The organism is Segatella asaccharophila (assembly GCF_054687055.1).
This window is the reverse complement of record NZ_BAACAN010000008.1, coordinates 1-57,671: the sequence shown is the minus strand read 5'-3', so window position 1 is coordinate 57,671 and position 57,671 is coordinate 1. Positions and strand designations below refer to the sequence as shown.

Genomic DNA, 57,671 nt, shown 5'->3' with positions numbered 1-57,671 from the left:
GATAATACAATGGAAGAAATCAAAAATTTAAAGCCAGAGGCAATCTGGCATAACTTTTATGCGTTGACACAAGTCCCACGTCCTTCAGGACATCTTGAGAAAATTCAGCAATTCCTGCTCGACTTTGCCAGGAAGGCCGGTGTAGAGGCTTTCAAGGATCCGGCAGGGAATATTGTCATGCGCAAACCTGCCACGCCGGGCATGGAGAACCGTAAGACCGTTTTGCTTCAAGGGCACATGGACATGGTCCCGCAGAAAGTTCCTGAGAGTGCTCATCAGTTTGAAACGGATCCGATAGATGCCTATATTGACGGAGACTGGGTGAAGGCGAAGGGCACTACACTGGGCTCGGATGATGGCATGGGAGTAGCTACGGCAATGGCAGTCATGGAAGCCAAGGATATGAAGCATGGCCCGATCGAAGTCCTGATCACCCGTGATGAGGAGACAGGTATGTATGGTGCCAATGACCTGCCTGAGGGAGAATTGCATTCGGACATACTCTTGAACCTTGATTCAGAACTGTGGGGGAAATTTACTGTCGGGTCTGCAGGGGGGATCGATGTAACGGCAGAACTTGATTACAAGGAAGAGAGCAATGATCTGGACGGGGCCGTAAAGATGACCTTGAAAGGGCTGCGTGGCGGCCATTCCGGTCTGGAAATCAATGAGGGGCGGGCAAATGCCAACAAGGAGATGGTCCGCCTTGTGCGGCAGGCAATAGCAAAGGCCGGTGCCCGTCTGGTGTCCTGGCAGGGTGGCAATATGCGCAATGCCATTCCTTTCCAGGCTGTGGCAGTCGTGACCTTACCGAAGGAAAATATCGGTAAACTCAAGCAGATGGCTGAGCAGCAGAAGACGATGATTGAAGAGGAATTCAACGGTATTGAGAAGGGTGTACAGTTGTTGGTTGAGGAGGTCGCAGTACCGAAGACCTGTGTACCCGAGGAAATTCAGGATAATCTGGTAGATGCCATTTATGCCTGTCATAATGGCGTGCTCCGTATGGTTCCCGCTTATCCGGATGTCGTAGAGACTTCAAGCAATCTGGCTATCATCGACATTGATGACCATAAGGCTGAGTTTAAGATCCTGGTCCGCTCTTCCCGCGAGGACATGAAAGCCTATATGGTGGAGCAACTTGAGAGTTGTTTCAGTATGGCAGGTATGAAAACCATGGTAAGTGGTGATTACAGCGGCTGGGATCCCGTTCCGGGAAGTCCGATCGTGGAACTTGTCAAGAAGGTCTATCGTGATCAGAATGGCAAGGATCCGGTCATCCAGGCTGATCATGCCGGCCTGGAGTGTTCTGTGATCCTGAGCAAATATCCAGGGCTGGATATTGTCTCCTTCGGACCTACAATCCTTTCTCCGCATACGACGAGTGAACGTTGCTTCATTCCTTCTATTGCTCCGTACTGGGATCTGGTCAAGGAGGTTCTGGCTGAAATACCGGAGAAGTAAGCGGAGGGCCGGCAGGCCGCTGCTCTTTTACCGGGCAGAGACTTGTACGGAGATGCCCTTCAAATGATTAATTCAGACAAGGCTGTCGGGAAATAATTTTAAAATTATTTCCCGGGAAAGCCCTGTTTATGGATTATTTTACGTACTTTTGCAAAACTATTAAAAAATAAAAGTTTAAATGGACGATTATCACGCGGCAAACAGAAGTTGGCAGGTGTGAGAATTACGCAGAATGCTAATTCCCATACCTTGATTTTTTATGGAGATTAGCACGATGAGAACATTTTGGAATATTGATAAAACCTTAAGGCAATCGACGCATGGAAGCCTGATTGCTGGATTCAAGTAACCTGTCCCAGTGAAGAAGACCAGCAACTGCTGGAAGAAGAATACCATATCCCCGACTATTTCCTTTCAGATATCAGTGATACTGATGAGCGTGCCCGTTATGATTATGATGATGGCTGGATGCTGATCATCCTCCGAATCCCGTATGTCAAGGAGATCCGTTCCCGTACACCTTATACGACGGTTCCTCTGGGTATTATCCATAAAGGAAACGTGACGATTACCGTGTGCTATTATGAGACGAACATGATGATAGATTTTGTCAGTTATCAGCAGAAGAGGGGAGTGGGTTTTACGGACTATGTAGACCTCATCTTCCGCTTGTTCCTTTCTTCTTCCGTATGGTATCTGAAGCGTCTGAAACAGATCAGTTCCCTTATTGAGAAAGCTAAGCACAACCTGGATCGGGAGGTGAACAATGAGAGCCTGATCGGTCTGAGCAGGCTGCAGGATTCCCTGACTTATTTCATCACCTCTATCAGAGGCAATGAGAGTTTGCTGCAAAAACTGAAATTCAAGTTGCAGGTGGATGAACTGGATACAGATCTGATAGAGGATGTCAATATTGAGATGATGCAGGCGAGAGAGACGGCAAGCATCTATTCCAATATTCTGGAATCGACGATGGATACCTATTCGAGTATTATCAATAACAATATGAACACCACGATGCGTACGCTGACCTCAGTGAGTATTATCATGATGTTTCCTACACTTATCGCTTCCCTTTTAGGGATGAACTTGATCAATGGGCTGGAGCGTAATCCGTATGGTTTTCTCATCGCCTTGGTCCTTTCTGCCATTGTATCCGGCTTATCGTGGTGGATTTTACGTTATAAACGTTTGCTTTGATCAAAATAAATTAGAAAAATCAATATTCTTTAGGTTTTTACAAAAAATTTATATAAGTTTGCATAGTATAAGCCTTGTATAAGCTACAGGAGCTATTTATGGCCCTGTATGAAGACAGGCGCTGGCATTGAAAAACCATATCATAAACTAAACAGTGAAATGATGGACTCTCAAGAAAATACCTTGTTAAAAGGTAAAATGGAAGAAGTGAATCGGTCAGAGCAATCAGTTTCCTCTGAAGAGTCTCCCCTTACAGGAGAGAAGGCAACCACAGAGGAGCAGTCAGCAGACCATCAGTCAGAGAATACTTCTGATGAAGGTGCTGGCTCTCAAGAACAAAAAGATCAACCTATTGAAACGGCTCCTGATTCTGCTGAAACGGCAGAGACAGAGTCTCATCCCACAGACGACACAGTTCAGACTCCAGTTACCGAAGATGCAGCTATCTCCGGTCCTGCACCTGAGGCTTCATCTGTGCCGGAACAGAAGAGTGTGAAAGATTCGTCTGTAGAAGAAAAAGTTGATAAAAAAGAGGAGTCTGCAGAAAAGGTCTATACGAGCAGGCAGGATGTGCTTGCACGTGTGACTGAGATCGCTCGCGGAAATGAAAATCCTGACAAAGCAGAAGTAGATCATTTAAAGACCTCTTTCTACAAATTATTGAATGCTGACCGTGAAGCCAAGATGAAAGCCTATCTTGACGGTGGCGGAGATCCGGATCATTATTCCGTACTCCCTGATGATATGGAGGAAGCCTTTAAGGCTGAGATACAAATCATCAAGGAAAAGCGTGCCAGAATTTTTCAGAAACAGGAAACGGAAAAAGAGGAGAATCTGAAAAAGAAGGAGGAAATCATCGAAAAGATCAAGGAGATGGCTACATCTCCTGAGGCTGCCAACAACTCCTATCAGGATTTCAAGGCTCTCCAGCAGGAGTGGAAGGAGATAAAAGCTGTTCCGCCTGAAAAAGCCAATGAACTGTGGCGTAACTATCAGTTGTATGTGGAACAGTTCTATGATCTGCTCAATCTCAACCGGGAGGCTCGTGAATATGATTTCAAGAAGAATCTTGAGTTGAAGACCAAGTTATGTGAAGAAGCTGAAAAACTGGCTGAAGTGCCGGATGTGATCAGTGCCTTTCATCAACTGCAGGAACTGCACCAGGAATACCGGGAGACGGGGCCTGTCTCCAAGGATCTTCGCGAAAAGGTGTGGGCGCGCTTCAAGGCAGCCTCGACGGTCATAAACAAAAAGCATCAGGAACACTTTGAGCAGATCCGTGCTCAGGAAAAAGATAATCTGGAGAAGAAAACTGCACTTTGTGAAAAGGTGGAGGCTATAGCCGGCGAAGAAAACAAGGGAGCCGGTGACTGGGAGAAGCATACGAAGGATATCATCGCTATCCAGTCTGACTGGCGGAAAATAGGTTTCGCCCCTCAGAAGATGAACGTGAAGATCTTCCAGCGTTTCCGTGCTGCCTGTGATCAATTCTTTGATGCAAAAGCAGAATTCTTCAAGGGCTTGAAATCTAAGTTTGCCGAGAATATTGAGAAGAAAAAAGCTCTGGTGGAAAAGGCTCAGGCCTTGACGGATAGCACTGACTGGCATTCGACGACCGATAAACTGATTGCCTTACAGAAGGAATGGAAAACGATAGGAATGGTTCCTAAGAAAGAGGGTGATAAACTCTGGAATGATTTTCTTTCTGCCTGCAATCATTTTTTTGAAGCTCGTAATGCTGTTCATGCGGGTGCTCATCAGGAAGAGCACGATAACCTGGATAAAAAGAACGAGATTATCGGCAAGTTGCAGGATCTGTTGAAGAATCCCGGGGATAAAGTACAGGACCAACTTCAGGAACTGGTCAGTGAATATAATGGTATCGGTCATGTTCCCTATAAAGAAAAGGATAAGGTTTACAAGGCTTATCATGATGTCCTTGACCAGATCTATACCAACCTGCATGTGTCGGTGGCCCGTCATCGTCTGGAGAATTTCAGGAGCAATTTGAAGAATGTAGCGGAACGGGGTGAAGGTGCGCTGGATAATGAGCGTGGCCGGCTGATGCACCGTTATGAGTCGTTAAAGCAGGAGATTAATACTTATGAGAATAATCTCGGGTTCCTGAATGCTGCCAGCAAGAAGGGAAGCAGTCTGATTGAAGAGATGAACCGGAAAGTTCAGAGACAGAAAGATAATCTGGAACTGGTCAGGCAGCAGATCAAGGCTATTGATCAGAGAAACCGGGAGGCAGCCCAGGATAAATCAACTGGAAAGACCACTCCGGTCACTGACAAGAAGGTGAAGAATCCGTCAGCAGACACGCCTGCGGAGACTAAGGGCCCTGATGAGCCTGCAGCCAAGGGGGATAAAGCTGACCAGTAGATCTGCAATCGAGAATTCAAGGCCTGGAAGGGCTCTAAAAATAGAGGGATTTTCCGTATCTTCTGATGCGGGAGATCTTTTTTTCGATTTAGAGTGTTGCTGGTGGATCCGATGCTTCTTTTGGAACGTTGCCGGCAGATTCAGGTTCAAATAATATGGTTGTTTTTTAATGATAAGAAAGAAGCATAGTCACTGATTCTCACGACAATAGTCACTTGTGATCGATATGGTGCATTTCGCCCCACCGATATGGTGCATTTCGCCCCACCAAAATGGTGCATTATGGTACCCCAAAATGGTGCATATTGCTCCTCCATGAGGATACCGCCCGAAATCAGGCGTCAAGGTCTGTGACTTTAAGGCCTTAAAATCAGAGGTATACTGTAAGAAACAACCCTATGATTTGAGTCACTTTATTCCTGAAACATAATAAGATGGTTAAAAGCCCAACTTTATAAAATGGTCCTAGATTCAGCATGATTTTATGTATTTTAACAGTGCTCTTCTGATTCAGACCATAAAAATCTGTATCTTTGTCAACTATGAATATTGAGGAAATTAAAGGCAAGCGTATCGCTGTACTCCTTTCCGGAGGAGTAGACAGTAGTGTTGTTGTGTACGAGTTTGCCCGGTTAGGTCTGCATCCTGACTGTTTTTATATTATGATCGGTCCTGAGGAGAAAGAAGCATGGGACTGTAACAGTGAGGAAGATATGGAGATGGCTACGGCTGTGGCCAAGAAGTATGACTGTAGACTGCAGGTTGTCGACTGTCACAAGGAGTACTGGGGGCAGGTAACGAAATATACGATGGACAAGGTCAAGGCTGGTCTGACTCCTAATCCTGATGTCATGTGTAACCGACTCATCAAGTTTGGTGCCTTTGATGAAAAGATGGGACGCAACTATGATCTGATAGCTACAGGACATTATGCCCAGACAGAAATCATTGACGGCAAGAAGTGGCTCACGACCAGCCCCGATCCGGTGAAGGACCAGACCGATTTTCTGGCCCAGATCTATGACTGGCAACTGGAGAAGGCCATTTTCCCGATTGGCCATTATGTCAAGGACGAAGTACGGGAGATCGCCGTGCAGGAACATCTGGCGACAGCCCGGCGGAGGGATTCAGAGGGAATATGCTTTTTGGGAAACATCAATTATAATGAATATGTGAGGCGTTATCTCGGAGAGCAAAAAGGCGATATTATTGAATTGGAGACCGGCCGGAAGATCGGAGAGCACAAAGGGGTATGGTTCCATACCATCGGGCAGAGAAAAGGACTTGGCTTAGGAGGTGGTCCATGGTTCGTCGTCAAGAAAGATACGAAGGAAAATATTCTTTATGTGAGTCATGGATATGATCCGCAGACAGCTTACAAGAAAGACTTCAAGGTGCATGATTTTCATTTTCTGACGGAGCCGGTGACAGATCGGAAGGTTACCCTGAAAATCCGTCACACACCGGAATTCAACTCTGCTACAGTCGAGGACCTGGGGGATGGAAATTATTTCTTTCACCTTGATCGTCCCATTCACGGCGTAGCCCCTGGACAGTTTTGTGTGGTTTATGATATAGATCGTCACCGTTGTTTCGGCAGCGGGGAAATTACTTTGTAAATTATGATATTATGATTTTGACAACGACTCCCACCATTGAAGGACGCCCCATCCAACAGTATAAAGGGGTAGTGACCGGTGAGACCATCATCGGAGCTAATGCCATCAAGGATATGCTGGCAGGTTTCCATGACTTTTTCGGTGGCAGAAGTAGAAGTTATGAGCGAGTTTTGATCGAAGCCAAGGATGCTTCCCTGAAAGAGATGTCTGATCGTGCTGCCCGTCTGGGTGCCAATGCCATCGTAGGGATAGATCTGGATTATGAGACCGTAGGCCAGACCAATTCCATGTTAATGGTAACCTGTAGTGGTACGGCTGTAGTGCTGTAGCTCTTCGGAAGAGGGAAACGGTTCTTACAGGCTAATAGAAGACTGTCGGAAAGAAGAGTAGATTAAAGTTTTCCGGAACTTACCATAAGAGTATCCCAGTCGTCACAGAACTGGGTCATTTTCTCATAGATGAGGTCAGCTCCTTCCCTTTGCAATGCAGAGTCAGGCAATGGTCCACTGTTTACCGCTACGGTGAATATTCCTGCTGCTACGCCTGAACGTACACCAAGGGGAGCATTCTCTACGACGATTCCCTGCCAGGGCAGGTAATGGCCACATTTCTTCAGTCCCATCAGATAAGGATCAGGATTCGGCTTACCACGGTTGACGTCATAGGCTGTGACAATATGCGTTTCATTGAAAAACTCTCCGAAATCACGGAGCAGGCGCTGGATGAGAGGGCGTTGTCCACTTCCTGTGACCACTCCGATGTCCACTCCAGAAGCTTTAATCTTCCGCATCAATTCGATGACACCCGGAAATATTTCAGCAACAGGCAGTTGATGGAAATAATCAGTCTTGACATCGTACATCTGTTGCGCCTCTTCCAGGGAGAGATCCTTGTTCAGTTGTCTTTTTGCGAAGCTGCGTATAGTGTCAATACCTCTGGCACCTTCTGTGGCGTATGCATCTGCCGCAGTCATCCGGATGCCAAATTTTTTCATGCAATTGGTCCAGGCAATGGCATGGTTGGGCATGGAGTTATAGAGTACTCCGTCCATATCGAATAAAACGCAGCGGATACCTTTTTCTATTTCTTTAGGTGTGATGTTCTGTCCAGATGCTTTAAGGTGGTTTCTATAATGGCTTAAAGCCTCTTGGATGTTTTGTTTATTCATGTTATAAATAAAATCGAATCAATCTTCTTACCGAATCATCCTGATTTTCAAGGAGGAGTATTGTACCCCTTATCTTTCTCTATCAATCTTTTCTTCAGATGGTTTTTATATTATCGGGAGACAAATTCCTATTTGCAGAACCCGTCTCCCGAATACAGATTATTTTTCTTTGTCAAGACGTTCCCGGATGGCCTTGCTTTCAGCCTCATATCCCGGTTTATTCAACAGTGCAAACATATTCTTCTTATAAGCTTCTACACCCGGCTGGTTGAACGGGTTAACCCCTTCCAGCAGACCGCTGATGCCACAAGCCTTCTCAAAGAAATAGATGAGTTGGCCGACGTAATACTCGTTCAGTTCCGGAACGCTGATGCGGATATTCGGAACATTGCCATCGACGTGTGCCAGTCTCGTACCCAGTTCAGCCATCTTGTTGACCTCATCGACACGTTTTCCTTCGAGGAAGTTCAGTCCGTCGAGGTTATCCTCGTCATGAGGAAATAGCAGTTTGTGATCAGGTGTCTCAATCGAGAGAACTGTTTCGAAGATCGTCCGTTCTCCCTGTTGGATCCATTGACCCATTGAGTGGAGGTCAGTCGTGAAGTCGCAGGCAGCAGGGAACAGTCCCTTATTGTCCTTGCCTTCACTCTCACCGTAAAGTTGTTTCCACCATTCTCCGAAATAATGAAGTTTAGGCTGGAAATTTTCAATGATTTCAATTTTCTTGCCAGCCTGAGTATATAATGCCTGGCGTGCAGCTGCATATTGGGCAGACAAGTTATCCTCATAAGGAATGTCCGCACTCGTAGCTTTCTCCATGTCCCGTGCGCCCTCAATGAGTTTTTCAATGTCGTATCCAGCGCAGGCGATTGGCAGCAATCCCACAGGAGTGAGCACAGAAAAGCGTCCCCCGACATTATCAGGAATGATAAAACTCTTATAACCTTCTTTGTCAGCACAGATACGTGCAGCTCCCTTGCGGGCGTCAGTGATGGCCACGATGACTTTCTTGGCTTCCTCCTTGCCCCGTTGAGCTTCGCACTGTTTTCTCAGCAAGCGGAAAGTCAGAGCCGTCTCAGTGGTGGTACCCGACTTGGAGATATTGATGACACCGAATTTCTTACCTTTCAGATAAGCTGTCAATTCCGAGAGATAATCCTCGCCGATATTGTTCCCGGCAAAAAGGATGTTCGGGTTCTTCTGGTCATCATTGACCAGCCAGCTGAAAGAATTGCCCAGTGCTTCAATCACGGCACGGGCACCCAGGTAACTGCCACCGATACCTGCCACGACAATATCCTCGCAGTTAGCACGGAGAATGCTTGCCTCGTCCTTGATTTCCTTGAGAAAAGCAGGAGTAACCGAAGAGGGAAGATGCAGCCATCCCAGGAAATCATTTCCGGCGCAAGTGGCATTTTCCAGAGCATCCTGAGCAGTCTTAACCTTTGACTCATACGATTTTACTGCACCATTTTTCAGAAATGGCGTAGCTTTTGTAATGTCTAAGCTGATATTTTTCATTAAAAGTTATGTTTTATTTAGCGGTCTTATTCCGCTAAGAATTGATGAATTCATTATTTAGTGGAACACCCCTGCCAGGAGTTTGATCTCTGTACCGGGGTCCACGCGGTTATACAGAATATCATAGACCGCATCGAGGATGAGCATCTTGACACGGGTATGGCGGTTGATTTCCTTCATACATTTGGTGCCATAATAGCCCTCGGCAACCATTTCCATCTCGATCTGGGCACTTTTAACGGAGTAACCTTTCCCGATCATCGTACCGAAAGTGCGGTTACGGGAGAATCTGGAGTAACCTGTTACCAACAGGTCACCAAGATATACACTGTCGTAGATGCAGCGGTCACAAGGGTAGGTAGCGGTCAGGAAACGGTTCATTTCCTGTACGGCATTCGACATCAAGACTGCCTGGAAATTGTCTCCATACTGGAGTCCGCTGCAGATTCCCGCAGCGATGGCATAGATGTTCTTCAGAACGGAACTGTATTCTATTCCGATGACGTCGCTAGAGACCTTCGTGCGGATGGAATCAGAGTTCAGGACTTGTGTGAAGATCCTGGCCTTATCTAAATTCTGACAGGCCACCGTCAGATAAGTAAGGCGGTTGAGTGCAACCTCCTCGGCATGAGAAGGACCTCCGATACAAGCCAGGTTTTCATAGGAGACCTGATAGACCTGATGGAAATATTCTGAACAGACTTGGTTCTCGTCCGGGATAATCCCCTTGATCGCCGTGACGATAAATTTGTCCTTTAATGGTGATTTGAGGTTTTTGAGCAGACCTTTCAGATAGGTCGACGGAGTGACAAAGACGAGGGTATCATAGCGGTTTACGATTTCAGTAATCTCATCAGAGAAGAAAATCTCCCTGACATCGAACGGAACATTTGACAAATAAGCAGGATTATGTCCCATCCGTCTGAAATCATCAATGCGGTCAGCCCTGCGGACATACCAGCCGATATGATGGGTATGCCCCACGATCATCCTGGCTATGGCAGTTGCCCACGAACCGTCACCAATTATCGCTATTTTCCCAACCTTAAACATAAGTCATTCTCCAGATAGTTCTTAATGCAATCTCTTCCTCTTCCGGCCAAGTATTCTGTCGTGTGGAGGATATGCAGAGAATTGCTTCCATGATCTGCCGGTCTGAAAATGATCAGTTAGCTCCCTTTTCACCGGAAGCATCGGCTGCAGCAGCAATCCACCTGCCGATTTCTTCAACAGAAGGTTTCTCGTAGCCTAATTTATATTTCTTATTAATTTCCCCGATCTTCTGTTGCAGTCCCTGTGCCTTCTCGTCACGGATATCAGAGATCAGGTTGAATCCACATTTACGAAGGACATACATCCAGTTTTCCGTTACACCTATGGCAGCCCATTCCGTAATGCTGCTCCGTGGAATTTTCGGCTCCGGCTTCATTTGAGGGAAGAGCATAACTTCCTGGATATATTCCTTACCTGTCATCAGCATCACCAGTCGGTCGATGCCGATGCCGATGCCACTGGTAGGCGGCATACCGTACTGCAAGGCACGGAGAAAGTCCTGGTCGATGACCATCGCTTCATCATCACCCTTATCCGCCAGTTTCATCTGTTCCTTGAAACGTTCCTCCTGGTCGATCGGGTCATTCAGTTCAGAGTAAGCATTGGCCAGTTCCTTTCCATTGATCATCAGTTCGAAACGTTCCGTCAGTCCCGGCTTAGAACGGTGCATCTTTGTCAGAGGAGACATCTCTACCGGGTAGTCGATGACAAAGGTAGGCTGTATGAAGGTACCCTCACAGAACTGTCCGAACATCTCATCAATGAGTTTGCCTTTCCCCATCGTCTCATCCACCTCCATATTGAGTTTCTTGCAGATTTCGCGGATCTCATCCTCACTTTTACCGTTGACATCATAGCCGGTCTTCTCCTTGATAGCATCAAGAATAGGGATGCGGCGATAAGGAGCTTTAAAACTGACCAGATGATCACCTATCTGGACTTCCGGTTTACCGTTTACAGCAATGCAAATCGTTTCCAGGAGTTGCTCGGTAAACTTCATCATCCAGTTGTAGTCTTTGTACTGGACATAGAGTTCCAGGCAGGTAAACTCCGGGTTATGATAGCGGTCCATCCCCTCATTACGGAAATTCTTGCCGATCTCATAGACCCCCTCAAAACCACCGACAATAAGTCGCTTCAGATAGAGTTCTGTGGCGATACGCATGTACATATCGAGGTTCAGAGCGTTATAATGAGTGATGAAAGGACGAGCACTTGCTCCTCCGGGAATGCTCTGAAGAATAGGGGTCTCAACCTCCGTATAACCTGCTTTGTCAAAGAAGTCACGCATCGTGCGGAGGACCGTAGCTCGTTTCAGGAAGGTTTCCTTGACACCTTTGTTGACGATGAGGTCTACATAACGCTGGCGGTAGCGAAGTTCCGGGTCATCAAATTCATCGTAGGTAACGCCGTCCTTGTGCTTGACGACCGGTAACGGTTTCAGGCTCTTGCTCAGAAGGGTCAGTTCCTGTGCATGTACGGTGACCTCACCGGTCTGAGTCTTGAAAACAAATCCTTTCACACCGATAAAGTCTCCGATGTCCAGAAGTTTTTTGAAAACTTTATTGTACAGGTCCTTATTCTCATCCGGGCAGATGTCATCGCGGGTGACATATACCTGAATCCTTCCATTGGAATCTTGTATCTCCATAAAACTGGCCTTACCCATAATCCGCCGGCTCATCATCCTACCGGCGATGATCACCTCACGCTTCTCATCCTCCTTATAGTCAGCCTTGATATCTGTGCTGAAGGCATTCACAGGATACTCTGCAGCCGGATAAGGATTGATTCCCATCTTCCGGAGCTCCTGTAAACTCTGCCTGCGTCCGATTTCCTGTTCGCTAAGTTCTAATACGTTCATTTCTTATGCTTTCTATCTGTTACTTTGATTGCAAAATTAATAAATTATTCCGAAAGCATCGTGTATTTTATCATTTTTATTCGTCCCTCAGGAATATCTTTCTCCTCATCCTTTACATTCGTAAGCATTCGCTTTCACTTCTCCATCATTCTTCCTTTTTAACATAAGAATATCAAAATCTGATCCCTTCATTAATTTATATGCTTGTTTTTTTGTAAATTTGCCAGACAAAAATTCAGACTCATGGACATTGAAAAAGAAAGAGAAATCCTGGAGGAGGAAGACGGACTCACCAAAACACTAGGCATGGAGTTCATTTCCACTCCTGAACCAGATACATTGATCGGCAAGATGAAGGTGGATGACCGTAATCAGCAGCCCTTCGGCTTCCTTAGCGGGGGAGCGACGCTGGCACTGGCTGAGAACCTTGCAGGGATAGGCAGCATGGCGATCTGTCCGGGAAGGATATGCGTAGGTATCAATGTAAGTGGCAATCATTTAAAATCTGTCCTTTCAGGGGATACCGTGACGGCTTACGGGCGCCTTCAGCATAAAGGACGCACCTTACACGAATGGCATATTGACATCCGCAATGAGGCTGGTGACCTGATTTCCACCGTACAGGTCACCAATTATGTGTTGGTTCCCCGTCGTCAGAAAGATGATAGGAAAGAAAACCGGGAGGATCATTCCCCAGCTCATGAATAGTTATGCAATTTATCGTTTGCCCGGGAAAGACGAATGTGTCTGCCTGTCCTCACAATCACAACCGGTACTCTTGGATTCGCTGTCAGATCTGAACGGGCGTAAGGGATTTGTTATTGCTCCGTTTGTCCCCTCAGATAAAAATCCAATCCTCCTTCTCGTTCCTGACCATACGGAAATCCTTAAGATCAGGACGGGAAAGGAAGAGGTTCCTGTGGAGGATCATGCTGTATCCTCCGGTAAGGGCTGTGATGTATCCGGGGAAAGGGACAGGTATCAGAAAACTTTTATGACGTTTCATGACCGTCTGGCATCTGGCGAGTTTGAGAAGATTGTTCTTGCCCGTCGGGCAAGACATTATCAGGAGACAGCTCCGGATCCGGAAGATCTTTTCCAGAAAGCCTGTCAGCGCTATCCCCATCTGTTTGTCGCACTCGTTTCTACCAGGCAGAGCGGAACATGGCTGATGGCCACACCTGAAATTCTCCTGAAGGGGGATGGACGGATATGGCAGACGATGGCCCTGGCAGGAACGAGGAGGGCCGATACCCCGTACAGGGATATTTTGCCAGGTTGCCGGGACCATGCTTTAAGGAATGTCTTATGGACGGAAAAGAATGTCCATGAACAAGCTCTCGTTGCCGGGTATGTAGAGACCTGTATCCGTCGCTTTTCCATACGGCTTGAGAAGACACAGCCCTATACGACACGTGCTGCCGATCTTCTGCATCTGCGGAGTGATTTCAGGTTTACCCTTCCTGATCAGGATCATTTAGGAGATCTACTGGACGCCTTGCACCCCACGCCGGCTGTATGTGGTCTTCCGAAGGAGAAGGCACGCCGGTTTATCGTGGAGAATGAAGGTGCCCCACGCCGTTATTACAGCGGATTTCAGGGGCCACTCTCCTTTCAAGGGGAAACTCACCTTTATGTCTCCTTGAGGTGTATGCAGATTACGGAGCAATACTGTGATCTGTATGCCGGGGGAGGCTTGCTGAAAGACAGTTATTGTGAAAATGAGTGGCAGGAAACGGAAGCGAAACTGGGCACGATGGAACGATTATTATAAGCACTTTCAAGAGGGAATAAAAAAGATGTATAGCAATAAAGAGAATGTCAATATATTAACTGATCTGCTGGTCAGGCAGGGTGTCCGTTATGCGGTAGTCTGTCCCGGAAGCAGGAATTCACCTGTCGTGCACAACTTGGCCGTCTGTCCTTCTATTACCTGTTATCCGTGTACAGACGAACGGTCTGCAGGCTTTTATGCATTGGGTATATGCCAGTATACGGATGGTCCTGTTGTCGTTTGCGTGACCTCCGGGACCGCTCTCCTGAACCTCCTTCCCTCAGTGGCAGAGGCTCGTTACCAGCATCAGCGCCTGATTGTCATTTCTGCAGACCGGCCTGAACAGTGGATCGACCAGTTGGATGGCCAGACCATCCCGCAGCGGGAAGCATTGGGCTGTTTTGTCTTGAAAGCGGTCTCTCTGCCGGAACCACAGGATGAGGAAGCACATTGGTATTGCAACCGACTGGTCAATGAAGCACTTTTGGCCTCCTTTCACCAGGGGGGTGGACCGGTGCAGATCAACGTGCCGATTACAGAACCACTGTATGAGTATACGGTCAGCAAACTTCCGGAAGAGCGTGTGGTCAGGTCCTTTTCCTGTGGTATATCTGAAGAGGGAAGGGACCTTGTCATTCATCGGTTTATAAAGGCCAGGCGTCCGATGATTGTCATCGGACAAGATGCGCCATCTGTTTATCAGGGATTGGAAATGTCTCTGCGGGTTATTTCTGACTATGCAGTCCTGCTGGATGAACGGTTGAGCATACCTGATTATAACATCCTGCATTTTGATGAAGTCCTCGCTAGAAACAGAGGTGAACAGTATCAGCCTGATTTTCTGGTCTTCATGGGCTATACACTGGTCAGCAAACGCCTAAAGAGTTTTCTTAGAAAGCATCCTGACCTGGATGTCTGGCGGGTATCCATGGAGGATACCGTGTATGACACCTTTAAGTCGCTGAAGGGAACTGTCCAGACCGATCCAGCTGATTTCCTTGAACATCTTGCCGGAGAAATAAAGAATAAGGGAAGCGAAGGCCTGCCTTTTCATCAAACTTGGAAAAAGGCATTGGATATTGCTGAGAGGCGTGCAGCTGAATATGAGCCGGCCTATTCAGAGATGGCCGTTGTGAAATGTTTTGAAGAGCAGATCGAGGATGTCGACTATGATTATCAAGTGCAATATGGCAACAGCAGTGCAATCCGGCTTGCCAATATCTTTGCGGGACATCATGTGTGGTGCAACCGGGGCGTGAATGGGATAGATGGATCCTTGTCAACGGCTGCAGGCATGTCACTTATCTGTAAGGATAAAGTGTTCTGTATCCTGGGCGATTTGAGTTTTTTCTATGATGCGAATGCACTCTGGAACCAGAACCTGAAAGGTAACCTTCGTGTTATTCTGATGAATAATGGGGGCGGAGCCATCTTTAACCAGTTTTCCGGACTCCATGCCAGTCCTGCAAGAGAAAGACTGGTCAGGGCGGATCATCATACGACTGCCCGCGGACTTTGCACGCAGAATGATGTCGGCTATTTCCAGGCTCATTCAAAAGAAGATATGCAGGCAGGCATCGTCCAGCTCCTGACACGGAAAACGAATCGTCCGATGCTGCTGGAAGTATTCACTGACTCGGAAACGGATACGAAAGTTCTTGAGGATTATTTTAAACAACAGTCCTCGCAGAATCCTTCAGCTGAGGGAGAATGATGAATGAGGAGGAGCCATCTTTTTGAAATATGAAGATTTATTAACGACTATTTTAAAGGAGAAATGCTATGGAAGAGAAAAAGAAGAGGGAATGGAAAACCATTCCGGGGTTTGATTTCAAGGAAATCCTTTTTGAAGAATATAATCATATCGCCAAGATCACGATTAACCGTCCACGTTACCGTAATGCTTTTACGCCTTTGACCGTCTGGGAGATGAGTCAGGCTTTCAGTTATTGCCGTAACACGATGAATATCCGCGTAGTGATTCTCACCGGTGCAGGAGATAAGGCTTTCTGCTCCGGTGGTGATATGCACGTCAAGGGATGCGGCGGATACGTAGGAGATGACGGTGTTCCCCGTTTGAATGTCCTGGACGTCCAGATGCAGATCCGGTATCTTCCTAAACCCGTGATTGCGATGGTCAACGGTTATGCTATCGGTGGCGGACATATCCTGCATATTGTCTGTGACCTGACGATTGCCAGCGAAAATGCAATTTTCGGGCAGACCGGACCAAAGGTCGGTTCTTTCGATGCCGGATTCGGTGCCTCTTATCTGGCCCGGATCGTAGGTCAGAAGAAAGCTCGAGAGATCTGGTTCCTATGCCGCCAGTATTCTGCAAAGGAGGCTGAGCAGATGGGACTGGTGAACAAGGTAGTGCCTTTTGACCAACTTGAAGATGAGACGGTTTCATGGGCAGAGACGATGATGGAACGTTCTCCTCTGGCTCTGCGTATGATGAAGGCCGGATTCAACGCTGAACTGGATGGTCAGGCGGGCATTCAGCAACTGGCAGGGGATGCCACAATGCTGTATTATACCCTCGATGAGGCTCAGGAGGGGGGACGTGCCTTTCTGGAAAAGAGGAAACCTGATTTCGACAAGTACCCCCAGTTTCCATAAAAGGATCTGAATTATTCATATCATGTCTATGTATCATATCCGGATTTCGGAGCGGACGCTCCATTTCATACACCCTGCCGGGACCTCCCGTGGGGTGTATACGACACGCAGGAGTGATTATCTTACTCTTACTTCTGATGACCGTCCTGGTGTGCAAGGGGTGGGAGAATGTGCTACATTACCGGACTTGTCCTGTGATGCAGGTCCACAGTATGACCGTACTTTGCAGCATATTTGCATGATGGTGGAGCAATTGGGGAAAATCCCATACGAGATGTTACGCCCTTATCCTTCTATCCTTTTTGGTCTGGAGACCGCTTTCGCACAGTTTCAGGCCGGCGGGTCTACGGCCCTTTTTGATACCCCTTTCGCCCGTGGGGAAGAGGGCATTCCTATCAATGGCCTGGTGTGGATGGGCACTTTCGAAGAGATGCTCGGGCGACTTGAAGAGAAGTTGGACCAGGGATTCCACTGTGTGAAATTGAAGATCGGGGCAATTGACTTTGATCGTGAAATAGAACTGGTCAGGCATATCCGGGAACGTTTCTCAAAGGAAGATGTGGAGTTGCGTGTGGATGCCAATGGAGGGTTTACCCCTGAGAATGCTTTGCAAAGGATGGAACAGTTGGCCGGTTATGGCCTTCATTCGATAGAACAGCCCATCAGGCAGCATCAATGGAAGGAAATGGCACGTTTGTGCAAAGAGTCTCCGCTTCCTATTGCCCTTGATGAAGAACTCATCGGTGTCAATATGAAGAATATGAAAGAGGAGCTGCTGGATACGATTCATCCTGCTTATCTGGTCTTAAAACCTAGTCTGCATGGAGGAATGGCCGGTTGTAAAGAATGGACAGATCTGGCCCGCCAGCGGGGTATCGGGACCTGGATAACTTCAGCTCTGGAAAGTAATGTGGGCCTGAATGCGGTTTCTCATTTTGCAGCCCTTATGTACGGTCCGCATATTACTTTCCCCCAGGGGCTGGGGACAGGTCTGCTCTTTATGGATAATATTCCGATGCCTCTGAAGATGGAAGGCGACCAACTCTGGTATAAAAAGGATGTAAAATAGTTGTCTCTTTTTTTGAAAAAGATAGGAAGAGATGGGAAGAAAGAGGAGGATAAATGACCTTAGAAGAATTTCTGATTGAATGGAACAAGAGTTGTCCGCAACTTTTAGTTCACACCAGTGGCTCGACAGGCAAACCGAAACCGATATGGGTGTCAAAACAGAAAATGCTGAATAGTGCTCGTATCACCTGTAATTTTCTTGGCCTGCAGCCTGGGGACAGTGCCTTACTCTGCATGAATCTTGATTATATTGCCGGTAAAATGATGGTAGTGAGGAGTATTGAAAGGAATCTGAAACTCCTGGAGGTCTCTCCCTCCGGACATCCGTTGAGAACTCTCCTGGAAGGAGGTGGAACGCTCTGGGAGACACCTGCACCGTCTCGGGCAATGTCTACGGCTACGGGTGAAGAGTCCTGCATCCCGGAGAGGGGAAATTTTCCTTTTACCCGGAGAAATCAGTTGCTGCCTTCTGCTCTGCATAAGGTAGCCTATCCTCCGTCATGGAAGAAGAGTCTTCCTGCTCCAATCTTTGCGGCAATGGTTCCTTTACAGGTTTATAATTCACTGCAGATCCCTCAGGAAGCCTCACTTCTCTGCAGAGTGAAACATCTGATCATCGGGGGAGGAAGTATCGATGAGGCTCTGGAGCAGCAACTGATACATTTCCCTAATGCTGTATGGAGCACGTATGGCATGACAGAAACACTTTCACACATTGCCCTTCGTCGATTGAACGGACCGGAGGCAAGTGAATGGTATACGCCCTTTGAAAGTGTGGAGGTGAGCAGAAATGCAGATGGTTGTCTGGTTGTCGATGCACCACTGGTACATGAAGGCCCTCTGGTTACCCATGACCGGGTGGAGTTCCGTCCGATGCCCTCAGATACGAGGAATGGTCGTGTACAGTTCAAAATCCTGGGCAGGCAGGATAATGTTATTAATAGTGGGGGAATAAAGATTCAGATGGAAGAGGTTGAAAAAACTTTAAAGTCCGTCCTTCATTCCCCTTATCTGATTACGAAACGGCCTGACGAAAAATTTGGTGAAGTTGTGGTCCTTCTTACGGAGGCGTCAGACCTGTCACTCGTGAAAGTTTGTTGTGAAAAGATCCTGCCCCGTTACTGGGAGCCTCGGCTCTATCTCCATGTTGATCATATTCCGCTCACCGGAACAGGTAAGCCGGCACGGGCTGAGGCCGAAAAGATCGCCTTGCGGGAAAAGGATAGATAAATCCTCTCATGCCTCCAGCAAGACCGGATGATTCAATGCTGTTCTATCCCTCTCTGAAAAAGTCAAGGACTTCTTTGATTTCCTGTTCACTGACCGTCTGGTTGATATGAATATCTCCGATGCCGCCCAACAAGGTGACATTGATCTCATTACCACGGTTTTTCTTATCATGATGCATCAGTTGGATCAACTCCGGGTAATCATCGCAAGTGATGGGGAGGGTACCGTAATATTCGCGGATGAAATGGACGGTCTGTTGCATCTTTTCTGTAGGGAAATGTAACTTCACACAACTCAGGTAGAGTTCGCAGATCAGTCCGTAGGCTACGGCATAGCCATGGAGGATGGGTGTGCGCTTCAGACTCCATGATTCCAGGGCATGACCAAAGGTATGTCCGAAATTGAGTGCTTTACGGATACCCATCTCGTGTGGATCTTCTTTCACGATATGCTCTTTGACGGCTACAGAATCAGCCACCATAGTCTGCAGTTTCGCCAGATCAGGATGTGCCAGGTCAAACTTCAGGAGTTCGGCCCACATCTTTTCATTGGAGATCAATCCGTGTTTCAACATCTCCCCATAACCACTGCGAATATTAGTGTCGTCAAGCGTTTTCAGAAAAGAAGTATCCAGAATGACGAATTTCGGATCATTGAAGACACCGACTTCATTCTTGAGTCCATTGAAATTGATGCCGGTTTTCCCACCCACGGAAGCATCTACCATGGCCAGTAATGTAGTCGGAATATTGATGAAGTTCAGTCCCCGTTTGAAAGTAGAAGCTGCGAATCCGCCGAGATCGGTGACCATGCCCCCGCCAAGGTTGATCAGCAGGGAATGTCGGGTAGCGCCCTTTTCCCCTAATGACTTCCATACGTTTGCGAGGGTCTCCAGGTTCTTGTGGGTGTCAGAGACACCAATGGTAATAGTCTGGGCATGTCGCAGGCTGAGAAGCGGTCTGAGGAGAGGCCAGCATTTAACTTTTGTGGTCTCATCTGTCAGCACGAATATCCTGTCGTGATCACACTCAGAGATAATGGTTGCAAGTTCGATTTGAAAATGCTTTGATAATATGATTCTCTGTTCCATAACGGATTAACGTAAACATTCTAAGGGCAAATATAGATAATTTTAGCGAAAAAGCGATAAGAAAGTGATTATTTTTTGAGGTTAAGATTAAACGAGTCGAGAAAAAGAACGTCTAAAGAGAGTAATTATTAAAAAGAATAGATCAATGAGAAAGTTATTTCTCCTGTTATTTCTGATCAGCTTATCGGCCACGTCGTTTGCACAGAACCGGTTGATCTCAGGTCTGATAGAAGACCGGAGCTCCAAGGATCCCTTGGGGCAAGTGACTGTCCAACTGTTGAAAATGGATAGTACGTATGTGGGGGGTGCCCTTTCGGATGAGAAGGGACTCTTCCATCTGACTGCGCCTCAGAATGGCAAGTATCTGCTGAAGATTTCCAGTGTGGGGTACCATACCAGTATTAAAAGAATAGTCATTCAGGATGATAAGGATCTGGCTATGGGGAAAGTATCCCTGGGAGTTGATGCTATCATGTTGAAGGAGGCTACCGTCCTCGGACATGCCGCGAAAGTAGTAGTCAAGGAGGATACCTTTGTTTATAATTCCGCAGCTTATCGAACCCCTGAAGGTTCGGTGGTGGAGGAGCTTGTCAAGAAACTTCCCGGTGCCCAGGTGAGTGATGACGGGACGATCACGATCAATGGCAAGACGGTCAAGAAGATCCTCGTTGACGGAAAGGAATTCATGACGGGGGATACGAAAACGGCCTTGAAGAATCTTCCTACTTCTATCGTTGATAAGATCAAGGCATACGATGAGAAGAGTGATTTAGCAAAGGTTACGGGTATTGATGATGGAAATGAGCAGACGGTGCTGGATTTCGGATTGAAGAAGGGGATGCATCAGGGAATGTTCTCCAATATAGATCTTTCATACGGTACTCATGACCGCTATGCCGGGAGGATCATGGGAGCTTACTTCAATTCAAAGAGCAGGTTCATGCTATTTTCCAATGCCAACAACGTGAATGATATGGGCTTTCCCGGTGGAGGCCGTGGCTTCTTTGGCGGCGGACAGCAGGGACTGAATACGACGAAGATGATTGGTGGCAATTATAATTATGAGATCAAGAATAAGATAGCTATTGATGCCAGTGTGCGCTGGAACCATTCTGATGGGGATGTCAATACAAAGACTTCGAGCGAAAACTTCGTCAGCAAGACCGGGGCTTTCTCAAATTCTCTCAGTCAGAGTTACACCCGTTCAAACAGTTGGGATGGTCGGGCAAGGCTGGAATGGAATCCTGATACGATGACGGATATTATGTTCCGTCCTTCTTTTACTTATTCTACCAATGACAGTCGTTCTTCATCCATGTCTGCCTCCTATAATAAGGATCCTTACCTGTATGTTTCGGATCCCCTTTCTGAGGAGTCTATCAAAAAGCTGGCACAGGATAGTCTGATGGTGAACACACAGGACAATAATGGTATTTCCTATAGTGATTCCAAGAATCTGTCAGGAATGTTACAGTATAACCGGAAGCTGAACAATAAGGGTCGAAATTTCACTCTGCGGGCAGACGGGAGTATAGGAGAGAGCAGTTCCACGAGCCTGACGACTAATGCCGTGCATCTTTATCTGATGAAGACAGCTTTAGGATTAGATTCTACCTATCAGACCAACCGGTATAATCTTATGCCGACAAAGAATCGCAGTTACAGTCTGCAAGGTACTTACAGTGAGCCGATTGCCAAAGCGACCTACTTGCAGTTCAGTTATCAGTTTACCTATAACTATTCGCGCAGTGACCGTTCCACCTATGATTTCAGTCATCTGGGAGAGAACTTCTTTTCCAGCGTAGAGCCCGTTTATCGTGGCTGGGACCGTTATCTGGATCTCTTGCCGAATGCCTTGGACACTTACCTGGATAATAATCTGAGCCGTTATTCCGTATATCAGAACTATATCCATAATTTTCAGTTGATGTTGAGGCTTATCCGCAGCAAGTATCAGTTGAATGCAGGTGTGATGCTGCAACCGCAGAACACAAAATATAAGCAGAACTATATGGGTGTGAGTGTAGATATGACACGTACGGTGACTAATTTCTCCCCTACGCTCGATTTCCGCTATAAGTTTTCTCCGATCAGCTACTTACGGGTTAACTACAGAGGGACCTCCACACAGCCTTCCATGTCACAACTCCTTGACATCACGGATGACAGTGATCCGTTAAATATATCGAAGGGTAATCCCGGTCTGAAGCCATCTTTTACGAATACGCTCCGGCTGTTCTATAATAACTATATGCAGAAGCACCAGAGAGCATTGATGACTTATGTGAATTATTCGACGACGAGCAACAGCATCAGTAATAAGGTCACCTATGACGAGACAACAGGCGGCCGAACGACCACTCCGGAGAATATCAATGGTAATTGGAATGCTATGGGAGCTTTTATGTTTAACACAGCTATTGACACAACAGGATATTTCAGTGTGAATACCTTTACAAATCTCAACTATAATCATTATGTGAGTTATTTGAGTCTGGATAAAAACAGTGATTCTCAAAAGAACACTACACGTACGTTTACCATTGGAGAACGGTTGGGAGGAGATTTCCGTAACAGTTGGCTGGAGATCGGCCCAGACGGTACTGTCAACTATACACATGCCCGTAATGAACTCCAGAAGCAGAGCAATATGGATACCTGGCAGTTTGCTTATGGAATGTCAGCTAATATAACCCTGCCCTGGGGAATGACAATAGCTTCGGATATTCACGAGAACAGCCGCAGGGGCTATAGTAATGCTTCTATGAATACGAATGAACTGATATGGAATGCCCAGATCGGTCAAGGATTCCTGACGGGCAAGCCCTTGACGGTAACCTTGCAGTTCTATGACATCTTGCATAATGAGAGCAACCTCAGCAGGACCATCAGTGCCATAATGAGGAGTGATACTCAGTATAACAGCATCAATAGTTATGCCATGCTCCATGTCATTTATCGCCTGAATGTTTTTGGAAACAAGGAATCACGGCAGCAGATGCACAAAATGGGAGAACATCCCGATTTCCATGATTCTCGTTTTAAGGGAACACCACCTCCTGACGAGGGGGGACATCACCATGAACAGGGTGGTGGATTCGGAAGGCCAATGGACTAAGAATTTAACTGAAAAGGGCTGTCTTGATGAATTTAATATGATCAAGACAGCCCTTTTCAGTCTTCGGAAGAAATTATGAGAGTTTGCTGATGACCTTTTCTATGACCTCCGGGAAATATTTCATTTCAAGGATATGTTCTTTTGCAGCAATGTCATCAGGAGTATCCTCGGGTTTTAATGGTGTTGTATATTGAGCGATGATCTGACCACTGTCATATTTCTCATTCACCCAGTGGACGGTCATCCCTGTTTCAGTTTCTCCTGCTGCCTTGACGGCTTCGTGGACATGATGCCCCCACATTCCCTTGCCCCCAAATTTAGGCAGTAGAGCAGGGTGGAGATTAATGATTTCATGAGGATAGGCCTGGATCAGGAAAGCAGGTACCAGCAGCAGAAAACCTGCCAATACGATAAAGTTGATATGGTACCTTTCCAGAATGGGGAGGAGGACGTTTTCTTGCATGAACTGTACCTTCGGCACCACAGTGACTGGCACGCCGGCTTCCTTTGCGCGGGTCAGGGCGTATGAGTCTGTCCGGTCAGACAATACAAGAGAAATGTCGGCTTTCTGAGAATGAGCAAAATAATGAATAATATTTTCACAATTTGTTCCGTTTCCCGAAACGAAGATGGCAATATGAGTCATGATATTTTTCCTGATTTAATCCATTAAAATTATTATTTCCCTAGGTATGAGCAATCCCCTAGAAGTGATTATGTTTCTTTTTCTCATAATCATTTTCTTCATCCTCGCTGGGTTCATCATCAAAGCCGAATAAGGCCGGTTCTATGAAAGAATCCATGTTCCGACGGTCTTTCTTCGTTGGTCTCCCTGTTCCACGGGCACGGTTGACAAATCCGCTGAGGTGACTCATTTCCAGCAATTCATATTGTTTTGGATCCGTGACATTCTTATATACACCTGGAAGGAGTTTGGCTCCAACCCGTTGCTCGATGCAATCCAGCACCTGAAAGGAATAGGTAACCGGAGGTTTCTTTACGGCGACGATTTCACCCTTTTTGATCAGATGAGAGGGTTTGACCGGTATTCCCTGTATGGTAACCCGTCCGTTCTTACAATTCTCGGCTGCGAGAGAACGGGTCTTGAAGATTCGTGCAGCCCAAAGCCACTTGTCAATTCTTGCTGTTTCTGCCATGTTCTCTTCCTAAACGATTGTAAGTGTTCATCGTCTCGTCCAGTCCCTGCAGAATAAAACTCTTGATGATTTCTACGGCTGTATGGATACTTGGTTCTAATACTTTCAAGTCCTTCTCGCTATAATGCCCCAGTACCCAGTCAATCTGTCCACCCCGTGGAAAATCATTTCCCACACCCATACGCAGACGGGCATAGTCTTGTCCGATGAGTTGCTGGATATTTCCCAGGCCATTGTGTCCTCCATTGCTGCCGTTGCCCTTCAGTCTGAATTCTCCCAGTGGAAGATTCAGGTCATCGCAGATGACAAGAAATCTTTTCTGGTCAATCTTCTCTTTGTTCAGCCAGTAGCGCACAGCGTTACCGCTGAGGTTCATAAAGGTAGTGGGTTTAAGCAGGAAAACTTTCTTCCCTTTAAGGGAGGTTTCTGAGACGAAACCATAACGCTTATCCTCAAAACAAATATTGGACGCTTTTGCAAAAGCGTCCAATACCATAAATCCTGTATTGTGCCGGGTCCCGTTATATTCATCTCCTGGATTGCCCAAGCCACAAATCAAGTATTTGTCCATGATCAATAATTAACCCTACGGTGCAATGACCGGCGGAATAGAAGTGAAGGGTGTTGCTGAGTTATCTTTTGCAGCACACCTGCTATTCTTATTTCTTTGCAGGCTCTTTAGCCTTTGCATCTTTCGTATCTGCTGCTGCTTCAGTACTTGCAGCTGTCTCTGCCGGAGCAGCCTCTTCACCTGCAGCCGTTGCAGCGGTCTCATCCGTTACGGCCTGACGGGTCATCTTCACGGAGCAAACAACTACGCTTTTGCCGGTAGCAAGTTCGATATTGTCATAATGGAGTTGACCGACCTTGATACTCTTGCCCAACTCCAGTTTAGTTACATCCACAATGAGACGTTCCGGAATATTCTGATAGGGAGCCGTAACATTGATTTTACGGATTGACAAGTTCATGCGGCCACCATCACGGACACCCGGAGCAAGACCTTTGAGTTCAACAGGAATGCCGATAGTGATCGGTTTCTGGTCATTTACTTCGAGGAAATCTACATGAAGCAATGCATCTGATACCGGTTGGAACTGGAGTTCTTTCAGAATAGCCGTATGTTTTTGCCCATCAATGGTGATGTTGATAACGTAAATATGCGGTGTGTAAACGATCTTCCTCAATTCACTCATTGGAGAAGCGAAAGCCATTGCAACCGGCTGGCCGTTTTCTTTAGCTTCACCATAGATATTGCATGGCACCAATCCTTGTTTGCGGAGTTCTTTAGAAGCTTTCTTCCCAAGGTCTGTACGCTTCTGACCTGAAATCGTAATCTCTTTCATTTAAGTGTTACTCTAAATTAATATTGGAATTTAATTCGCCATCACACTGAGAGATAATGGAGGTGGCCTGACAGGTCATATCCATCTCTTCTCAATCTTGAAAAGCGGTGCAAAGGTACTAATTTTCTATGAGTTATGCAACTTTTCCTTAAATTTTCTTGAATTTCTTACTGTTCTCTTGCATATTACGTTGGAATTTCCTACTTTTGCACTGTTAGCTTGAGTGCTGAAACAAAGAATCAAATTTAGACGAGATGATTAACAGAGAGTTAATACGTATCAAGATAGTTCAGTTAACCTACGCATACTATCAAAACGGAGACCGGAATATTGATAATGCCGAGAAAGAATTACTTTTTAGTCTTTCTAAGGCGTATGATTTATATAATGACCTGCTGGCCCTTATTGTAGCCGTGACCAAGGAGGCACGCAGTCAAGAAGAAATACTTGCTGCCCGTGCTGCCCGTGAAGGAAAGGAACCTCCATCACAAAAATTCGCATATAACAAGTTTGCTGTCCAACTGGAAGAGAACAAGATGCTTTCAGAATTCGTGGCTAACCAGAAGACGACATGGGAGGATGATCTGGAGTTTGTACGGAAATTACTTTCTCAGATGCAGCAGAGCGATCTGTATAAAGACTATCTTGCTGGCCCGGATGAGAGTTATGAGGCAGAACGGGAATTCTGGCGTAAACTCTATAAGCAGAACATTCAGGAGAATTCGGATCTGGATGCCCTTCTGGAAGATAAAAGCCTTTATTGGAATGATGATAAAGAGATTGTAGATACATTTGTCCTCAAGACCATCAAGCGTTTTGACCCGGAAAAGGGTTCCAAGCAGGAACTGCTTCCGGAGTATAAGGATGAAGAAGATCGTGATTTTGCGAGAAAGTTGTTTAGAGCTACTATTCTCAATGCCGATAATTATCAGCATTATATGAGCGAGGCGAGTCGTAACTGGGATTTTTCCCGTCTGGCTTATATGGATGTGGTTATCATGCAGATTGCCATAGCTGAGATGCTGACCTTCCAGAATATTCCGATAAGTGTAACAATTAATGAGTATGTCAATCTTGCCAAATTGTACAGTACTTATCAGAGTGGGCGATATGTCAATGGTATGTTGGATGCCATTGCCCGTCATTTAAATGAAACGGGGAAGATGGCAAAGCCGATGAGCGAACCTCGTCCTCGTGTGTATCCTGAAGAGAAAAAGCGGACGCCCAGGGGAACTTCGGGGCGCCGCCTGCGGATACAGGATGAAGAGAACCAGTTGCTTAATTTTAAGCATCAGGAAACTGAGCCGTCTGCTCCCCGAGAAGAGGGCGTGGAAAAGCCTGATGCGCCGGTAGACAAGGAGGAGGATGAATCTGCTCAGACTCCTTCTGCTGATCATGCAGTGGAAAAAACAGACAATCAAGTTGAACCGGAAGGTGAAAAGTGATTGTTAAGTTGGAAAGGAAGAAGATCGTTCTTCCATGAGAAAAGGAATCAATCAAAAATTATTTATTTAAATTAGAAAACAAGGATTATGACATCATTAGTATTAGCTCAGCAGGGTGCTGCAGGAGGAGGAATGGGCTTCCTGATCATGATGATTGCGATCTTCGTGATCATGTGGTTGTTTATGATTCGCCCTCAGCAGAAGAAGCAGAAGGAAATTCGCAAATTTCAGAATGCTCTTTCAGAAGGATCTGAAGTTGTGACCGGAGGGGGTATTTATGGAAAGGTGAAGCATATCGATGCAGCCCGTAACACCATTGACCTCGAAATTGCACATGGCGTAGTGATTACAGTAGACAAGAATTATGTATTTGCTAACCCGGCTTCTGCTTCGCAGAACCAGGCCAAGTAAAGAATGCGTAGCGCATCGCACATATTTCAGTGGGTCAGGGACTTCTTGCTGAGTTTGCCTAAGCGCATCATCAGTAAGGAGTTTCTGATTTTTTTATTCTTTTTAGCCTTGAGCGCAACTTTTTGGCTGCTCATGTCGCTGAATGGAACCTATGAGGAAGAGTATCCTGTTGAACTCCGTCTTACGGGTGTACCTCGTAATGCAGTGATTACCGGTCCTCTGCAAGACACCGTTTATGTCACTATCAGGGACAAAGGCTTCCAGTTGCTGGCTTATTCCACAACGAAGAAGATACAGCCTGTATCAGTTTCCTTTTCGGACTATGCTGAAAAGGATATGGGACATGGCAGTGTACCTTCCGGTGACGTTAAGGCTGCAATTTACGTCCAACTTTTCAAATCGTCGAGAATAACCCAGTTGAAACCGGGAACATTAGATTTCTATTTTAATTTTGGGCTTTCTAAAGTGGTACCTGTTCGGATGTCTGGCAGAGTAGTTCCTGGTGAGAGCTATTATCTTTCGAAGGTGGAATTCTGGCCGGAGAAGGTAACCATCTATGCAAACCGTCATTTGCTGGATCGGGTCAATTCCGTGAGCACGGAGAATTTGTATATAACCAATTTTACGGATACGGTCTATCGTATGGTGTCCTTGAAAAGTATCAGAGGGGTCAAGATTGTGCCCGACAGGGTGCGGATTGCCTTGTTCCCCGATATTTTGACTGAGGAGAGCATGGATGTGCCGATTACGGCCGTCAACATGCCTGCCGGAAAGATGCTTCGCACTTTTCCGGGTAAGGTGAAGGTAAGGTTTATTATCGGGGCGAGCATGTTCCGTACAATTCATCCGAACCAGTTTTCTGTGGTTGCTGATTATAAGGAGATTGTTGCTGACTCAGCAAAGAACTGCAAATTGCATCTGAAGATGTTCCCTCATGGAATCATGAAACCTCATCTGGACATGAATCAGGTGGATTATCTGATTGAAGAAAACGAGTAAGATCTGATCGGGGAAGGAACAACATCATGAAGATTGCGATAACGGGAGGAATCGGGAGTGGCAAGTCTTATATCTGCCGGATGCTTGCTGGCAGAGGGATTCAGGTGTATGATTGTGATGCCGCCGCCAAGCGCTTAATGGCTGGCGATAAGGCTTTGCAAGACGCTATCAGTTTGCTGACGGGTCAGAAGGTGTACGAGGATGGGGTCTTGCAGAAAAAAGTGCTTGCCCGGTACCTTTTGAACAATGAGGGGCACAGACAAGCATTGAACGATGTCATTCATCCAGTGGTGGCCTCCGATTTTGTCAGGAGCGGTAAAGACTGGCTGGAAAGTGCTATTTTCTTTGACAGTGGCTTTAACCGCCGCGTGAATATGGATGTTGTCGTTTGTGTTTCTGCTCCTATGGAAGTGCGTATTCAACGGGTAATGTCTCGTGACGGCATCAGCAGGGGAAAAGCCCTGCAATGGATCAGGAGTCAACTGCCACAGGAAGAGGTAGAAAAGCGCAGTGATCTGGTCATTATCAATGATGGAAAAGTGGATCTGAAGGGGGAGGTAGAACGCCTGTTTCAGACCTTAGCACAATGGCCGATAAGATAAAAAAGAGTACCTGTTGGAATGAGAATCATCAATTATAAAATAATTTTTAATAAATAAGAACAATGGAAACTATACTTTCGATTGCCGGAAGACCAGGATTATACAAACTGGTATCACGTGGAAAGAGTAATTTAATCGTTGAAACGCTTGACGACACACATCACCGTTTACCGGCTTTTGCTACTGACCGCGTGACTAGTCTTGGCGATATAGCAATGTATACGGATGCTGAGGATGTGCCTTTATGGCAGGTCCTGGAGAATATCGGAAAACAAGAGAACCTGCAGGCGTTGTCTTTCAATTACCGTAAGGTAAGTGCTGCGGATCGGCGTGAATATTTCTCTAAAGTCTTGCCTAACTGGGATCAGAGCCGTGTACATGACAGTGACATCAAAAAACTCCTTCAATGGTATGATATACTTGTAAAGATCGGTATTACCGATTTTAAGAAAGTCCTGGCTCCAACCCAGGGTACCAATGTTGCAGACCGTGATAAAGAGACGGAAGGGCAAGTAGAAAAAAAATAAAGAAAGATACTTTTGGATCTCCGGCAAAGTCGGCAGAGGGACGGTGATATGGAAAGAACGGGCGACTCACACATTCAGAAGTGAGCCGCCCGTTCGATATTTATTTGACCGTGCTGAAGACCTGCGCCCAGAGGACATATCATGTGAGCCCGGTTGCTATTCTTTATAAATTTCCTTCAATTTGCTGCCGAGGTTTTCACCGCGCAGATCACTGGCAATGATTTTTCCTTTTGGATTCAGCAGAATATTTGAAGGAATGGAATTGATCCCATAAGCCAGGGATGCAGCGTTCTTCCAGCCTTTCAGATCACTCATCTGTGGCCAGGTCATGCCTAATCTTTCTACTGCAGATTTCCATGCTCCAGCGTTGGAGTCGAAGGATACACCCACGATCTGAAAGCCTTTGGCATGATACTTCTTATAGTTGTTGACGACATTTGGCATCTCAGCACGACAGGGACCGCACCATGATGCCCAGAAGTCTACCAGCACATATTTGCCCTTCCCGGCCCATTGGGATAGTTTTACCGTCTTGCCATGCAGGTCCTGCATGGTCAGGTCGGTATAGCTCACACCCGGCTGGCGTTTGGCGAGAGAAGTTAACTGATCTTTTATCCTTTCCATCATGGGGGAGTTGTAGTATCCGGTAGACGGGGCACATAATTCCTTGAGTTGGGGATAAGAATACCCATAGATGTCACTGGCTCTCAGAATATAGGCTGGGGTCACATCATCCTTATGCTTCGCGGTATAGTCGAGTACAATGTTCTGAATATCCTGGTCCAACTGGTCAAGTTGTCCGATGATAGTTTTCAGTTTTGTCTGTCCTTCGGCCGTATTGTCCTTACGGGCATCCTGATATTCCGTGAAGAGTTCGTGTTCTTTAGCATTATAGCTTTCGAGTTTTTTCTGAATCTCAGCAAACTGCAAATTAAGTGGAGATCCCGAAAGATGGAAAGCACTTTCGATATTCACGGGTGTACGGTCATTCACCACGGCGGTCGCTTCTCCATTCTTGAAAGCAACAGTGATAAATGTGTTCAGGGGCTTGTTTCCACTCACTTGATATTTACCGTCTTTTACAGGATAAATATCCGGTTTACCTGTTCCGTTGAATAAAACGTAAACGGAATCACTGCCTTGAGGGGCATCACCAGTGATGACATAGTCTACATTCTGGGCACCTGCACTTGCAGTGAACAAAGCAAACAGGCACATTGATAAAATTTTCTTTCTCATTATAATGTAAGTTAAAAAGACCTTTTAGGCAAAGGCCAACAGATTTTTGTAATTATTCCTTGCAAATATAAGGAATAATTCTGAATCTTACGTAATTGTCGGAAAAAATCAGTAACTTTGCCTTCCGATTTGTGATCAGGATGTTTCCATCTGTCCTGTTGGAGGAGTGGATCCATCATTCTAAGAGTGCTTGTAAAACCTCGTTAAAAACAAGAAAATGAAGAATAAAAGCCAGGTCTCTCCTCAGGGACCGGAGAAGGTGACGGTGATGTTTATGCTTTTCAGCATTGTCTTTTGTGTCTGTTTGATTACAGCAAACATTCTGGAAACAAAGCAAATAGTCTTGAATATTGGTCCGTGGAGCCTGAGTTTGACCGGTGGGTTGCTGGTCTTTCCAATCAGTTATATTATTAATGACTGTACTTGCGAAGTATGGGGGTACCGTAAAGCCCGTCTGATGATCTGGATAGGTTTTGCCATGGATTTCTTTTTTGTGGCCTTCGGAGCAATCTGTGATGCTATTCCTGGTGCTCCTTATTGGACGAATGATGCCGGTTTCCATGCTATTTTCGGCCTGGCGCCCCGTATTACAGCCGCTTCTTTCCTGGCTTTTATCGTAGGGAGTTTTGCGAATGCGTATGTCATGAGCAAAATGAAGATCCATGATCAAGGAAAGCGTTTCTCGGCCCGTGCGGTTTTAAGTACAGTTGCGGGAGAAAGTCTTGACTCTCTCATTTTCTTCCCGCTTGCCCTTGGGGGCGTGATCCCTGCGAAAGTGCTTCCACAGGTAATGATCTTGCAGGTTTTTCTGAAGACGATGTATGAAGTGGTTTGCCTTCCGGTCACGATCCGTGTGGTCAAAGCTTTGAAAAAACATGAGCGGATGGATACATACGATGATGGGATCAATTATAGTGTCTGGAAAATCTGGCAGGTGTGAGAGGTTTGATATAATATAAAAGACAGATCAGATTTTGGGGAGGAAAAACCGAATAAGGGCCGGCGTGAAAATTCTTGAAGAGAAAAAAGTGTAAGCCTTAAAAATAAATAAAGACAGATCATGGAGAAAACTAATCATCAGGTTACTGCCAATGCTGATGGCAGCAGAAAGTCGGAAGGGCTGAAAGCCCTAGGCTCAAAGACCAGGTATAAAATGGACTATGCTCCGGAAGTACTGGAAACCTTTATGAACAAGCATCCTGATAATGATTATTGGGTTCAGTTCAATTGTCCGGAATTCACTTCCTTATGTCCGATTACGGGACAGCCCGACTTTGCTGAAATTCGTATTTCCTATGTTCCGGACCAGCGGATGGTGGAGAGTAAAAGTCTGAAACTCTACTTGTTCAGTTTTCGTAACCATGGGGCTTTTCATGAGGATTGTGTGAATATTATCATGAAAGATCTCATCCAGTTGATGGATCCGAAATATATTGAGGTGACAGGATATTTCCTGCCCCGTGGGGGTATCAGCATCTATCCTTATGCCAATTATGGGCGCAAAGGTACGAAGTTTGAAAAGATGGCAGAATATCGTTTCATGAATCATAATCTGACGAAAGAATCTTCGTTGAAATGATTCTGTTGCCATTTTATGCACATCATCCTTCATTTGTGCATAAACACATGATATTTTTAAAAAAAAGCTGGTATTCATCTGATATTTGGATTTTTTTACCTAATTTTGCTGCGATTTTGCGGGAGGAAAGTTCGCAATATTATTAAGATTTCAGGTATTTTGAATCGTTGAAATATGGCAAAGAAAATTCAATTCAGTCTCGTCTATCGAGATATGTGGCAAAGCTCAGGGAAGTTTCAGCCACGCAAGGACCAGTTGGAGCGTATCGCCCCTGTCTTCGTTGACATGGGTTGTTTTGCTCGTGTAGAAACTAACGGTGGAGCTTTTGAACAGGTTAATCTTCTTGCGGGAGATGATCCAAATCCTTCTGTACGTGCTTTCTGCAAGCCTCTCAATGAGGCGGGGATTAAAACTCACATGCTTGACCGTGGCCTTAATGCCCTCCGTATGTATCCTGTGCCAGATGATGTGCGCAAGATGATGTACAAGGTCAAGAAGGCGCAAGGGGTGGATATTACCCGTATTTTCGATGGCCTGAATGATATTCGCAATATTGCTCCCGCCATTAAGTGGGCAAAGGAAGCCGGAATGACGGCCCAGGGTACGCTGTGTATCACTACTTCGCCGGTTCATACATTAGAATATTACAGCAAGATTGCCGATGAAGAGATCGCTGCAGGTGCTCAGGAAATCTGTCTGAAAGATATGGCCGGAATCGGACAGCCTTGTTTTCTAGGGCAGTTGACTAAAATTATCAAGACGAAGCATCCGGACATTCTCATAGAGTACCACGGACATTCAGGTCCGGGACTGAGTATGGCTTCCATTGTAGAGGTGTGCAAGAACGGTGCAGATATTATTGATACGGCCATTGAGCCACTTTCCTGGGGAAAGGTTCATCCAGACGTTATCTCTGTGCAGAGCATGTTGAAGCATTACGGCTTTGATGTTCCTGATATTAATATGAAAGCCTATATGAAAGCCCGTGCCCTTACACAGGAATTTATTGATGACTGGCTGGGATATTTCATCAATCCGCAGAACAAGTTGATGTCATCCCTTTTGCTGGGTTGTGGCCTGCCAGGCGGAATGATGGGAAGTATGATGGCTGATCTTGGGGGCATGCGCCAGACCATCAACCATTTGAGAGTCAAGAAAGGAGAGCCGGAATATACCGTAGATGACTTGATGGTGAAACTCTTTGATGAGGTGGCTTATGTATGGCCGCGTGTCGGCTATCCACCATTGGTAACTCCTTTCAGTCAGTATACCAAGAATATTGCACTGATGAATCTTCTGACCATGGAGCAGGGCAAGGGCCGTTTTGTGATGATGGATGATAATATGTGGGGTATGATTCTCGGCAAGAGCGGTCGTGTCCCGGGTAAGATTGCTCCCGAACTGGTAGAGTTAGCCAAAAAGCAGGGCCGCCAGTTTACGGATGTTGATCCTCATACGCTGCTGAAAGATACCCTTCCGGACTTCCGTAAGGAAATGGATAAAAACGGCTGGGACTATGGCCAGGATGATGAGGAGCTCTTTGAACTTGCCATGCATCCTGAGCAGTATCGCAACTATAAGAGTGGCCAGGCCAAGAAAAATTTCCTGGCCGACTTGCAGAAGGCAAAGGATGCCCGCATGGGTGCCAAGGTGAGTGTAGAGGAGGCCGTGGCTTTCAAGCATGCTAAAGCTGATCCCGTTGTTGCTCCTGTCCGCGGTCAGGTGTTCTGGGAGTTCCAGGGAGATAGTGAAGCTGCCCCGGCAGTTGAACCTTATATCGGCAAGGAATATGAGAAGGGAGATGTGTTCTGTTATCTCCAGACCCCGTGGGGGGAATTTCAGATGATCCCTGCAGATTTAGGGGGCCAGCTCGTGGAAATTAGTGCCCATCAGGGATCTAAGGTCCGTAAGGGTGAGGTGTTGGGCTATATCCAGCGTCCAGAAGCCTGAATCTTGTTTTGACAGGAATTATTTTGAATTATCAGAGGATTATCGATAAATATTATCCGGAGGATAATGAACTCCGTTATATTCTCATCACGCACAGCACGCTGGTCATGAAGCGTGCTGTGCGCATTTGTGATAGTCACCCCGAACTGGGGCTCGACCGCCAGTTCCTGATCGAGGCCGGTATGCTTCATGATATAGGCATCTGCAGATGTCATGCACCTGCCATCTGTTGCTTCGGTACGGAACCGTATATCTGCCATGGTTATATTGGTGCACAGATGTTACGTAAGGATGGTTTCCCCCGTCATGCACGGGTCTGTGAGCGGCATACCGGTACCGGATTGACCAAAGAAGAGATTATCCGGCAGAATCTGCCATTACCCCATCGGGATTTCCTTCCTGAGACGCTTGAAGAGCAAGTGATCTGCTATGCAGATAAGTTCTACTCGAAAACACATCCGGAACGGGAAAAGACCAGGGAACAGGCGGAGCATAGTCTGGTGAAATTTGGTGAAAAAGGGCTGGAGCGTTTTCGCTCGTGGGAAAAGCAGTTTGAGTAGGTGCCCGTGGATCTTCCTGTTTGGGAAGTAAGTTAAATATACAAGGTAAAAGTTAAATCTGGTTCAGAGAGGAAAAAAAACAGGATGCGATTTCATGACTGGCAACTTTTTAGTAACTTTGCACTCTGTCAATGAGAAGAAAGTCAGTTATATTTCTATTGTTGTGCGCCTTCATGTATATGATGGCAGTGCCCAATATGCCTTTTTTTAAAAGGAAGAAAAAATCAGTAACTGCTGATTCTGTCGCTTTACGGGATTCCGTGAAGCGGGATTCTTCCGGCCATATCGTTGCGGATACGACTAAAATGGATTCACTGCAATTAGCTATTTACCATCACAATAAGATCATTGATGATTCGATCCGGCTGGATTCTATCAATCGGAAAAAGGCTGGTGGTATAGATGCCCCTATTAATTATCAGGCGGATGATTCCATCGTTTATGATGCAAACCGGAAAATGGCCTATTTATATGGTAATTCCAATGTGAAGTACGAGAATTATAACCTGACTTCCGATAGGATCAGAATGAATATGGATCATGATTTGATGCAAGCTCATGGTACAAAAGATTCCACGGCTGAGGGTGGAGTGAAGGGAAAGCCTGTTTTCAAGGTAGGACAGGACGAATACCAGACGGATACTATTGCTTTTAACTATAAGTCTAAGAAAGCTTTGGTGGACCAGGTCTATACTCACCAGGATGAAGGCTATCTGTCCGGTAAACTCTCCAAGCGTGATTCTACGGGTATCATCTATCTTCAGCATGGCCGTTATACTACTTGTGATAAACAGGATCCTGATTTTTATATAGCCCTTTCCCGTGCGAAGGTACGTCCGGGCAAGGATGTGATTTTCGGCCCGGCTTATCTGGTTGTAGCAGATGTACCTTTACCTTTTGCTATTCCTTATGGTTTCTTTCCTTTTACCAAGCATTATTCCTCCGGATTCATCATGCCTAGTTATGGTGATGAGAATGCCCGTGGATTCTATCTGCGTAATGGGGGATACTATTTTGCAGTTAATGATGACTGGGATTTAAAACTTCTGGGAGAAATCTATACAGAAGGGTCATGGGGATTGAGTGCTGCTACCAATTACCGTAAGCGTTACCGCTATAGCGGCAGTTTTTATCTCAGTTATCAGAACACCAAGACGGGAGATAAGGGGATGCCGGACTATGCAAAGCAGGAAAGTTTCAAGATCCAGTGGAGCCACCGGCAGGATGCGAAAGCAAATCCTTTCAGTTCTCTTTCTGCGAGTGTCAACTTTGCTACGTCCAGTTATGAGAAGAATAACTTGACCAGTTTGTATAATCCGCAAAGTTATACGCAGAGCACTCGAACCTCTTCCGTGAGTTGGAGCACAGGTTTCTCCAGCATCGGATTGTCTCTGAGTGCCACCGCCAATCTGTCTCAGAATATGCGAGACTCTTCCCTGGCGATGACCCTGCCCGATCTGAGTATCAGTCTGGCCCGTTTCTATCCTTTCCGCCGTAAACATCTGGTGGGAAAGGAACGTTGGTATGAGAAGATTGCCATGAGCTATACTGGTCAGATCAGTAATTCGATCAATACCACTGAAGACAGGTTCTTGCATTCGAACCTGATAAAGGACTGGAAAAACGGGTGGGAGCATACGATTCCCATCAGTGCAAGCTTTACGCTGTTCAATGCAATCAATATTAATCCGAGTTTTAATTTTACCGACCGGATGTATACGAATAAAATCATGCGGTCCTGGGATGAAGCCCGTCAGACGGAGGTCTGCGACACGACGTATGGGCTGCATAACATATACAACTGGAATTTCAGTGTAGGAGCGAGTACAAAGGTGTATGGTTTCTGGGTACCCAACAAGAAGATCTTCGGTGACAAGATCCAGGCTATCCGCCATGTGTTCACTCCAACGGTAACCTTCAGCTATTCCCCTGATTTCGGCGCCCGGCGTTATGGCTATTGGGATTCGTATCAGAAGACTGATGCTGACGGTAATGTCTCGCTGGTGTCTTATTCTCCCTATAGTGATGGTCTCTATAGCGTGCCCGGAAAAGGCCGGTCGGAAAACGTTACCTGGGATATAGATAATAACCTTGAGATGAAAGTGAAAAGTGACAAGGATTCTACCGGATTCAAGAAGATCAGTCTGATTGATGAACTGGGAGCGACGATGTCCTACAATGCGGCAGCCAGCTACCACCGGTGGAGTGACTTGTCGGTGCGTATGCGATTGAAGTGGTGGAAAAATTATACCTTTAATTTTAATGGTATGTTTTCTACATACGCCTATGAGCTGGACCAGAACGGAGACCCCTATGTCAGTAATCATACAGAGTTTGGAAAAGGACGTTTCCCTCGTTTCCAGGGGATGTCCCAGAATATTTCCTATACGCTGACACCTGATAAGATCAAGAAATTCTTTCATCATGGTGATGAAGACCAGGAGAGTAAAAATAAAAACAAGAAAAATAACCCACAGGGAGATGACGAAGGAACGGATACTAATATAGAGAGTAATATTGATCCGGATATGGAGAAGGGGAAGAATGGAGCTCAAAAGAGCGGAAAAGCCGAAACGGATGAAAACGGGTATATGAAGTTCTCCATGCCCTGGTCTCTTACCTTTGGCTATGGTATCTCGATGCGGGAGAACACAAGCGGAAAATTCAACTACAAGCACATGCGCTATCCATATAAGTATACCCAGACTCTCAATGTGAGCGGAAATATACGGATCAGTGACGGATGGAATATTAATTTCTCTTCAGGATATGATTTTGAGTATCATAAGATTAGTATGACCACAGCATCTTTACAGCGTGATTTGCACTGCTTTAATATGAGTTGTGATGTGGTGCTTGCTCCGTATACGAGTTATAATTTTGTTTTCCGCTGCAATGCTTCCACACTGACAGATGCCTTGAAATATGAAAAGCGTAGTGGATATTCGAATGCTGTTCAGTGGTATTGATTTTCAAAAGTGAAGATTTGTGCTTAGGTGTTTATGAAGGGGAATGAGGATGAGATATGATTTTGACCAGGTTATAGACCGTCTTGGAAGTGGGGATGTGATGCATGAAGCCTTGCAGTCCCGCTGGGGGCGCAAAGATTTGTTGCCGATGTGGGTAGCAGATATGAATTTTGCCGTCTGTCCTGCTATTATTGATGCCATGCGCAAGCGTCTGGCTCACCCGATATTCGGCTATACCGTGTTACCGGATGACTATAAACCTGCCATACAGGATTGGATCTTTTCACACCATCAGTGGAAGGTGGAAAAGGACTGGATTAGTTTTATTCCTGGCATAGTGAAAGGACTGGGGATGGTCTTGAATGTGTTTACCCGTCCGGGTGATGAGGTAATCATACAGCCCCCTGTGTATCATCCTTTCCGACTTGTTCCACAGGGTAACGGTCGTAAGGTCGTATTTAATGGCTTGAAGAGAAATCCGGATGGTTCCTACAGTATGGATTTCAGCCATCTGCAGAAAGTATATAACAAGCGTTGCAAACTGTTTGTTCTTTGTAATCCCCATAATCCTGCCGGGATCTGCTGGGACCGGGACACCTTGATTCATCTGGCAGATTTCTGCTATGATCACCATCTTCTGGTGGTGAGTGATGAAATTCATTGTGACATGGCCCTTTTCGGAAACAAGCATATCCCCTTTGCCAGTGTAAGTGAGAAAGCTGCGGCTAACAGCATCACCTTTCAGGCTCCTACGAAAACTTTTAATATTGCCGGCATCATCACCTCGCATGCTATTATTCCGAATCCGGAAATCCGCAGAAAGTTCTGTCACTGGGTGAATGTCAATGAACTGGCAGAGCCTCATATCTTTGCACCTATAGCTACCATAGCTGCCTTCCGCCATGGTGAAGAGTGGAGGAAGCAGATGCTGGCTTATGTAGAGGACAATATCCGGTTTGTCGAAGAGTATTGTGATGCACATATCCCTGGTATATGTCCTTTACGGCCTCAGGCAAGTTTCCTGATATGGCTTAACTGTCGTGGATTGGGACTCAGCCATGAACAATTGCTGGATCTCTTTGTTGATAAGGCTCATCTGGCATTGAACGATGGTGAGATGTTCGGCCCTGGAGGAGAAGGGTTCATGCGTCTGAATGTGGGATGCCCGAGGAGTATTATCAAAAAAACACTGAACCAGTTATCTCAGGCAGTAGTTGATCTTCCATATTCGGAAAGGGTGGACAAGGAGAATAGATAGGGAGCATTGAAGAAAGAGCCCTGTACCTTCGTGTTTGTTTATCCAACGGTCTTGACCGGGTGTCAGTTGTCACCGATAAGTTTATTCAGAGAGGCTTCTTCGCCGACCACCCACAGAATATCCCCCTTCAGAAATTTTCTTTCCGGATTGATGATCTCCAGGTTCTCTTGCCCTTCATCCAGGCCTACGACCATACAGTTGAAATGGTCGCGGATGCCACTTTCCTTCAGATTTTTCCCTATTAAAGGGCATTGATCCGTTACGACAAACTGCCGGAGTTTCATCTCTCTGTTTTCGATGTCCGGATCTTCCGGTACTCTTTCATTTTTTAGAGCCTGATTCAATTGTGTCAGTTGTTTGTCATTTCCGATCACTTCCAGACGATCGCCCGGGTAGATGGAATTATGCCCATTAGGGATATTGATACGTTGATGTCCTCTGAGAATACTGCTCACCTGTATACCAAAGCGTTTTCGTAGTTGCAGTTCCCTTAAAGACTTGCCGCCCCATACGGAATCTTCAGATATGTCAAATAGGCTGATATGAATATCTCTGTCCAGAAGATGGCCCTCATAGAGGGGTCTTCTTTTTCCTTGTACCTGTGCCCTGATCTCTCGGCTATGGAGATTCTGGACGAACAACCTTTCCAGTCTGATGCTTCCCTTTTTAAGTTTTTTAGAGGCAATCATCAAGGTGATGATCGTCAGGGCGAAAGTGATCAACAAGGCGTTATTGAAACGTGTCAGATAATTACAGATATAAAAAACAAATCCGGAGGCAATAATGTACCTGACCAGGACGGTGAAGAGAATAGGGAGGCGGTTGATACGCTTTTCCGTCCATAGTGCCTTTACCTCCTCACTGTGGTTTTTCTTGGTAACCATAGCTCGAAGTGCAGGAGAAATCAGTAGTACCGTAAGTACGCCGCCAACTATATTTCCCGTCTGAAATCCAAAGATATGCCTGAATATGGGTAGGATAAAGGTAAACATCAGGAATATGCCTGCTACACAGAGGATACTGCATATTATCGTGATTTTTAGCAAAGCCCGGAGAAGGCGTCCCCAGTTATTTCTTTCTGCTTTGGAAGTAGAATGGATGCTGAGAGTGATGTGGTTCAGCCTTCTGATCCATCGCTTGGGAAGATGGTGCTCCAGGTATTGATAGCATGGACTGGAGAATCGGATCATGTAAGGTGTGAGAAAAGTGGTAATGATACTTACTGCAACGACAACAGGGTAGAGAAAATTACTGATGACATGCAGAGATAGCCCTAAGGATGCGATGATGAAAGCAAACTCACCGATCTGAGTCATTGAGAAACTGCATTTCATAGCTGTTTTCAACGGTTGTCCACTCAGCAAAAAACCTGCTGTTCCGAAAATTGCCTCACCACCGATCACGGTAATGACCAGAATCAGAATAGGGATGGCATATCCGGCAATGATTTTAGGGTCAACGAGCATCCCTACAGAGACGAAGAATACTGCTCCAAAGAGATTTTTTACCGGTGCCACCAGTCGGGTGATTTTTTCCGCTTCGATGGTTTCAGCAAGGATGCTTCCCATGACAAATGCTCCGAAAGCAGGACTGAATCCCACTTTTGACGAAATGACAGCCATAAGAAAACACAACCCCAGGGATACGATAACAAGCGTTTCGTCATTCATGAGTTGGCGTGTATAGCGCAGGAAGAGGGGAATGACAGACAGTCCTACGATAAACCATAGAATGAGAAAGAATGCAATCCGCAGAATACTTTCTATCAGTTGGCCTCCATCCGGGTTGTTCCCTCTGGCAATGGTTGACAGCATGACCATCATGACAATTGCCAGAATATCTTCCAGGATGAGGACACTCATGACGAGTCCGGCAAAATTCTGTTGTATTAGATCCAGGTCATTGAAGGCTTTGTAGATGATCGTCGTGGAGGCGATGGCTAGCATTCCCCCAAGGAAGATGCAGTCCATCTTTCTCCATCCGAAGGCATGCCCAACGAGAACTCCCAGTGTCATCATGCAAAAAATGATCGTACAGGTGGCGATGACGGGTGCAATTCCCATCTTGATGATCTTCTTGAAAGAAAAGTCCAGGCCTAAGGAAAAAAGCAAGAAAATTACTCCAATGTCTGCCCATGTCTGAATGGATGATTTATCCATAATGGATATGGTGTAAGGCATGTGGGGAGAGACCAGGAAACCGGCGACTAAATATCCTAGCACCAGTGGTTGCTTGAGTTTCTTGAACAGCAGGGTGACTACACCTGCTATGATAAGAATGAGGGCAAGGTCTTTGATCAGATCCGGAAGTTCTGCCATGAGCAAATGGGATTTAGGGCCTCTTTCTATGAGTGAGGATGATAGAGATGAACACTATATAGGAAATAGATAGCTTATTATTTTTTAAAGATCAGGATTTTAAAGAGCTCCTTTGTTTGAATGGATATAAACAGACCGGATAAGGAACCAGAAGTTGGTTCCTTATCCAGAGGTGCTCATTCATTATATTTTGCAGCAATCTCACAGATCTTGATAATGGTCTGTACGGCCTTTTCCATGACCTGGACACTGACAAATTCATGATTGCCGTGCATTTCCACACTGCCTGCGAAGATGTTGGGGCAAGGCAGTCCACGGAAACTGAGTTGCGCTCCATCAGTGCCACCACGGACAGCTTCTACTTTTGGCGGAATGCCGACTTGTTGCATGGCGCGGAGAACGATTTCGATCACATGCATATTGGTGTTGATCTTCTCCTTCATATTATAGTACTGGTCCTTCATGTCTATGATGCAAGTCCCTGTACCATATTTTTGATTTAGCTTCTTGGCACAGTTGAGAATAAAATTCTTGCGGTCTTTGAATTTCTGTGTATCGTGATCGCGGATCAGGTAATTAAGTGTGGCTTCTTCTGTCCGGCTTTTCATGCTGAGCAGATGGTAGAAGCCCTGATAACCTTCCGTAGTTTCCGGTACTTCATTTTCAGGGATCATCGCATTGAATTCGCAGGCCAGTCGATTAGCATTGATCATCTTGCCCTTTGCGTATCCGGTATGGACACTTACTCCCTTGATATGTACCCTTGCTGCGGCGGCATTAAAGTTTTCATACTCCAGGTCGCCTAGATCGCCGCCATCCATAGTATAAGCCCAGTCACAGCCGAACTTTTTAACATCAAAATGGCGGGCGCCCATTCCTATTTCTTCGTCTGGATTGAAGGCGATGCGAATATCCCCATGGTCGATTTCCGGGTGGTCGCGCAGATAGCACATTGCCTGTACGATTTCGGCTACTCCTGCCTTGTCATCAGCTCCCAAAAGAGTTGTGCCGTCACTTACGATCAAGTCTTCACCTTTATGTGCCAGGAGTTCCGGGAATTTTTGGGGAGAGGAGATGATACCGGGAGACAGTTCTATATCACCACCCTGGTAGTTCCTGACCACACGTGCCTTGATATTCTTCCCACAGGCATCCGTACTAGTGTCATAATGGGAGATGAATCCGATGGTTGGCGTTTTTATTTTTACATTTCCTTTCAGTGTGGCATAGATATAACCCATGTCATCCATCTCTACATCACTGAAGTTTTCGTCCTCCAGTTCTTTGGTCAGATACTTGGCGAACTCCAGTTGTTTCGCCGTACTCGGGACACTGTCAGAGTCTTCACTCGACTGCGTGTCATACTTCGTGTAATTGATAAATCGTTCAGTGAGTTCCATTCTTTCTGAATTAGTATTTTAAAATCACTATTTGCAAAGATAATCATTTTTTCGGATATGGCAATACTTTCAGATAATGAAAGAGGCCTGATCCGGGGGAGATGCTTTTCCGAATTCCGGGATGGAGTTCAATAGCGCCTGAACTGGATCCTGAGCAGGGAATCTCTCACGGTAAGATGCTCGTGGGTAAGTTGTTCAATGATGAAGTGTTCGTCAAAGGAATTGAGGCCGTATTTGCGATAAGGGTCTATCGATGGATTTTTAGAATTTACTGATGCCGAGTCAGCGGCAGGCCGATAGAGCCGGAGCGTATCCCCCCGTTTTTCGGTCATCAGAGTCAGTCCGCCGGTCTGGAAGAGTTTACCCTCTATTGCCCAGAACCGTTTCTCCTGGGACACATTTTCGGTATGGCCGTTGGAAATGGAATCGATATTGACCAATAACCAGTAGCCATCAATGTTCCGGTTATCCGTAGGGCTGATGTCCCCACATGCTGATAACAGGAAGACCGTCATGAGGATGATTCCGGAAGTTATTTCTAAAGACGTCTTGTGCATGCTCATTTCTTAAAATCTGAATATACCTCTTTTTAAGAGAGTAAGCCTGAATCCTGTATTGTTTCCCAGCAGCCTTCCATGGTCCAGCCCGAAAGCCCCTTTCAGCATCCAACCCTGCCTAAACCGATAGGATGCTTCTATCATCATACTGAAATTCCTTTCTATCGGAACGTATGGATTATCGTATGTGCCCCATCCTTTCTGGATAGTAGCCAGAATCCTGTAGTCCAAAACAGGAAGAGGACTACCCGAAACTCCCAGATGCCAGGCTATGAAGCGGGTATCCTTGAAATCAATGTGCCGGTCCGTATTATAGATGGGAGAGCGATAGAGCGGGTTCCCCATGGCTTGTCCCCAATGCTGCCAGCCGGGGTAGAAGTAATGGTTATAATAATCATCCCGTCCTGCCACATGGGCTGCCAGGCCTGGCTCACTATCATGATAGACTGCCCCGCTCTGGTCGGTCGTATGGATATATTCGAAGACTATATCTTTGAGCCATGTCCCTTTCTTCAGGGTGATCTCACTTCCTATCAAGGCATCACGTGGGGTATAGAAAATATAATGGGTATATTTGTGAGTGCGATAATCTGTTGAAGTGTCGCCATAACCGTCAAAGTCCAGGAAAAACAACTGAGAATGGTCATCGAAGAAGTGATCAATATAGCATGCAGCCTTCCAGTCAGGTTCGTTCAGATTGAACCGGCACATCAGGGAGCCGACTCCGTTTCCTTCTACATTGGCATAGGGACCTTCTCCAATGTCACCCTCGCCCCCTGGCACAAAGGCCTGCCAGTAGTCTTTCAGTCCTGATCCGCGCTTGATAGCCTTCCCGTGGTTATAGGTGATCCCTCCAAACTGACAGGCCATCTCCATTCCGGCTTCGACAGTAAAATGTCCATCAGGTCTCCCAAACCGCAGAAAGCCTGATTTGGTGTGAAGTAGCATGTCTTTGGCCCATTTGGAATCTGGATCCGCAAATCGTTCTTGCCAATGGCTGTCCGTCATCCACCCGAAAGACAGGTGTCCCTTGAATCCCAGCCATTTGAACACTTTGATATAGTCAGGCAACTCCAGCCGTATCTGAGGCACAGGACGGGCATTGATGCCTAAAGTCTGGGAACCACTCGAAAGTTGTTCGTTCTTCTGCTCTTCCGGAAATTCCTTTGCCCCGATAGTCATGATCCCATGTAACCAGCGTCCTTCAATATATGCCTGTTGGATGATAAAATCAGAAGTATAATGGCAGGGTAATACCACATCAAGTCCTGTCCCCCAGTCCCATTTACGTTGTGTATGTTCATGAAGGTCTGGTTCCGTGTGTTTGACTTCTTCGTCAGGATACCCTTTCATCGTTTTGAAAACTGCTGTACGCAGATACCCGTTACAGGTTTTCAATGAAGATAATCCATATCGGTTGGCATTCAGCCATAAGGGCGTTTTCCCATCGGCGAGGCCACCGTCTGCTTCGATCTTATAGTTAATACTTTGCGCTTGAACCGGCGCCGTGATTAGAAAAACCGCCGGAAGGATAAGGGCTTTTAGTCTTGCGAGCTTTACTTTCAATTTATTTTTTGTGAATTGTATCAAAGTATGATGCCAGTAGAAATGATCCCAGGTGTGTACTTTTGTTCCAGTGTCGGAAGAGATCTTATTTGCAAATATACGAAATCTTTTCAGATTACTGAACAGGTATCCTTGTTAAATTCTTTTAACTTCAACTGTTGACCGAGAACATTTGGGTGAGAGAGCCGCTTGTTCTTTAGGATAAAGAGATTATTCATGATGAAATTCGAAAGATAATCTTTAAATATGCTTAATAGGTTTGTAAAATTCAATAAAATAATTTAAATTTGCAAGAGTAAGTTGGTTAAATAAGAAAAACAATACATAATGAAAAAGATTCTGACTGAATCAAGCGGACTTATAAAATGGACAGTTCTGATAGGAGATATTGTCCTTTTTTATATCATTACAGCCGTCTATCTCTTTCTTATATTCCCTAATAATTCATGGAGTCTTCCAGACCGGCAGTTGTTTTATGTTTCAGCCCTTGTGGGACAGATGATTGCGCAGTATGGCTATTCTTCCATCATTCACCGAAGAATTATTACAACCAGGAAAATCCTTCGTCGTGTAACAGAATTGGTCATAACGGTTTTTATTGTCACCTATTTGATGATTCGCTTACTTCATTTTGAAGGCTATGACGGGGGAATCATATTGGCCATGATCTGCGGGACTTATTGGTTGGCTTTGCTTGCATTAAGGTCTGTTGAGCGTAGCTTTCTCAATCGTTTACGCAAGAAGGGCCGGAATACACGCTCTGTCATCTTTGTTGGTACGGATCCAGCCTTGGATATTATCTTCAGCAGACTGATAGGTGATCCTTCTACGGGCTACCGTTTCGGTGGATACTATGCCCCTGAAGATAATAAGAAGTATTCAAGTTTGAATCAACTTTCTTATTTGGGCACCTATGAGATGCTGGATAAAAAACTGGAATCTTGTCCGGAAGAGCAGGCCATTGCTGATGAAATCTATTGTAGTCTTCCTCGTTCCTGTGGTGATGAGATTACCCGTGTAGCACAATATTGTGATGATCATTTCATTCGTTTTTTCTATGTTCCATTGCTGGCGGAAGGTTTTGACTTGAACCTCAGGCCGGAGATGCTGGGTGATGAGATGCTGGTCTTTTCCACTTATAATATGCCTTTGTCTCTGCCTGCAAACCGTTTCGTCAAACGGACTTTTGACATTGTCTTTTCGTTGATAGCCCTTGCTGTCACACTTCCGTTTTACCCCATTATTGCTCTGATCATCAAAATATCAAGTCCGGGACCGGTATTTTTCAAGCAGCGCCGTACAGGTATTAACGGGAGGGAATTCACAATATTGAAATTTCGCTCCATGCGTGTTAATGCTGAGGCAGACGAGCTCCAGGCTACAAAAAATGATCCACGTAAGTTTGTCTTCGGTGATTTTATGAGGAAGACGGATATAGATGAACTTCCTCAGTTTATTAATGTCCTGAAAGGGGATATGAGTGTCGTCGGCCCGCGGCCACACATGCTCGTACACACAAAACTCTATTCCAGTTTGATAAGAAAATATATGGTCCGTCATTTTGTCAAACCGGGTATTACCGGCTGGGCTCAGGTTACCGGGTTCCGTGGGGAAACAAAGGAACTGGATGCCATGAAGAAGCGTGTCAAACAGGACATCTGGTACATGGAGCACTGGAGCTTTTGGCTGGACATCTATATTATCTTTCTGACAGTCAAGTCTGTATTCGTTCATGATAAACATGCCTATTAATTTTCGTTATCCATAAAAATAATTATTATTTTAGGTTTGATCGCTTGCAGATCTCGTTTAGATTGCTTAATTTTGTAGAGAACCGAGAGGGACTGGGGGGCTTCTGAGGTATTTGAGAAGCTGTACGGTTACCTGATCGTGAAAGGCAAAAGTATAGAATCTGAATAGAATAAGATGAAAGAGGACCATTCTTTACAGGCACAACTTCTACAACAATTCCGGCAGTCGCTCAAGAGCGTGTTTCATCATTATGCCACTTTTAAGGGGCGTGCCCCTCGTTCAGAGTTCTGGTGGTTTGAATTGTTCGAAGTGATTGTGTTTTTTATTGCTTCACTTGTGGATGACCTTGTTCTGGATTTTGTTTATAGAAAGTTCGGGTTCCAGTATAAAGGTTCTATCCGCATCCTGACTCTTATCCTCTTTGTCGGATTGCTGCTTCCTGGTCTGGCAGTGTTCTGGCGTCGGCTTCATGACACGGGGAGGAGCGGATGGTATTGTCTTATGGTTCTTATTCCTCTGAGCTTGAGCACTGTCCTGTCTTCGTTCTCCACGACAGGAAGTATCATGTTTGGTATTTTAGGACTTATAGCGATGGTGGTTCTCCTGCTTTTCTGTTGTTTGGATTCCCAGTCAGAAGACAACAGATATGGCCCTTTTCCTGAATAGAAATGATTTCTTGACTGCCTGTCAACAGTTCTAGTAAAGAATTATGAATATAAAATAAATTTATTATGGATGAAAGTAATCAATTTAAAATTCTGCCAAGGATTTCCTTTGGCCAGGCTGTCAAAAATGTCTTTGGCAAGTATGCAACTTTTACAGGGCGTGCCCGCCGTTCAGAATATTGGTGGTTTCAGTTGTTTGATTTCATTGTAGTTTTTCTGGCATCAATACTTGACGAGTTATTAGGCTTAGGTATTTCTGATACTGGTGAAGGTATTCTGACGATTATTGTCACTTTGGTCCTGCTTCTTCCATGCCTTTCGGTATTTTGGCGTCGGCTGCATGATATGGGAAAGAGCGGATGGAATTATTTATGGGTAATTATCCCTGCCGCACTTTGTAGTATTTTTGCCGTTGCCCAACTATATGTGCTTACCATACTTGTCGGTATTGTAACCATAGTGACGGCTGTGATGCTTGTAGTGTGGTGTTGCATGGATTCTCAGCCGGAAGAAAATCAATATGGTCCTTCACCCAAATATCAGCAGATAACCAATGTCTCTCACGATGAAGGGCAGAGCATTCCGGATGATCATTCTGATTCTGAAATCATACAGTAGTCACAGGGAGAAGGTTTGGCCAGGACATTAAGGTACGGCTGGGTTCTGTTTATAAGATTTTCTGGAAGTTAACCGTAAAGGTCGTACCTTTATTTTCCTGTGATACTACCTTGATATGAGCTCCATATTTCTCGAGAATCTGTTTAGCCAGTGCCAGACCAATGCCATGACCACTGATGCCCCGGGTGTTTGCAGCACGATAGAAAGGCTCAAAAATATGTTTTAAGTCAGCTTCTGATATGCCGATGCCTTGGTCTTTGATCATTATGTTACCCTTGTTGACGGTGATAAAAACTTTTTTGTCTCCAGAATATTTATGGGCATTGTTAATGAGATTATGCAGGGCAATGGACAGGAGGCCCTCATCAATCCGTATCTTGAAATTGTTTTTTATAATAATATCCGTTCTTTCATCTCGGAACTGTTGGAGGCAGGCTTCAATGTCTACGGTGTTGAGATATTCTGAATTTATTTTTTTAGAATTGGCATGGGAAAATTGCAATAGTTGCTGCATGATTTTGATGATCCGGTTGGTTTCCCAAGAGATACGCTGCAGGGAATTACGATATTCTTCGGTCGATCGTTGTCGCATGAGAGCTATTTCACATTCTCCCTGGATAGCCGTCAGGGGATTATTGATTTCATGAGAAGCATTGTTGACAAACATCTTTTCGATCCGGTAGTTCTTATCTATCCGGTCTACCATCCTGGTTGCATATAGCCGGCTGATAAGATAGAGAATCACTGCTGAGATCAATACCAGAAAAGTAATGTACCATCTGATGGTATGAGATATTTCTTTTCCGTATGGGTTGCGGCTGAGTACCACAACGGCAAAAGTACCCTCATTGTCATAATAGATGAAAGCTGTTCCTACCTGGTCCCCATGATAGAAGTTGATGACTTTATTCTGATATAGATCTCTCAGTTGTTCAGGTTTCAGATATTTTGATAATTTCCGGTTAGCTTTCCTTCGGTTTTTGATGTTGATGAAGAGTTCTTTTGATGTAGGAATAGAATTTTTCCGACGTCTTACTACATTCTGGTATTTGATCGGGTCAAGTTCATCTTTTGAAAACTTTTCGTCAGCCACGGCATGCGCCTTTTCATTCATATACTTGAAATAAAGGTTCTCCGTGTAGTGAGAAGAGATGATATAGAAGACAAACCCCGCAATCAGAACCAGACCGATAGTGATACCGGAATACAGGATGGATATTTTACGGCTTGCATTCATGATGGATGAGGATTATTCTTTCATAATATACCCGATGCCTACAATCGTATGGATCAGTTTATGCTTAAAGGGATCGTCGATTTTGTTACGCACATATTTGACATAAACTTCTACAATGTTCGTGTTTGTGTCAAAATCTTTATCCCATACATTCTTGAGGAGTTCGCGGCGAGAGAGTATTTCTTCGTTATGGCGGATAAAATATTCCAGTAGCCGGTATTCCTTTGTGCTCAGATCGACGGAGATATTGCCTCTCATTGCTTTATGAGTGGACGGGTCGATGGCCAGATTAGCATAGGTGAACAGTTGATGGTCATTATTGAAGGTAGACCTGCGCAGTAATGCTTCTATTCTGGCAAGAAGCTCCATGAACTTAAATGGCTTGACGAGATAATCATCAGCTCCTACGTGCAGCCCCATGACAATATCATCAGTTGTACCGAGAGCCGTGAGCATGATAACCGGCGTCGCATAACCATATTTTGCCCGGAAGCGCTGGCAGATTTCTAGTCCTGAGAGTTGTGGCATACGGATATCCAAAAGCAAGAGATCATAAGATGCCTTGTTCTCGGTTTCTTGATGATTCTTTTCTCCTCCCTCCAAGGCTTCCCAGGCTTTTTCGCCATTGTCGAAAACTTCCACGTGGTACCCGAATTCCGCAAGTCCCCGTGATACGAAATCGGATATGTTTGCTTCGTCTTCTGCCATGCAGATGCTATACGGTTGATGATTACCTCTTTGTTCCATGTTTTACAAAACTAACTATTTTCATTGAAAAAAATCACATCACCGTAATTAGAAATCTCTAATTTATCTTAAAATCATTTTTCTTTTCTTTCTTCTGGTTATCCTGTCTCCTCTCTTCAGGGGATTGTCCGGTGAACTTCTGCACCGGACATCCCTGAATTCTTGTATATGGCCATCTGGATAATGGTGGTTTCATTTTTTGTTTATAGTTTCCGCTGTCTCAGCGTACCGTTTTTATCGAATACGGCATGTCCGTAGACCTTCTCCACAATGATAGGGAAAATGAACAGGGTGAAAATAGTTGCGCCGATCAGTCCTCCGATAATCACAACGGCTAGAGGCCGCTGGCTTTCACTGCCGATGCCGTGGCTCAGAGCTGCTGGCATTAGTCCCAGTGTTGCCATCATGGCTGTCATCAGCACGGAGCGGATCCGGGAGTGCATACCTTTGCTTACGGCAATGGGCAAGGGGTTATCGTGCCGGATGAAATGCTTGATGTCCATGATCATGATTACGCCGTTCTGGATACAGATTCCGAAGAGACAGATAAAGCCGATACCTGCTGATATGGAGAAATTGAAGCCGGTTATCAGTAAGATGAGTATTCCTCCTACGGCGGCAAAAGGCACGTTGAGCAAAACCAAAGAAGCGTCCCGGCTGTTGCCGAAGAGGACATACAAAATAGCGAAGATAAGCATGATGCTGATGGGCACTACCTGGGCAAGTCGCTTGCTGGCGCGTTTCTGGTTTTCAAAATCGCCGTTCCAACTGATCTTGTATCCGGAGGGGAGTTTTACAAACTTGGCCACTTTTGCACGTGCTTCATCAACGGCTGATCCCATATCACGGTCCCGGACAGAGAATTTGACGGCGCTATAACGTGAATGGTTTTCACGGTAGATGATCAGTGGGCCGGTGATCATCCGTATGTCAGCGAGTTCACTGATCGGGATCATACTTCCATCACTGGCTGGTACCTTGATCTTTCCTATTTCTTCTTCATTGTCCCGATAAGGCTTGGCGTATCTTACTACGAGGTTGAATTTCTTCTCGTTCTCATAGACCTGCGTGGCGGCTTTTCCGCCGATAGCCATCTCTATGGTGCTTTGCACATCCTGTTTGTTGACGCCATATCGGGCCAGCCGGGCCTCATTGATATTAATCTGCAATTCTGGTTGTCCTATATTGCGTATTACTCCTAGATCAGCTATTCCCCTGATTGGCTTCATCACCTTATAGATTTGATCAGCGATGTGCTCGCCTTCATAGAGGTCTGGTCCATAGATCTTCGCGACGATAGCTCCCTTGACCCCGCTTACAGCTTCTTCAACATTATCGCTGATAGGCTGGGAGAAGTTGAAGTCGATACCGGGATAGTCATCCAGGCTCTTGTTGATGGCCTTGATGAGCTGGTCCTTGTTGCGGCCTGTTTTCCATTTGTTCTCCGGATATATTTTCACAAAGAGTTCAATATTGTAAAACCCCGTCGCATCTGTTCCATCATTTGGCCGTCCAGTCTGCGACAAGACTTCCTTGACTTCTGGGAAGGTTCTTATTTTAGTACGGAATTGATTGGCTAATTTTACGGCTTCGTCCAGTGAGACACTTTGTGGTAGTGTAGCCCGGATGTAGATAGAACCTTCATCCATTGTCGGCAAGAATTCCGATCCTAGTAATCCATAGCAGGAAAGTCCGCAGATCATCGTTATGAAGGCGATGAGGATGGTCTTTTTCGGGTTTTTATGACACAAGGAAAAGAATCGGTCAAAGTATTTATAGATGAAATCAAGAAACCGGTTTTTCTTTTCTTTCACATTCTTCTTCAGGAAAAGGGAGGAAAGGACCGGTACGAGAGTAAGCGTGAAGATAAGGGCTCCCAGCAGGGCAAAACCGAGCGTATAGGCGAGGGGAGAGAACATCTTTCCTTCTACTTTCTGGAAGGAGAAAATAGGGAGCAGGGCGGTAATGATAATCAATTTGGAGAAGAACACCGATTTGGCTTTGCTCCTGGCCGTAACGCGGATCATACCATCCTTGCTGAGTTTGTTGAAAGCTGCCATCCCTACATGCCGGGCTCTCTCACTTAGGGTAACGTAAAGGGCTTCTACCATCACCACGGCACCGTCAATGATAATACCGAAGTCAATGGCGCCCATGGAGAGAAGATTGGCACTCATCCCATTAAGATGCAGACAGATAAAGGCAAAAAGCAGTGCCAGAGGGATGACAGAGGCTACAATAACTGTGGTCCTCCAGTCTTTCATGAAGAGAAAGACGACCAGTGTGACTAGTAGAATACCTTCAAGGACATTATGGAATACGGTGTGGACGGCTAAGTTCACAAGGTCCTGCCGGTCATAGAAGGGTTTTATCTTGACATCTTTCGGCAGGTCTTCAGTTTGAATCTCCTTGAGTTTCTCCTTCAGCGAGGCAATGACCTTCTCTGGGTTTTCACCTTTGCGCATGATGACGATACCTTCAACATCATCATTCTCATTATTCCGTCCCACCTGTCCGAGCCGTGGCTCGCAGGACTCATGGACATGGGCTAAGTTTTTAACCAGAATAGGGGTGTTGTTAATGTTTTTGACAACAATATTTCCGATCTCATCTACATTATTGAGCAGTCCCAGCCCCCTAACAACATAGGCTTGTGAATTTTTCTCAATGACATCTCCTCCTACATTGACATTACTGTTGGCGATGGCCTGATAGAGTTCGAGGGAACTGATGCCGTAAGTGGCAAGTTGGTCGGGATTGACACTGACCTCGAAGGTTTTCACCTCACCGCCAAAACTGACAATATCGGCGACACCTGGAACGGAACGGAGTTTCCTGTCGATGACCCAGTCCTGAAGGGTCTTCAGGCTTCTTACACTTCGTTTATTGCTTTTAAGCGTATAGCGGTATATTTCTCCTGTTGGCCCTTGAAGGGGCTCAACGTCAGGTTTTACTCCTTCGGGGAGGTCAGCGTCGGCCAGCATATTATATACTTGCTGACGGGCAAATTCATCATTTACATGATCATCGAATACTACGGTGACGACCGATAGTCCGAAGAGTGTTGTACTTCTGATGTCTGTCTTCTTCTGAACGGAGTTCATGGCAATTTCGATAGGAATGGTTACAAACTTTTCTATCTCTTCTGCGCTCCTTCCAGGCCATTGGGTGATGATCGTCACTTTGGTGTTCGTCACATCCGGGAAAGCATCAACAGGAGTCTTCGAAAAACTGATGCATCCGAGGACGATGGTGACCAAAGTGAGGAATATGATCAGGTATTTCCGTTTGAGGGAAAAGGAGATGATGGAATCGATAAACTTATTCATTGCTTAGGGCATTAAAGACGAGTAGTGCATTTTTGACAACGACTTTCTGTCCGGGGTGGACTCCTCCCGAAATGAAGTCCTTGTCTTCGGTATTATGGATGATCTGGATCTGTTGTTTATGGTATCTGCCTTTTCCTTCATTGACGATGACGTAGTTGTTGCCATTTTCGAAAATGACGGCCGAGGCGGGAACGCAAGTCACCCGTTTACCTTGCGTGGGGAGCATGACGTGAATATTGGCAAACATGCCTGGTTTGAGTTCTCCCTTCGGATTATGGAGCTTGACTCTGACTTTCATAGTCTTGCTTGCGCTGTCAATGATACTGTAGATCTTGTCAATGATTCCTGGGAGAGAGAGATCAGAATAAGCCATAGTGGTGACATATACATGTTCTCCAGTATGGATTTTGGCAATATCACTCTCGTAGACATCTCCTATCACCCACACATCCGACAGATCAGCTATCTCAAAGGCTGGATCTTCATTGTCGCTGTTGTCTATATAAGAATCATTATATACATTTTTTGTGATGACATATCCGGTGACGGGTGAGCGCAGGACAGCATTAGATCTGGATGCAAACCCATTGATACCGGCGATAGTCCGCAGACGGTTCCTTTCTGCCTCGGATATGAACAGTTTCTCCCGTGCCTCAACGACATCTTTTTCTGAAGCCATTCCACTTTTCAGCATATCTCTTTTCATCCTGAGTTCCCGTGAGGCAATATGAATATCGGCAGCAGCTTCACTCATCTCTTTGATGTAGTCAGCAGCATCCGAGGAGTGGACGGTCGCCAGATATTGCCCTTTACGTACTTCGTCACCCTTTTCCACTTGAATACCTGATATTCTTCCACTGCACGGAATGAAGACTTTGCCCAGACGACTTTCATCGCAAGCGATATTTCCATTCAAAACCACTTCATCATACATGAATTCTTGAGTTACCGGCGCAGATTCCAATATGTCTTTCAAACTGTCTGCCGGGGCTGACGTTGCCGTGCCTGAATTCTTTTTACCGTGATTACCACATGCTGCTAATAGTGTCATGGTCATGACCAGCAGGAAGTATTCTTTAGTATATCTCATTGTTTAATATCTTGATTTCAATAATTCAATTTAATGACATCCCTTCCTACATGGACATTCAACTGGATTGCCGATTGAAGGAGTTGATTCTTTGCCTCGATGATGGCGATATAGGAATCTTTATAGGAAGTATACATATCCAAAAATTCGAGGAGGGAAATATTTCGTTTCATGTATTGTATTTCGGCCTGGTTAATCATTCCGTCAATACTGTTACTGAAATTCTGATCGGCTTCGTCCACAATCTTCTTATCGAGGAAGAGTTGGTTGTAGTCTTGTCGGATGTCGGCTTCCATCTGTTGCTTATTCATCTCTTGTTGCAGCATTGCCTGCTGTGTCTGGATTTCTGCAGCTCTGATGTTTCCTTGATTGTGATTAAAGATCGGTATGCTGACACCTACTCCTATGGCGAAACCATTTTCATCATATCCTCCTTGTAAGGAGACCTGAGGCAGGGCATTGGCCTTCTGGAGTTTAACTTCATGCTCGCTGGCTTGGATACCAAGGCCTTGGGCAACAACGTCTGGTCTTGACTGAGCCAGTGAAAGAAGTTCCCTTAAATTGGATAAGTCTGATAGAGAATAGATAATTTTCTGTTCATTGATGACCGGTACGATGTCTTTATCTTCCGGCAGACCGGTTAACAACTGTATGTTCTTCTGAAGGTCCTTTTCTGAAGTAATGAGTTCCTGCTGTTCTTTGAGGAGCTGGAAGTGCAGGCTCTCAATCCGCTGAGCCTCTATAGCGGGGATATTACCTTTTTCTACCTGTTCATGATAGGCTTTGAGAATCTTTTCAAGCGACTGATTTTCTTTCTCATAGACGTGATTTTCCTTTTGTAAATAAAAGAGTTCAACTAATCTGGAATCCAATTGCTCGAGGAGTTGCCGTTCTGTGTCTTTCCTGGTATATTTAGATGATTCGACCATTGCTTCAGATTCTCTTACCTTTTCCTGATGTTGTCCTCCGATGGGGATGGACTGCTCTACTTGCAATTGGATTTCTCCGTTGTGGCTCCAGTCGAAATACCGCTTGCCATCTGGATTATACACATTGTAGGTGGTGTTAATAGCTGGATTGTCATATAATTTGTTCTGTGTAAGCTGAGCTTCCCTGGCCAGAATGTCATAATCTTTAGAACGCAGTAGCGGATAATGCTTAAGCATGAATTCTTCGGCTTGATTCAGGGTAACAGTGATTGGCTGCTCTTCTGTTATTTTATTCCTAGCTGCTATTTGATAAGGAATGCTCATTATGCAGAGGATGGATAAAATATTCAATTTACAATGATTCATCGTGAATTTTTTTTTAAGCCACAAAGATAGAGTTAAATATAATTAGAGCTTCTGGAAGTCAATTAGAATGTCTTGAAGTAAAATTAGAGTTTTCTCATCAATGGGATCACGGATGAAGAAGGTTCCTTTTTAAAGCATATAAAAAAGTAGGTGTAGGTGCTCTGTGAAAAATGATGAAAAAGAATGAGCGCAGATGATCCTCATTCAGTCAGAAATCGTCATTTGTTATCCTCATTTGTTATGATTTAGTCGCTAAATAGTCTATATATGTTGTTAAATGATCAGATTTATTTTAACTTTGTGTTTTGTGAATGAATATATAATTTAAAGTAAAGGAAATGAAAAAAAACAAATGGATGTTGATGACTATGGCAGTCATCTTGTTATTTACTGCCGCCTGTAGTGATAATGACGGCCCTTCTTACAGCAAAACGGCGTTGACGAACGATGCCTTAAAAACTATTTTAACTCAGAAGGGATTTCAGTTTGATGACCAGGGACGTCTCTTGCTGGATACTAAGGCAGATACGACAACTGAGCTTGATCTTTCTGGTACAAAACTGGATACACTGGAACTGAAGGGACTGTCTGTTCTGCCTCATCTGACATCGGTTGATCTTTCTCATAATGGCTATGGTCCCAGATTCGACTTTTCCCTGTTGCCTGAGCAGATCAAAAGTGTTAACCTGTCAAATAACGATATTTACGAATATCCCGGTCTGGTGAATATTCAGACCGCTGAGAACGGTGATGAAACGGTGACCGTTCTACACCATTTGACTAAATTAATTCTGCCTCATAGTGCACAATACAACTGTGTGGAAATTCCTACTTATTTTGCCCAGGTAAAAGGCTTGGATATGGAGATGCAGAATGCGGCTGGTACACTGAAACCTTACACTACGCTGAGGGATGTCCCGGATGAAGCTACAAGAGCCTATCTGAAAGAGGTCTTTCCTTCTGTCTTTACGGGGGATCAGATCGATATCAGCAAACGATTAGTGAAATTGACAGAAGCGAATGCGAATATTGTTTTATCTAAAAAGTATATTCCTTCAACAAGTTCCACCAACGAGATCAAATCGGTGGAAGGCGTGGAATATATCATTATGAATCCTGGATACAGGGGTGGTACTATAGTCATTGATGCCCATGATCAATGTGTATTGCCTTATATTGCAACAAATCTGTTTATGAACCAGTTTCTCATTTCTAAAGTCAGCACAAATTTGTTAAACTTATCGGCTTCTACTCGGTTATGTTACTTCAGCATTACTAGTAATGATTCTATAGAGAGTGCTGATTTAAGCCATTGTACTTTAATGGGGACAAGGGGCATGATGGAAGAATGCGACATTGATGATCCAAGCCAGATAACCTTGGTTCGTTGTCCCAAACTGACGTCTCTCTCTATACCCAAAACTGCTGATCATCTGGGTGGAATAGATTTGGAACATTTGCCGTTATTGGAAGATTTAAATCTTTCGACAATGAGTTATGTCCAAGTCCTTGCTCTTCAGGATATTAAAAACTGTAAATTAACTTTTTATGAAATGAAAATGCCTTCGGGCTGGACATGGAATCCATTTTTTAGTGTAGATGAGCAAACTTATAACCGGCCTTCGGTCAAAGCCTTCCTTGATAAGTATCATTCCCAATTCCAATGTTCCCCTGGACCGGCTGACCCTGATTCAGGTGGCGAATTTTATGATTGGGCAGCTGACTATAAATAATAATCTTTTAAAATTTAAGTTTTATGAAACGTACATGATTGTCTTTCGCCAAAGGGAATGAAAAGGGATTTTTTGTATCTTTGCCACAGTATAAATCCTTTAATCCTTTAGATATGGCGAATCAGAAGCAAGAAGTCTCCTTTTCAGAA

Annotated in this window: 45 protein-coding genes and 1 pseudogene; 27 read left to right on the top strand and 19 right to left on the bottom strand. The window is 45.3% G+C overall.

Annotated features, from left to right (window positions below; all coding sequences use genetic code 11):
* The first annotated feature begins 9 nt into the window (after positions 1-9).
* The 5 genes and pseudogenes from ACYRYG_RS06660 to ACYRYG_RS06640 all read left to right on the top strand — a co-directional run bounded on the left by ACYRYG_RS06660 (position 10) and on the right by ACYRYG_RS06640 (position 6,997).
* On the top strand, positions 10-1,464 hold the full coding sequence (locus tag ACYRYG_RS06660) for an aminoacyl-histidine dipeptidase (protein ID WP_293425219.1): 1,455 nt from the start codon (positions 10-12) through the stop codon (positions 1,462-1,464).
* Positions 1,465-1,738: 274 nt separating this feature from the next.
* Positions 1,739-2,664, top strand: a pseudogene (locus ACYRYG_RS06655) (magnesium transporter CorA family protein).
* 198 nt (positions 2,665-2,862) lie between these two features.
* A complete protein-coding gene (locus ACYRYG_RS06650) occupies positions 2,863-5,049 on the top strand; it encodes a DUF349 domain-containing protein (protein WP_460197855.1) in 2,187 nt (728 codons plus the stop codon).
* A 542-nt stretch (positions 5,050-5,591) separates the two neighbouring features.
* Positions 5,592-6,668 carry a tRNA 2-thiouridine(34) synthase MnmA gene (mnmA, locus tag ACYRYG_RS06645; RefSeq protein ID WP_293417605.1) on the top strand — a complete coding sequence of 359 codons (1,077 nt, stop codon included), beginning with the start codon at positions 5,592-5,594 and terminating at the stop codon, positions 6,666-6,668.
* Positions 6,669-6,679: 11 nt separating this feature from the next.
* Positions 6,680-6,997: a heavy metal-binding domain-containing protein gene (locus ACYRYG_RS06640; RefSeq protein ID WP_293417608.1), complete on the top strand. Its 318-nt coding sequence runs from the start codon at positions 6,680-6,682 to the stop codon at positions 6,995-6,997.
* A gap of 62 nt (positions 6,998-7,059) precedes the next feature.
* Here the strand turns inward: ACYRYG_RS06640 and ACYRYG_RS06635 are convergent, their stop codons facing one another.
* The 4 genes from ACYRYG_RS06635 to lysS all read right to left on the bottom strand — a co-directional run bounded on the left by ACYRYG_RS06635 (position 7,060) and on the right by lysS (position 12,274).
* A complete protein-coding gene (locus ACYRYG_RS06635; RefSeq protein WP_293417611.1) occupies positions 7,060-7,836 on the bottom strand; it encodes an HAD family hydrolase in 777 nt (258 codons plus the stop codon).
* A 159-nt stretch (positions 7,837-7,995) separates the two neighbouring features.
* Positions 7,996-9,357: a glucose-6-phosphate isomerase gene (locus ACYRYG_RS06630; protein ID WP_293417614.1), complete on the bottom strand. Its 1,362-nt coding sequence runs from the start codon at positions 9,355-9,357 to the stop codon at positions 7,996-7,998.
* A gap of 57 nt (positions 9,358-9,414) precedes the next feature.
* Positions 9,415-10,410, bottom strand: coding sequence for an NAD(P)H-dependent glycerol-3-phosphate dehydrogenase (locus ACYRYG_RS06625; protein WP_293427902.1), 996 nt, complete (start codon positions 10,408-10,410; stop codon positions 9,415-9,417).
* Positions 10,411-10,522: 112 nt separating this feature from the next.
* Positions 10,523-12,274: a lysine--tRNA ligase gene (gene lysS, locus ACYRYG_RS06620; protein ID WP_293417620.1), complete on the bottom strand. Its 1,752-nt coding sequence runs from the start codon at positions 12,272-12,274 to the stop codon at positions 10,523-10,525.
* Between the two features lie 243 nt (positions 12,275-12,517).
* Here lysS and ACYRYG_RS06615 point away from each other — a divergent pair, with 243 nt between their 5' ends.
* The 6 genes from ACYRYG_RS06615 to ACYRYG_RS06590 all read left to right on the top strand — a co-directional run bounded on the left by ACYRYG_RS06615 (position 12,518) and on the right by ACYRYG_RS06590 (position 18,965).
* Positions 12,518-12,982: a PaaI family thioesterase gene (locus ACYRYG_RS06615; RefSeq protein ID WP_293417623.1), complete on the top strand. Its 465-nt coding sequence runs from the start codon at positions 12,518-12,520 to the stop codon at positions 12,980-12,982.
* Positions 12,936-14,048, top strand: coding sequence for an isochorismate synthase (locus ACYRYG_RS06610; RefSeq protein ID WP_460197854.1), 1,113 nt, complete (start codon positions 12,936-12,938; stop codon positions 14,046-14,048). Before ACYRYG_RS06615 ends, ACYRYG_RS06610 begins: the two co-directional genes overlap by 47 nt.
* Before the next feature lie 25 nt (positions 14,049-14,073).
* Entirely contained in the window at positions 14,074-15,762 is a 1,689-nt protein-coding gene (gene menD, locus ACYRYG_RS06605; RefSeq protein ID WP_460197853.1) for a 2-succinyl-5-enolpyruvyl-6-hydroxy-3-cyclohexene-1-carboxylic-acid synthase, read from the top strand.
* Between the two features lie 68 nt (positions 15,763-15,830).
* Complete coding sequence (gene menB, locus ACYRYG_RS06600) at positions 15,831-16,667, top strand: 1,4-dihydroxy-2-naphthoyl-CoA synthase (RefSeq protein WP_293417632.1); 837 nt, start codon at positions 15,831-15,833, stop codon at positions 16,665-16,667.
* A 28-nt stretch (positions 16,668-16,695) separates the two neighbouring features.
* A complete protein-coding gene (locus tag ACYRYG_RS06595) occupies positions 16,696-17,736 on the top strand; it encodes an o-succinylbenzoate synthase (RefSeq protein ID WP_293417635.1) in 1,041 nt (346 codons plus the stop codon).
* Positions 17,737-17,789: 53 nt separating this feature from the next.
* Entirely contained in the window at positions 17,790-18,965 is a 1,176-nt protein-coding gene (locus ACYRYG_RS06590; RefSeq protein WP_460197852.1) for an acyl-CoA synthetase family protein, read from the top strand.
* Between the two features lie 43 nt (positions 18,966-19,008).
* On the opposite strand, the gene aroB is transcribed toward ACYRYG_RS06590, so the two are convergent.
* Complete coding sequence (gene aroB / locus ACYRYG_RS06585) at positions 19,009-20,055, bottom strand: 3-dehydroquinate synthase (RefSeq protein ID WP_293419721.1); 1,047 nt, start codon at positions 20,053-20,055, stop codon at positions 19,009-19,011.
* 145 nt (positions 20,056-20,200) lie between these two features.
* Between aroB and ACYRYG_RS06580 the strand changes: the two genes are divergently transcribed.
* On the top strand, positions 20,201-23,173 hold the full coding sequence (locus ACYRYG_RS06580; RefSeq protein WP_460197851.1) for an outer membrane beta-barrel protein: 2,973 nt from the start codon (positions 20,201-20,203) through the stop codon (positions 23,171-23,173).
* Positions 23,174-23,246: 73 nt separating this feature from the next.
* Here ACYRYG_RS06580 and purN read toward each other — a convergent pair whose 3' ends face one another.
* The 4 genes from purN to ACYRYG_RS06560 form a co-directional block, all read right to left on the bottom strand.
* On the bottom strand, positions 23,247-23,819 hold the full coding sequence (purN, locus tag ACYRYG_RS06575; protein WP_293419715.1) for a phosphoribosylglycinamide formyltransferase: 573 nt from the start codon (positions 23,817-23,819) through the stop codon (positions 23,247-23,249).
* 58 nt (positions 23,820-23,877) lie between these two features.
* Complete coding sequence (locus ACYRYG_RS06570; protein WP_293419712.1) at positions 23,878-24,330, bottom strand: RNA-binding S4 domain-containing protein; 453 nt, start codon at positions 24,328-24,330, stop codon at positions 23,878-23,880.
* Positions 24,308-24,901, bottom strand: a complete 594-nt coding sequence (pth, locus tag ACYRYG_RS06565) for an aminoacyl-tRNA hydrolase (protein ID WP_293419709.1) — start codon at positions 24,899-24,901, stop codon at positions 24,308-24,310. Before pth ends, ACYRYG_RS06570 begins: the two co-directional genes overlap by 23 nt.
* Positions 24,902-24,989: 88 nt before the next feature.
* Positions 24,990-25,676 (bottom strand): 50S ribosomal protein L25/general stress protein Ctc, encoded by a 687-nt coding sequence (locus ACYRYG_RS06560; protein WP_293419706.1) that lies wholly within the window; start codon positions 25,674-25,676, stop codon positions 24,990-24,992.
* 254 nt (positions 25,677-25,930) lie between these two features.
* On the opposite strand from ACYRYG_RS06560, the gene nusB reads away from it, so the two are divergent.
* From nusB to ACYRYG_RS06535, 5 genes are all read left to right on the top strand, one after another.
* Positions 25,931-27,121: a transcription antitermination factor NusB gene (gene nusB / locus ACYRYG_RS06555; RefSeq protein ID WP_293419703.1), complete on the top strand. Its 1,191-nt coding sequence runs from the start codon at positions 25,931-25,933 to the stop codon at positions 27,119-27,121.
* 87 nt (positions 27,122-27,208) lie between these two features.
* Positions 27,209-27,532, top strand: a complete 324-nt coding sequence (gene yajC, locus ACYRYG_RS06550; RefSeq protein ID WP_293419700.1) for a preprotein translocase subunit YajC — start codon at positions 27,209-27,211, stop codon at positions 27,530-27,532.
* Positions 27,533-27,640: 108 nt separating this feature from the next.
* Positions 27,641-28,531: a CdaR family protein gene (locus ACYRYG_RS06545; protein WP_460197850.1), complete on the top strand. Its 891-nt coding sequence runs from the start codon at positions 27,641-27,643 to the stop codon at positions 28,529-28,531.
* Between the two features lie 26 nt (positions 28,532-28,557).
* A complete protein-coding gene (coaE, locus tag ACYRYG_RS06540; RefSeq protein WP_293419694.1) occupies positions 28,558-29,133 on the top strand; it encodes a dephospho-CoA kinase in 576 nt (191 codons plus the stop codon).
* 62 nt (positions 29,134-29,195) lie between these two features.
* Positions 29,196-29,660 carry a DUF5606 family protein gene (locus tag ACYRYG_RS06535; protein ID WP_293417965.1) on the top strand — a complete coding sequence of 155 codons (465 nt, stop codon included), beginning with the start codon at positions 29,196-29,198 and terminating at the stop codon, positions 29,658-29,660.
* Between the two features lie 156 nt (positions 29,661-29,816).
* On the opposite strand, the gene ACYRYG_RS06530 is transcribed toward ACYRYG_RS06535, so the two are convergent.
* Complete coding sequence (locus ACYRYG_RS06530; RefSeq protein WP_293417961.1) at positions 29,817-30,899, bottom strand: TlpA disulfide reductase family protein; 1,083 nt, start codon at positions 30,897-30,899, stop codon at positions 29,817-29,819.
* A 217-nt stretch (positions 30,900-31,116) separates the two neighbouring features.
* On the opposite strand from ACYRYG_RS06530, the gene ACYRYG_RS06525 reads away from it, so the two are divergent.
* The 6 genes from ACYRYG_RS06525 to ACYRYG_RS06500 all read left to right on the top strand — a co-directional run bounded on the left by ACYRYG_RS06525 (position 31,117) and on the right by ACYRYG_RS06500 (position 39,215).
* On the top strand, positions 31,117-31,839 hold the full coding sequence (locus ACYRYG_RS06525; protein WP_293417959.1) for a queuosine precursor transporter: 723 nt from the start codon (positions 31,117-31,119) through the stop codon (positions 31,837-31,839).
* 120 nt (positions 31,840-31,959) lie between these two features.
* Positions 31,960-32,478 (top strand): preQ(1) synthase, encoded by a 519-nt coding sequence (queF, locus tag ACYRYG_RS06520; RefSeq protein ID WP_293417957.1) that lies wholly within the window; start codon positions 31,960-31,962, stop codon positions 32,476-32,478.
* Positions 32,479-32,652: 174 nt separating this feature from the next.
* Positions 32,653-34,428, top strand: coding sequence for an oxaloacetate decarboxylase (locus ACYRYG_RS06515; RefSeq protein WP_293417955.1), 1,776 nt, complete (start codon positions 32,653-32,655; stop codon positions 34,426-34,428).
* A 23-nt stretch (positions 34,429-34,451) separates the two neighbouring features.
* On the top strand, positions 34,452-34,988 hold the full coding sequence (locus ACYRYG_RS06510; protein WP_293417953.1) for an HD domain-containing protein: 537 nt from the start codon (positions 34,452-34,454) through the stop codon (positions 34,986-34,988).
* Between the two features lie 131 nt (positions 34,989-35,119).
* Positions 35,120-37,957 (top strand): putative LPS assembly protein LptD, encoded by a 2,838-nt coding sequence (locus ACYRYG_RS06505; protein WP_293417951.1) that lies wholly within the window; start codon positions 35,120-35,122, stop codon positions 37,955-37,957.
* A 43-nt stretch (positions 37,958-38,000) separates the two neighbouring features.
* Positions 38,001-39,215: a MalY/PatB family protein gene (locus ACYRYG_RS06500; protein WP_460197849.1), complete on the top strand. Its 1,215-nt coding sequence runs from the start codon at positions 38,001-38,003 to the stop codon at positions 39,213-39,215.
* A gap of 62 nt (positions 39,216-39,277) precedes the next feature.
* Here ACYRYG_RS06500 and ACYRYG_RS06495 read toward each other — a convergent pair whose 3' ends face one another.
* The 4 genes from ACYRYG_RS06495 to ACYRYG_RS06480 all read right to left on the bottom strand — a co-directional run bounded on the left by ACYRYG_RS06495 (position 39,278) and on the right by ACYRYG_RS06480 (position 45,056).
* A complete protein-coding gene (locus ACYRYG_RS06495) occupies positions 39,278-41,533 on the bottom strand; it encodes a monovalent cation:proton antiporter family protein (protein ID WP_460197848.1) in 2,256 nt (751 codons plus the stop codon).
* Between the two features lie 176 nt (positions 41,534-41,709).
* Entirely contained in the window at positions 41,710-42,933 is a 1,224-nt protein-coding gene (gene pepT, locus ACYRYG_RS06490) for a peptidase T (protein WP_293417945.1), read from the bottom strand.
* A 128-nt stretch (positions 42,934-43,061) separates the two neighbouring features.
* A complete protein-coding gene (locus tag ACYRYG_RS06485) occupies positions 43,062-43,490 on the bottom strand; it encodes a lipocalin-like domain-containing protein (RefSeq protein WP_293423503.1) in 429 nt (142 codons plus the stop codon).
* Positions 43,491-43,499: 9 nt separating this feature from the next.
* Positions 43,500-45,056 (bottom strand): capsule assembly Wzi family protein, encoded by a 1,557-nt coding sequence (locus ACYRYG_RS06480; RefSeq protein WP_460197847.1) that lies wholly within the window; start codon positions 45,054-45,056, stop codon positions 43,500-43,502.
* Positions 45,057-45,383: 327 nt separating this feature from the next.
* On the opposite strand from ACYRYG_RS06480, the gene ACYRYG_RS06475 reads away from it, so the two are divergent.
* The 3 genes from ACYRYG_RS06475 to ACYRYG_RS06465 all read left to right on the top strand — a co-directional run bounded on the left by ACYRYG_RS06475 (position 45,384) and on the right by ACYRYG_RS06465 (position 48,091).
* Entirely contained in the window at positions 45,384-46,808 is a 1,425-nt protein-coding gene (locus ACYRYG_RS06475) for an undecaprenyl-phosphate glucose phosphotransferase (RefSeq protein WP_293417939.1), read from the top strand.
* A gap of 174 nt (positions 46,809-46,982) precedes the next feature.
* Positions 46,983-47,474, top strand: a complete 492-nt coding sequence (locus ACYRYG_RS06470; protein ID WP_460197846.1) for a DUF805 domain-containing protein — start codon at positions 46,983-46,985, stop codon at positions 47,472-47,474.
* A 65-nt stretch (positions 47,475-47,539) separates the two neighbouring features.
* Positions 47,540-48,091, top strand: coding sequence for a DUF805 domain-containing protein (locus ACYRYG_RS06465; protein ID WP_293417933.1), 552 nt, complete (start codon positions 47,540-47,542; stop codon positions 48,089-48,091).
* Positions 48,092-48,140: 49 nt separating this feature from the next.
* Here the strand turns inward: ACYRYG_RS06465 and ACYRYG_RS06460 are convergent, their stop codons facing one another.
* From ACYRYG_RS06460 to ACYRYG_RS06440, 5 genes are all read right to left on the bottom strand, one after another.
* On the bottom strand, positions 48,141-49,328 hold the full coding sequence (locus ACYRYG_RS06460; RefSeq protein WP_293417929.1) for a sensor histidine kinase: 1,188 nt from the start codon (positions 49,326-49,328) through the stop codon (positions 48,141-48,143).
* Between the two features lie 12 nt (positions 49,329-49,340).
* On the bottom strand, positions 49,341-50,075 hold the full coding sequence (locus ACYRYG_RS06455; RefSeq protein WP_460197845.1) for a response regulator transcription factor: 735 nt from the start codon (positions 50,073-50,075) through the stop codon (positions 49,341-49,343).
* A gap of 203 nt (positions 50,076-50,278) precedes the next feature.
* Positions 50,279-53,404, bottom strand: coding sequence for an efflux RND transporter permease subunit (locus tag ACYRYG_RS06450; RefSeq protein WP_293417923.1), 3,126 nt, complete (start codon positions 53,402-53,404; stop codon positions 50,279-50,281).
* Complete coding sequence (locus ACYRYG_RS06445; RefSeq protein ID WP_293417920.1) at positions 53,397-54,494, bottom strand: efflux RND transporter periplasmic adaptor subunit; 1,098 nt, start codon at positions 54,492-54,494, stop codon at positions 53,397-53,399. The genes ACYRYG_RS06450 and ACYRYG_RS06445 overlap by 8 nt, the downstream gene beginning before the upstream one ends.
* A 17-nt stretch (positions 54,495-54,511) precedes the next feature.
* Complete coding sequence (locus ACYRYG_RS06440; protein ID WP_293423497.1) at positions 54,512-55,789, bottom strand: TolC family protein; 1,278 nt, start codon at positions 55,787-55,789, stop codon at positions 54,512-54,514.
* Positions 55,790-56,127: 338 nt separating this feature from the next.
* On the opposite strand from ACYRYG_RS06440, the gene ACYRYG_RS06435 reads away from it, so the two are divergent.
* Positions 56,128-57,522, top strand: a complete 1,395-nt coding sequence (locus ACYRYG_RS06435) for a hypothetical protein (RefSeq protein ID WP_460197844.1) — start codon at positions 56,128-56,130, stop codon at positions 57,520-57,522.
* Positions 57,523-57,671: the final 149 nt, after the last annotated feature.

What these genes read in the sequence shown, in the direction of transcription:
- ACYRYG_RS06660 (WP_293425219.1), top strand. Translation starts at nt 10, where the DNA reads ATGGAAGAAATCAAAAATTTAAAGCCAGAGGCAATCTGGCATAACTTT.
- ACYRYG_RS06650 (WP_460197855.1), top strand. Translation starts at nt 2,863, where the DNA reads ATGGAAGAAGTGAATCGGTCAGAGCAATCAGTTTCCTCTGAAGAGTCT.
- mnmA (WP_293417605.1), top strand. Translation starts at nt 5,592, where the DNA reads ATGAATATTGAGGAAATTAAAGGCAAGCGTATCGCTGTACTCCTTTCC.
- ACYRYG_RS06640 (WP_293417608.1), top strand. Translation starts at nt 6,680, where the DNA reads ATGATTTTGACAACGACTCCCACCATTGAAGGACGCCCCATCCAACAG.
- ACYRYG_RS06635 (WP_293417611.1), bottom strand. Translation starts at nt 7,836, where the DNA reads ATGAATAAACAAAACATCCAAGAGGCTTTAAGCCATTATAGAAACCAC.
- ACYRYG_RS06630 (WP_293417614.1), bottom strand. Translation starts at nt 9,357, where the DNA reads ATGAAAAATATCAGCTTAGACATTACAAAAGCTACGCCATTTCTGAAA.
- ACYRYG_RS06625 (WP_293427902.1), bottom strand. Translation starts at nt 10,410, where the DNA reads ATGTTTAAGGTTGGGAAAATAGCGATAATTGGTGACGGTTCGTGGGCA.
- lysS (WP_293417620.1), bottom strand. Translation starts at nt 12,274, where the DNA reads ATGAACGTATTAGAACTTAGCGAACAGGAAATCGGACGCAGGCAGAGT.
- ACYRYG_RS06615 (WP_293417623.1), top strand. Translation starts at nt 12,518, where the DNA reads ATGGACATTGAAAAAGAAAGAGAAATCCTGGAGGAGGAAGACGGACTC.
- ACYRYG_RS06610 (WP_460197854.1), top strand. Translation starts at nt 12,936, where the DNA reads ATGATAGGAAAGAAAACCGGGAGGATCATTCCCCAGCTCATGAATAGT.
- menD (WP_460197853.1), top strand. Translation starts at nt 14,074, where the DNA reads ATGTATAGCAATAAAGAGAATGTCAATATATTAACTGATCTGCTGGTC.
- menB (WP_293417632.1), top strand. Translation starts at nt 15,831, where the DNA reads ATGGAAGAGAAAAAGAAGAGGGAATGGAAAACCATTCCGGGGTTTGAT.
- ACYRYG_RS06595 (WP_293417635.1), top strand. Translation starts at nt 16,696, where the DNA reads ATGTATCATATCCGGATTTCGGAGCGGACGCTCCATTTCATACACCCT.
- ACYRYG_RS06590 (WP_460197852.1), top strand. Translation starts at nt 17,790, where the DNA reads ATGACCTTAGAAGAATTTCTGATTGAATGGAACAAGAGTTGTCCGCAA.
- aroB (WP_293419721.1), bottom strand. Translation starts at nt 20,055, where the DNA reads ATGGAACAGAGAATCATATTATCAAAGCATTTTCAAATCGAACTTGCA.
- ACYRYG_RS06580 (WP_460197851.1), top strand. Translation starts at nt 20,201, where the DNA reads ATGAGAAAGTTATTTCTCCTGTTATTTCTGATCAGCTTATCGGCCACG.
- purN (WP_293419715.1), bottom strand. Translation starts at nt 23,819, where the DNA reads ATGACTCATATTGCCATCTTCGTTTCGGGAAACGGAACAAATTGTGAA.
- ACYRYG_RS06570 (WP_293419712.1), bottom strand. Translation starts at nt 24,330, where the DNA reads ATGGCAGAAACAGCAAGAATTGACAAGTGGCTTTGGGCTGCACGAATC.
- pth (WP_293419709.1), bottom strand. Translation starts at nt 24,901, where the DNA reads ATGGACAAATACTTGATTTGTGGCTTGGGCAATCCAGGAGATGAATAT.
- ACYRYG_RS06560 (WP_293419706.1), bottom strand. Translation starts at nt 25,676, where the DNA reads ATGAAAGAGATTACGATTTCAGGTCAGAAGCGTACAGACCTTGGGAAG.
- nusB (WP_293419703.1), top strand. Translation starts at nt 25,931, where the DNA reads ATGATTAACAGAGAGTTAATACGTATCAAGATAGTTCAGTTAACCTAC.
- yajC (WP_293419700.1), top strand. Translation starts at nt 27,209, where the DNA reads ATGACATCATTAGTATTAGCTCAGCAGGGTGCTGCAGGAGGAGGAATG.
- coaE (WP_293419694.1), top strand. Translation starts at nt 28,558, where the DNA reads ATGAAGATTGCGATAACGGGAGGAATCGGGAGTGGCAAGTCTTATATC.
- ACYRYG_RS06535 (WP_293417965.1), top strand. Translation starts at nt 29,196, where the DNA reads ATGGAAACTATACTTTCGATTGCCGGAAGACCAGGATTATACAAACTG.
- ACYRYG_RS06530 (WP_293417961.1), bottom strand. Translation starts at nt 30,899, where the DNA reads ATGAGAAAGAAAATTTTATCAATGTGCCTGTTTGCTTTGTTCACTGCA.
- ACYRYG_RS06525 (WP_293417959.1), top strand. Translation starts at nt 31,117, where the DNA reads ATGAAGAATAAAAGCCAGGTCTCTCCTCAGGGACCGGAGAAGGTGACG.
- queF (WP_293417957.1), top strand. Translation starts at nt 31,960, where the DNA reads ATGGAGAAAACTAATCATCAGGTTACTGCCAATGCTGATGGCAGCAGA.
- ACYRYG_RS06515 (WP_293417955.1), top strand. Translation starts at nt 32,653, where the DNA reads ATGGCAAAGAAAATTCAATTCAGTCTCGTCTATCGAGATATGTGGCAA.
- ACYRYG_RS06505 (WP_293417951.1), top strand. Translation starts at nt 35,120, where the DNA reads ATGAGAAGAAAGTCAGTTATATTTCTATTGTTGTGCGCCTTCATGTAT.
- ACYRYG_RS06500 (WP_460197849.1), top strand. Translation starts at nt 38,001, where the DNA reads ATGAGGATGAGATATGATTTTGACCAGGTTATAGACCGTCTTGGAAGT.
- ACYRYG_RS06495 (WP_460197848.1), bottom strand. Translation starts at nt 41,533, where the DNA reads ATGGCAGAACTTCCGGATCTGATCAAAGACCTTGCCCTCATTCTTATC.
- pepT (WP_293417945.1), bottom strand. Translation starts at nt 42,933, where the DNA reads ATGGAACTCACTGAACGATTTATCAATTACACGAAGTATGACACGCAG.
- ACYRYG_RS06485 (WP_293423503.1), bottom strand. Translation starts at nt 43,490, where the DNA reads ATGCACAAGACGTCTTTAGAAATAACTTCCGGAATCATCCTCATGACG.
- ACYRYG_RS06475 (WP_293417939.1), top strand. Translation starts at nt 45,384, where the DNA reads ATGAAAAAGATTCTGACTGAATCAAGCGGACTTATAAAATGGACAGTT.
- ACYRYG_RS06470 (WP_460197846.1), top strand. Translation starts at nt 46,983, where the DNA reads ATGAAAGAGGACCATTCTTTACAGGCACAACTTCTACAACAATTCCGG.
- ACYRYG_RS06465 (WP_293417933.1), top strand. Translation starts at nt 47,540, where the DNA reads ATGGATGAAAGTAATCAATTTAAAATTCTGCCAAGGATTTCCTTTGGC.
- ACYRYG_RS06460 (WP_293417929.1), bottom strand. Translation starts at nt 49,328, where the DNA reads ATGAATGCAAGCCGTAAAATATCCATCCTGTATTCCGGTATCACTATC.
- ACYRYG_RS06455 (WP_460197845.1), bottom strand. Translation starts at nt 50,075, where the DNA reads ATGGAACAAAGAGGTAATCATCAACCGTATAGCATCTGCATGGCAGAA.
- ACYRYG_RS06450 (WP_293417923.1), bottom strand. Translation starts at nt 53,404, where the DNA reads ATGAATAAGTTTATCGATTCCATCATCTCCTTTTCCCTCAAACGGAAA.
- ACYRYG_RS06445 (WP_293417920.1), bottom strand. Translation starts at nt 54,494, where the DNA reads ATGAGATATACTAAAGAATACTTCCTGCTGGTCATGACCATGACACTA.
- ACYRYG_RS06440 (WP_293423497.1), bottom strand. Translation starts at nt 55,789, where the DNA reads ATGAATCATTGTAAATTGAATATTTTATCCATCCTCTGCATAATGAGC.
- ACYRYG_RS06435 (WP_460197844.1), top strand. Translation starts at nt 56,128, where the DNA reads ATGAAAAAAAACAAATGGATGTTGATGACTATGGCAGTCATCTTGTTA.